The following is a 57671-nucleotide window of genomic DNA, read 5'->3' as shown; positions in this document are numbered from 1 at the left end:
GGTTGAGGGTTAGTTGGTTGAGGGTTGAGTAGACCTCGCAGCATTAGTATTGTCTTGATGGAGTCGCTGATTCCACACTCCCCACACTCCCCACACCTCCCACACACCCCACACCCCACACCCCACACCCCACACCCCACACTCCCCACACTCCCTAAAGTTTCTCCTTGCGCCTTTTGCTAGGAAGCTGCCAGCAATCATCGAGCCAGGATATTAACTCTTGGCGCGGAAGGGTTAGCTGTCTGAGGATACTCCAAATTTGAATCAAAGCCGTGACATTATCGATTTCAGCTTTCAAGGGCTGGTCAGTCTTACAGTGACAGGGAATCTCTAACTCTTGCAAGCGCCGATAGACTTGCCATCGGTCTCCCCACTTGATCTCAATCACCTGACTGGCCTCTGATTCAGATATAGATGGATCCATAATCAATAATGAAATAATTTTTTATTAAAAGCTGGAACTAAGCTGCCTCGGTTAAGGGAAGATTTGAGCAGCTAAGACTTAGTTATTGCTAATACTCCTACACTAGTTTAGTCGATTTAGGTTTCAAATGCAAAGCTTTCTCAACTAATTTACAAAAAAAATATTATTAGGACTTACGAAGTTTACTGGGTTTTGCCCCCCTGCCCCCCAATTTTGGGGGGTAATGATGTCAAAGTCCCCCAGAATTGGGGGATTTAGGGGGCAATTGCGTAGGAAGTTGAGTGGGTTTTGCCCCCCTGCCCCCCAATTTTGGGGGGTAATGATGTCAAAGTCCCCCAGAATTGGGGGATTTAGGGGGCAATTGCCTAAGTCTTGATTATTTCAACAGTTACTAGTCAGACAATAGCACTGGAATACCTGGAAATGGGGTGATCAGGAGATCGAAATATCTAGGGCAAGGGGTAGGAACACTTATAGGGAATTTTGTCAACTAAAATCATAACTACAATCACAACCACACCATTTGATGTAGGGTGGGCAGTGCATCAGACCAATCAGATCAGCTCCCCATCCCATCCCAAAGCACTGCCCACCAACTGCCCGCCCCAACATATATTGAAACTGGCAAGATGCCAGTTCCACGCCTGATGCCCATTCCACTGGCTGAGCATAGCAGTAGAGCGGGCATCCTGCCCGCCCCAACATATATTGAAACCTGCCCGCCCCAACATAATATTGAAACTGGCAAGATGCCAGTTCCACGCCTGATGCCCATTCCACAGCAACTCAGCCGATGTAGGGTGGGCAGTGCATCAGACCAATCAGATCAGCTCCCCATCCCATCCCAAAGCACTGCCCACCAACTGCCCGCCCCAACATAATATTGAAACTGGCAAGATGCCAGTTCCACCAACTCAGCCGATGTAGGGTGGGCAGTGCAGCAGACCAATCAGCTCAGCTCCCGATCCCATCCCAAAGCACTGCCCACCAACTCAGCTGCCCAGCTAGAATGAATGACAAGGGTGCAATATAATTCAAACTTCATACAAGATCCTTAAGATGGTCAATTGGGATCCCTATCTAGCATCAATCCGTGACAGCTACGCCCAATGGTGGCAAGTTTATACCCTCACCGATGTCCAAGGCCGTAAACGCAAGCCGCAGCAACCAACCCCTAGGCTGTTTGATTTTGGCCTAATGGTGCAAACCATCAAGTCGGAGCAGCCACAACGAGACGAAAATCGGGAAGAAGACAAAAATCGGGACAAAATTGAGCGCTTGCCTGTCCTAGACGGATTGCGCAAGTATGCTGTTGATCATGTCTTACTAGTGGGCCGTCCGGGTTCGGGCAAATCCACTGCGTTAGTGCGATTGTTGGGGGATGAGGGAATACCAGGGAAAATTCCGGTGCTGGTGGAACTGCGATCTTACCAGACATCGGTGCTAGAGTTAGTGCGGAATTTTATCAAACGCCATGATGTACTGCTCGACTCGACCGAAATCGAAAGACTATTGTTTGAAGGGCAATTCTGGTTACTGATCGATGGGGTGAACGAGCTACCGTCAGAAGCAGCACGTGTGGATTTGACTCAGTTTCGGCAGGATTACCAGAAGCGTACTCCAATGATTTTCACCACTAGGGATTTAGGAGTTGGTGGTGACTTGGGGATTGAAAAGAAGTTGGAAATGCAACCCTTGAGTGCAGAGCAAATGTCGGAGTTTGTCCGAAAATATTTGCCAGAAAAGGGAGAGCAGATGCTTAACCAATTGGGCGATCGCTTACGGGAATTTGGCCAAACTCCCCTGCTATTGATGATGCTATGTTACCTGTTTCGGGATAACGGAGAGATACCGTCGAATCTGGGTTTAGTGTTTCGCTCATTTACCGAGTCTTATTCTAATAAAATCAAGAAAGATGTTAATGTTTCCGAGGAATCAAGAGAATTTTGGCCAGAGCTGCTGCAACAGTTAGGGTTTGTGATGACAACTGGGGATAAGCCCAAAGAGATTACTGTTGCTATTCCCAAGACAAAAGCCCAGGAAATTTTAACTAACTATCTACGTCAGAATGGTTGTCTCGATCCTAAAGTTCGCGCTAGGACTTGGCTAAAGGACTTACTGAAGCATCACTTGATTCAACAATCAGGAGAGTTGATTGAGTTTCGACACCAACTTATCCAAGAATACTATACAGCAGAATATTTATTCAAGCAATTACCACATCTTAGGGATCAGGAGTTACAACAAAACTATCTCAATTATTTGAAATGGACAGAACCTCTGGTGCTGATGCTGGAATTGCTAGATGATCAAGCCCAAGCCCAGCAGGTGGTCAGCTTAGGGTTAGTAGTGGATTGGCAACTGGGAGCGAGGTTAGCAGGAGCAGTAAAACCGGAGTTTCAGGAGCAGACTGTTGGGTTGGTGGCTGGGTTAAAGGTTCCCACCTTAGTTAAGGTTGAACTGTTGGGAATAACTGGATCAGAAAAAGCGATACCTGAGCTAAGGAAATACCTCGATGATCACAACTCATATATACGTAATATGGCGGCAGAAGTTCTGGAAAAAATCGGGACAGAAGCCACCATCGACCCCTTAATTAAATTGCTGGATGATGACCACTATTTGGTGCGTATTCGTGCGGCAGATGCTCTGGGAAAAATCGGGACAGAAGCCACCATCGACCCCTTAACTAAATTGCTGGATGATGACCACTATTTGGTGCGTATTCGTGCGGCAGATGCTCTGGGAAAAATCGGGACAGAAGCCACCATCGACCCCTTAATTAGCCTGGATTATCACAACTATTATGTGCGTATTCGTGCGGCAGATGCTCTGGGAAAAATCGGGACAGAAGCCAAGATTGATACGTTAATTAAATTGCTGGATTATCAGGACTCAAATCTGCGTATTAGGGCGGCAGAAGCTCTGGGAAAAATCGGTAAAGAAGCCACCATCGACCCCTTAATTAAATTGCTGGATTATCCCGAATATTGGGTGCGTAAAAGTGCGGCAGAAGCTCTGGCTAAAATTGGCACAGAAGCGGCGATTAACCCCTTAATTAAATACCTAGATGATCCCCACTCATATGTGCGAATTATGGCGGCAGATGCTCTGGGAAAAATTGCCACAGAAGCGGGGATTGATCCCTTAATTAAATGCCTGGATGATCCCCACTCATATGTGCGAATTATGGCGGCAAATGCTCTGGGAAAAATTGGGACAGAAGCCACGATTTACGGGTTAATTAAATGCCTGGATGATTCCGAATCAGATATGCGTAGAATTGCGGCATATGCTCTGGGAGAAATCGGGACAGAAGCCACCATATACCCCTTAATTAAATTGCTGGATGACAACGACTCTGATGTGCGTAAAATTGTGGCAGATGCTCTAGGAAAAATCGGGACAGAAGTGGTGATTGACCCCTTAATTAAATTGCTGGATGATCACAACTATTATGTGCGTAGTAGGGCGGCAGATGCTCTGGGAGAAATCGGGACAGAAGCCGCCATCGACCCCTTAATTAAATTGCTGGATGATCACAACTATTATGTGCGTAGTAGTGGGGCAGATGCTCTGGGAGAAATCGGGACAGAAGCCACCATCGACCCCTTAATTAAATTGCTGGATGATTACCGCTCATCTGTGCGTAGTAGGGCGGCAGATGCTCTGGGAGAAATCGGGACAGAAGCCACCATCGACCCCTTAATTAAATTGCTGGATGATTACCGCTCATCTGTGCGTAGTAGTGCGGCATCTGCTCTGGGAAAAATCGGGAAAGAAGCCACTATAGACCCCTTAATTAAATTGCTGGATGACAACGACTCTGATGTGCGGAGGAGTGCGGCAGAAGCTCTGGGAAAAATCGGGACAGAAGCCACCATCGACCCCTTAATTAAATTGCTGGATGATCCCGACTCTGATTTGCGTATTCGTGTGGCAGATGCTCTGGGAAAAATCGGGACAGAAGCCACCATCGACCCCTTAATTAAATTGCTGGATGATCCCGACTCTGATTTGCGTATTCGTGTGGCAGATGCTCTGGGAAAAATTGGCACAGAAGCCACCATCGACCCCTTAATTAAATTGCTGGATGATGACGACTATAGTGTGCGTATTCATGCGGCAGAAGCTCTGGAAAAAATCGGGACAGAAGCCGCTATAGACCCCTTAATTAAATTGCTGGATCATGACTCCTCATCTGTGCGTATTCGTGCGGCACAAGCTCTGGTAAAAATCGGGACAGAAGTGGCGATTGACCCCTTAATTAAATTGCTGTATGATGACCACTCTTGGGTGTGTAGGAGTGCGGCAGATGCTCTGGAAAAAATCGCCACAGAAGCCACTATTCCTAAACTGATTAATCTCCTGAACAAGGAAGAATTGGCAGCAACTCACAATCAGGATATTTTTCAGACAACCATAAATGTCCTTAACGCCATTCAAGAGCGCTACCAAATCTACAACCCAACCTATCGTCCCAAACCGACTCAAAACATGTACATCCTCCACCTCTCGGACCTCCACATCACCAGCCCTGAGCAAGCTACCCTTTGGTCAAACCAACTCGCCCAAGACCTAACCCAAGACCTTGACATCCCTCACCTTGATGCTCTGATCCTCTCCGGTGATATCGCGAATTATTCCACTCCAGAGGAATACCAGGCTGCACAACAGTTTCTCGACAACCTCCGCCAAGAGTTTCCCCTAGACTCCAAGCAAATTGTTCTAGTTCCTGGTAACCATGACCTCAATTGGAAACTAGCAAAGCAAGCTTATCAGTTTTTGTATCAAGAAGACTACGAGGGTGAACTCAAAGAGGGTCACTACATCAAACGTGAAGACCTGATTGGAGTTCCAGATGAAGCCAAATACCAACAACGGTTTGCCCACTTCAGCCAATTCTATCAAGCTATCAAAACTGAAGCCTATCCCCTCGACTATGACCAGCAAGCCATTATTGACTATTTCCCAGACCAAAACTTGCTGATCCTAGGACTAAACTCCGCTTGGCAACTGGATCACCACTTCAGAGACCGGGCTAGCATCCACTCCGGTGCTCTGAGCAACGCCCTGACCGAAATTCGCCGTAACCCAGACTACGGCAACTGCCTGAAACTAGCCGTTTGGCACCATGCCCTGAATAGTGCTGGAAGCGATAGGATTACTGACCAAGGATTCATCCAACAACTAGCCGTTGCTGGATTCCGCTTCTTCCTCCACGGACACATTCACAGAGCCGAAACCAGCCTTTTTCGTTACGACCTCAGTCCAGGTGGGCGCAAACTCGACCAAATTGGTGCTGGTACCTTTGGCGCACCCACCTTTGAACTCATACCCGGTTATCCTTGGCAATATAATCTACTGAAAATAAAGGATAATCAGCTCACTGTCTACACTCGCCGTCGGGAAGAAATTAATGGTGCTTGGAAACCTGATTCACGGTGGACTCAGGGTGCGGGAGAAGGTGCTTTGGATTATTATTCGATTGAGTTGTAGGGAGTAGGGAGTAGGGAGTAGGGAGTAGGGAGTAGGGAGTAGGGAGTAGGGAGTAGGGAGTAGGGAGTAGGGATTGAGCGCAGTTTTGCCTATTGATCTATAGCGGTTTTTAGCCGAATGAGGTACACAGAATTTTTGCCCTGTTCCCTCTTCTGTCTTCCCTATTCCCTGTTCCCTGTTCCCTGTTCCCTAAAACCAGAAACTCTGTACTCACCCAAGTAAAAACTGCTGTATTAAAGCTTACTTAATTCAGCTAGATAATCCTTAACTAACAATTCGATTAGGAATGGATCTAAATTGCTATGGTGAAATTTTATAGCTAAAGGCACCGTTAATGTTTGCTTATTTTCGTCGTAGGTTCGCTTTCCAAAGTAGAAAAAACTCTGGGTACTTTCACGACCTGTCTGCATAGCAAAACTTATAAAATCCAAGCCAGGAAGATTACCAACAAATTGACATAGTTGGTAAGCATAGGAGATATCTCTATTATTAGACCATATAGGATTAGCGAAAATACTGTCTTTGGTATTTTTGTATAGTTCTGAAAATTCAAGCCATCCTAATTTTGTGGCATTATTGATGATTATTGGTAAAAATCGAGCTTTCCCTCCCACTGCTGTCGGACAAAATAATGGTGGGTTATTAATTTGATACCATTTATCGTTAATAAATCTCCACCAAAAAGAAGGATGTTTTTTCAGCGCTTTAAGTAATTTCCAGATTAAGAAACACGTAAAGGTTGAATAGTCATTCTTAAAATTATCGTTATAATTAGTTTCCGCATCGGTTAAGTATAATCTTAAGGTAATATCTAAATAAGGATTTATTACCTTTGTTTCATCAATAAAAAAGTCTAGTGCCCAGCCGACATAACTATTTTTGTATTGATCAGTATCTAAAGGTATAGCGTCGTATTTGTCTAAATAGTAATTTAAATCATCCATGATTTAAGTATTAGTTGAGGCTAATAGTATTTTAGCTAAGCATTCAGCCGTCAGCCGTCAGCCGTCAGCCGTCAGCTTATTGTATTCAAAAGCACCGATTGCGCGTAGCTGTTCGCGTAGCGCTTAAGAGGATATCTGAAAAGTTTTTTGATACTGAATTTTGCCCCCCTAGCCCCCCAACTTTGGGGGGAACAAGAGTCAATTTGCTTCTAAAAGTCCCCCAAAATTGGGGGACCAACGGGGGCTTTGATCTAGCAAATGAGACTTCTCAGACAACCTCTAAGCTGATAGCTGTTCGCGTAGCGTGCGCGTAGCGCTTAAGCTGATAGCTGATAGCTTCAAAAAAAATAGCCGTAGAACTACTATCCACGGCTATTTCAACTCCACAATAAGTCAGTTAAAATCGCGATGTCACTAACTTCCCAATTGTAACCCGATGTGATCAGATTGGATTGGCCAAAGGTGACTTGGCCAAGGGGGGAAACCCCCCCAGAAATTTAGCGATGCAGCGCGGTCTTGGGGGTTTCCCCCATGAGCGACTGCATCAAGACAAGGTGTTATGGCAACAGCCAATACTTGGTTATGGTAGTCATCACCTCCCCGGGAACATCAGTTTTCTCCAGAGGAGTCCATTCTGCAATCTCCGCATAGCCTAGGGAATAAAGCATCTGCATGCTATAGATTACTGCTTCACGAGAACCTTTTAAGACGTGGTGAGCAGGTTGTTTTTTGAAATTTTGGGAAAATTTTTGTGACATGAATAAAAAATCCAACTCATCGGGTTTACAATGATTATTGTAATGATTATAAATTTAATTGTCAAGGCTTTTAAAAAAGTTTGTTTTGGTAGTTTTAGGGGGAATAAAAAAACAGCGATAGTCTGAAATATACGCTAACAAAATGCTTTTTTTTAAATTAGTAAAATCGCACTTATGAGGTAGGCTTATAAACCTCAAAGTCCCCCTTATTAAGGGGGATTTAGGGGGATCAAGTTGTACCTTATGAGATATAGAATTGCTATATATAGTGTTTATCGTAGCTATTAGGTGCGCTTGACCCATTAAGAATTAAATTCGCCAGGGGTCGCACCTGAGGTACACAGTATTTTTTCCCTATTCCCTGTTCCCTGTTCCCTGTTCCCTGTTCCCTGTTCCCTGCTCCCTGTTCCCTATTCCCTACTCCCTGCTCCCTGCTCCCTGTTCCCTGTTCCCTGCTCCCTGCTCCCTGCTCCCTAAAACCCAGATATTTGTACCTTACAAGTCATAGAATTGCTATAGCTTAATGTCTTTTCCGCACTCTAACGTTAATGCCATATTTAGGACTTAGGGAAAATCTGGGATCTATTTCTATGGATTGATTAGGAACTAATTCAATGTGAAACGTTTGTATGATAGCTGCTAAGATTAGTGTAGATTCAATCAGAGCTAAATTTTTGCCAATACAGATGTGTTGACCTGCACCAAAGGGAAAAAAGGCAAATTTAGGTCTTTGCTTCACTTTTTAAGGTAGAAATCGGTCAGGGTCGAACTGTTCTGGATTATCCCAAAAATCAGGATGGCGAAAAATGAAGTATTGAGCAATAGTGAAAATGGTACCTTTGGGAATAAAATATCCTTGAATTTCATCATCGTTTAAGGCAACTCTCGGTAGCCCTAAACCGATTGGGCAAAGACGTGAAGACTCATCAAATACGCGACGAGTGTATTCCAGTTGGAACAAATTCTCAACCGTAGGGTAATTTCCATTTAAAACGGTTTGTACTTCATCCTGCATCTGAGCCATAGCATCAGGATGGGTTCCGATTAGATACCATGTCCAAGCTAATGCAGTAGCTGTGGTTTCATGTCCGGCATTAATTAACGTAATTACTTCGTCTTGAAGTTCGCGATCGCTCATCCCGATTCCAGTCTCTTCATCTTGAGCAGCTAGAAGCATTGACAGCAAATCATTTTGCTCTGAGGGATGTTCACGACGGTACTGGATAATGTCTAAAACGAGGCGGTCGAGTGTTTGTTTTGCTTTACGGAACTCAAGATTTCTGGGGGTAGGCATCCATACAGGTAGTGCCAGGGGGCTATTCATTCGGTAATAGACATATTCCAAACCTGTTCGCAAAGACTGCCCTAGTTTATCTGTCTTACTACTGATATCAATACTGAATAGGGTGGAACTGACAATTTTTAAAGTAAGCCGTGACATTTCGGCTGCAATATCAATAATCTCGCCTTCTGGTTTTTCCGACCATTCACCCAGAAGTGATTCTACACAATCAAGGATTACATGATGAAGTTTAACCAATTGCTTTTGATGAAATGCTGGCTGCATTAAGCGTCGCTGTCGAAGCCAAACCTCTCCTTCACTGCTAAAAAGTCCTTGCCCCTGAAGTAAATTCATGGATTTGAGAAATAGATCTGGCTTTCCATATCCTTCCTGATGGCTAGACAAAATATGTTCTGCATGATCTGGATGGCTCGCCAAATTTAAACTTAATCCTGGCATGATTGGCAGGCGTACTAAATCTCCGTATTCCTGCCACATATGCCCAAAATATTCAATTGGCTGATGCTGAAGTTTAGAAAGTTGAAACAGTAAATATCTTTTTGGTCCTGGTGGTAAATTAAATTTACTTTTTCTAGCAGCTTTAATTGAGGGGATTGGAGATTGAGGCATAAAATGTCTATCCATTTTCAACCAACTAACCTTCAACCTTCAACTAACTAACCTTCAACCTTAAACCAACTAACCTTCAACCTTAAACCAACTAACCTTCAACCTTCAACCAACTAACCTTCAACCTTCAACCAACTAACCTTCAACCTTCAACCAACTAACCTTCAACCTTAAACCAACTAACCTTCAACCTTCAACCAACTAACCTTCAACCTTCAACAAACTAACCTTCAACCTTCAACCAACTAACCTTCAACCTTCAACAAACTAACCTTCAACCTTCAACCAACTAACCTTCAACCTTCAACAAACTAACCTTCAACCATTACTTACCAAATCCCCGTCCCTGTATTGGTAGACTCTGAAGATATACACTGGTTTAATTCCTCACGTAATGTATCATGATCTAAATCTTGTCCAATCAGCACTAATTGATTTTTTGGTTCACCTTTCCACTCATCATCTTCAATAGAGAAACGCTTACCACTGAGGTGGAAGATGTGACGGTGAGGACTTTGATCAAACCAGAGAATTCCCTTAGCGCGGAACACATTAGAGGGTAACTTATTGTCTAGGAAATCCTGAAACTTCCGAAGCCCTAGGGGCTTGTCAGTCTCGAAAGAAAGGGAAGTGAATCCGTCAATTTCTAGGTGATCGGAGTGATAGTGATGAGCGTGATCATGGTCATGATGGTGATGATGGTCATGATCATGGTCATGGTGATCATGGTGGTGATGGTCATGATCATGGTGGTGATCATGGTCATGATCATGATCATGGTGGTGATGATCATGATCTGATGTTTTGCTGTCGAAATACTTATCAGACTCAAAGAGACCAACACTGAGAATTAAAGGAATTGGCACTTGGGCTTTAGTAGTTCTCAAAATCCTAGCATCAGTTTTCATATCTCTGATCCGGGTTTCCAATTGGTCTACATTGGCTTCATCTACCAAGTCAGTCTTGTTGATGATAATAATATCCCCATAAGCAATCTGACTACTTGCCGCGTCACTATTAAATAGATCGAGACTAAAGTTTTCTGAATCTACCATAGTGACAATAGAATCGAGACGAGTCATATCTCGCAATTCTGTGCCCAAAAAGCTTAGCGCCACTGGTAAGGGGTCAGCTAATCCGGTGGTTTCCACCACTAAATAATCCAGCTTGTCTGGATGCTCCAATACCTTGTAAACTGCTTCAATTAAATCATCATTAATGGTGCAGCAGATACAGCCATTATTCAGGGCGATCATATTATCATCAGTATTGATAATCAGCTCATTATCAATACCAATTTCACCAAACTCATTAACAAGGACCGCTGTTTTGACGCCTTCTTGATTACTTAAGATATGGTTAAGGAGGGTGGTTTTGCCGCTACCCAGGAAACCGGTAATAATGGTAACGGGTAAGCCTTGTTTCGGAGCTTCCATCCCTTGACCAGATGGGGAATCAGTCGGTAAAGTTTGCATAAGGCAACTTGTGAAAACAGTTGAGAATCAAGATATACCAAGATATCGTATTTTATCTAAAACAGCAATTCATCTCCCGCTAACCCTACGGGTATAACGGGAGACGGGGCTTATAAAGTGCGGACGCAGGTGACCCACACAGCCCCTCATGAATTGCTAGGTGCGCTTTCCGTTCGCCAAAGGCGACGCGGGGCGCGTTCGGCGAATTAAATTCGCCACGGGTCGCACCTCCACTTGACATTTTACACAGAATAGATTAAAATGTGAATGTATATTAAAGAGTAAATAATGGTCGAAAAAGCTTACCGTTACCGTTTCTATCCAACCCCTGAACAGGAAACTATGTTGAGGAGAACTCTAGGATGTGTAAGACTTGTTTACAACAAAGCTTTAGATGCTAGGACTTCAGGTTGGTACAAACGCTCCCGACGGATAAGCTACAAGGAAACTTCCTTAATGTTGACAGAATGGAAAAAACAGGATGACTTGTTTTTTTTGAATGACGTTAGTTCGGTTCCTCTTCAGCAAGGATTAAGACATTTACAAACCGCTTTTACTAATTTTTTTGCCGGTCGAGCTAAGTATCCTAACTTCAAGAAAAAACGTAATGGTGGGAGTGCAGAATTTACTAAGTCAGCATTCAAATGGAAAGATGGTCAAGTCTATCTTGCCAAATGCAAAGAACCTTTAGCGATTCGTTGGAGTCGTCAGTTACCTGCAAACTGCACTCCAAGTATTGTTACAGTTAGCTTAGACCCATCTGATCGGTGGCAGATATCAATTAGGTTTGATGACCATAGAGATTTGAGCTTACCGACCACAGACAAACAAGTTGGCTTGGACTTAGGAGTTACCAGCCTGATCACAACAAGCGACGGAGATAAAATTGCTAATCCCAAACATTTTAAAAAGCTCAAGAAAAAGCTAGCTAAATACCAAAAAGCTTTGTCACGAAAACAAAAAGGTTCTAACAATCGTTACAAAGCCAGGTTAAAGGTGGCCAGGGTGCATGCACAAATCAAAGACGCTAGACGAGATTTTACCCACAAGCTAACTACTCAACTGGTCAGAGAAAACCAATTGATTGCGTTTGAAGATTTAGCTGTGAAAAATCTGGTCAAAAATCACAAACTAGCTCAAGTTATCAGTGAGGCCAACTGGGCGGAAATAATTCGTCAGATTAAGTACAAGTCTCAATGGTATAATAGAGAAGCCATTGCCATTGATAAGTGGTTTCCTAGTAGCAAACTGTGTTCTGTGTGCCTAAATCGTTTTGAGTCTTTACCTTTGAATATTCGGGAATGGGATTGCCCATCCTGCAATGCTCACCACGTTCGCGTAGCGTAGCCCTTCGGGCTAATCGTGATATCAATGCATCAATTAACATTTTGGCGGCAGGACTTGCCGTGTCAGTCTGCGGAGCGACCGTAAGACCCGTTCGCGTAGCGTCGCCTACGGCGAAAGAGAGTAAATCTCGGAAGGCTGGTGCGAAAAACTCCCCCAAGGGGAGAAGGAAACAGAAACCTAAGTCGTGAGTCTTAGGAATCCCTAGTTATAATCTATGATTTAACCAGGGAGGATGTCAAAAGTATATCTATAGCCCACTGTTGGTGATTTTACCTTTTCTTTGTCATGACCCTACACCTTTACAATACCTTAACCCGCCGCAAGGAATCCTTTGAGCCATTGGAAACTGGTAAAGTCCGGATGTACTGCTGCGGCATTACGGCGTATGACTTTTGCCACTTGGGTCATGCTAGAACTTGTATTGTCTGGGATACTGCTCGTCGCTACTTACAATGGCGGGGCTATGATGTGAATTATGTCCAAAATTTTACAGATATTGATGATAAAATCCTGAACCGAGCGCGAAAGGAAGGCACCTCTATGGAGGCAGTGTCTGAACGCTTCATTGATGCCTATTTTGAAGATATGGCAAGGCTGAATGTCCAAGAGGCTAATGCTTACCCCCGCGCGACTCATAGCTTAGATGGAATCAAGCGACTGGTGTGTGAGTTGGAACAAAAGGGCTATGCTTACGAAGCGGATGGGGATGTGTACTATTCAGTGCGTCGGTTTGATGACTACGGCAAACTGTCTGGGCGCAAGTTAGAGGATTTGCAAGCAGGAGCCAGTGGACGGGTAGATGTAGCAGACTCCACTGAGCCTAAGAAGAAAGACCCGTTTGATTTTGCGGTTTGGAAAAGCGCTAAGCCAGAGGAACCCTCCTGGGAATCCCCTTGGGGAGCAGGTCGTCCAGGTTGGCATATTGAATGCTCGGCGATGGTGCGAGATATGCTAGGGGAAACCATTGATATTCATACTGGTGGCTCTGACTTAGTTTTCCCCCACCACGAAAATGAAATTGCTCAATCGGAAGCCGTAACTGGTAAAAGCCTAGCCCGTTATTGGTTACACAATGGCATGGTCAAGGTGGATGGAGAGAAAATGTCTAAGTCTCTAGGCAACTTTACTACTATCCGAGACTTACTCGACCGTCCCGTTGACCCGATGGCAGTGCGGCTATTTGTGTTAATGGCGCAATACCGTAAGCCAGTAGATTTTACTGATGATGCGATCGCATCTGCTACCAATGGCTGGCAAACTCTCAAAGAGGGCTTGCTGTTTGGCCATAACTATGGTATACAATTAGGATGGGATAATCAATCCTCCACACCCACACCCTCTAACTCCTTGCAGGTAAAAGAAACTATAGCGCAACAGTTCCAAGAAGCCGTAGATGACGACTTAAACTTTGCTGGAGGCTTAGCGGTATTGTTTGAAGTGGCCAAAGGGTTACGCCGGGAAGGCAATATCCTCGTACATCAGGGTAAAACAGAGACTCCTGCTTCAGAATTAGAGCAGCAATGGCGTAGTCTCGTGGAATTAGCCCAGGTATTAGGGTTAGAAGCACAACCATCCGCAGAAACTGAAGTTTCTACGGATGGATTGAGTGATGGGGAAATAGAGGCACTGATTCAGCAGCGAGCTGAAGCACGGAAAACCAAGAACTTTGAATTAAGCGATCGCATTCGCGATGACTTGCAAGCTCAAGGGATTACGTTGATTGATCAGGGTGGTGGCGTTACCACATGGCATCGCAATTAAGGCTGAATTGTGAAAACTGCAGCTGAATTGTGAAGGTGTCGGCTGAATTGTGAAGACTACGGGCTGAATTGTGAAAGTAACAACTTGTTCGCCCTTGGTGCTTGGTGTAGGGAAGGTTAAAAGTTGAAGGTTAAAGGTTGAAGGTTAAAGGTTAAAGGTTGAAGGTTAAAGGTTGAAGGTTGACTGTCAACCAGACTTAGCACTCAAACTCAGCACTCACAATTGATGGAGATGTTCACAAAGCTAAGCTGGCAAACTACTATAGGAATCCTAAATCAATGGTGACAATTTTTGATGCCATATTCCCTACTCCCTACTCCCTACTCCCTACTCCCTACTCCCTTCAAATTCAAATTCCAGACCAAATTGTGCCATTCTGGATTGATATAGAGCATCAAAACTACTAGTCTCTTCTGAAGAAAAGTGGTTTTTCCAATCGCCTACAATTCCTTTGCGCATATGTTTGGGGATACCTTCTCGCTGAGGAACCCAATCCAGATTAGCTTTGGGATTGATTGCCATTGCCGAAAAGTCACTAGCAGCAACCACAGTATCTAATAAATCGGACGTTAAAGGAATATCGATAAAGCTAGCAACATTGGTAACGACTTGAGCTAAATTCTTTTTCATGTCTTCGTACTTGACAAACATGACATTATCTGAATGTTGGCTCGCTTTCCACCAGTCAAATACATGATCGAATATTGAGCCATAGGCGACCTTACCTTCACGATATAGTTGAATAAATTCCCTCCAACTCCCCTCGTATCCCATTTTGCTCAATGCATGATAATAATAGGAGACAGCATTATCCTTAGGATTGCGAGCAACATAAATATACTTTGCTTTAGTTTCCCCAAACATTGGCATCAAAGACAAGGGTAAATGAGTGTGAAAGTAACGGCGATCGCCAGGAGTTTTGATAAGATTCTCTAAACCTCCATAACGAGTTGCTGCACCTTCTAACCAAGGCACTGCTTCACTCAATACTTTGTCCCCCTGCTCTCCATTATTAGCGAGCAAGTGAACAATCTGCTCCATCCACGTTGTCCCAGATTTAGGATAGGCGACAACAAAGGTATCCCGATCCCCCACTCTAAAGTCTTTAAGGGCATCCATTTCCTTCTGGGTAATGAAGGCAGGAAAGACAATTAAACCTTCTGGATTCTTACCGTCTTTAACCAGTGCTTGCTTATAGTCTGCCATGGATTATACAAAAACAACAACAGGACTGACGCAAAGCCCCCTAAATCACCCAATTCTGGGGGACTTTAACATCATTCCCCCCAAACTTGGGGGGTTAGGGGGGCAAAACTAACTCAACTTCGTAAGTCCTAAACTATAGTCAATAGTCGGCCTTTTCAGCAGCAAAAATCAAGGTTTAAAGCAAGTTTGATAAAACAGAGATAGCAAAAACTACGGCGTTGCTGAATCAAGCAATGAATCGGAGTAGAGTGGGCATCCTGCCCGCCCGACCAGATCTCGAACGGGCAAGATGCCCATTCTACAAAACCCTTAAAATCATTCCATTATTCAGCAACGCCAAAACTACCATAGCTCACATCAATGAAACTTAGACAATCGTTTATCTTGGGAATTTCCTTGGGATTGGTTGCCCTTTTGGGAATTACTTGGCTGATTATGAATCGAGACAATCCTCTCGACCAGTTACGGGAAACAAAAAATTGTCAAAACTGTAATTTAGCAGGGCTAGAACTTTCCAGAGAGGATTTAAAAGGAGCGAATCTGGAAAAGGCTAATTTAGAAGGGGCTAACTTAGCGGGAGCTAATCTAGAAAAGGCTAATTTGGTAGGGGTCAACTTAGAGGGGGCTAACCTCGAAAACGCCAACCTGAAAAAAGCTAACCTTAGTGGGGCTAATCTCCGTAGAGCTAACCTGAAAAAAGCTGACCTTATTTGGAGCAATCTAACAGAAGCTAACTTAGAACAAGCTAATCTCCAAGAAGCAAACTTATCAAATATTTTCGCCAAAGCAATTAAGCTCGAAAGAGCTAACCTCAGGGAAGCTAATTTATCAAAAGCCAATATGGTAGGGATTAATCTCAGTGGAGTTAACCTAGAGAAAGCGAATCTCCAAGAAGCAAAACTGGCTGAGCTGAATACAAGTGCTTCATTGCCATTCGATCACTATTTAATAAGTGCCAATCTCAGGGGGGCTAACTTGATGGGAGCCAATCTTGAACGGGCTGACTTGAGGGGAATTGACTTCTCCGATGCCAACCTCTCCGACGCTAGCCTCAAGGGAGCAGAACTAGACTATACCTTGGATCTTACTGATTGGGGTTCTCCCAACAGAGTTTATCGTGCCAACCTCAAGGGGGCGAACTTAAGCAATACTATTATGCCTGATGGTAGCACCCATAAATAGGGCTACTCTTATATCAAGTCAGGTTGAATACCCATAATTACAGGGAGGGTGGGGAGATGGGGAGATGGGGAGATGGGGAGATGGGGAGATGGGGAGGTTTAATTTTAGCGATCGCGTTTGGTGAGCAACTTACGATATTTTTTATCAAAACTTAACATAATCTTGCTCTAAGCTTTACGTTTCTTGACGAAATAGTATCCACAATTCTTTTAAGATTCCTTTAAACAACGGGACAAGCGGTCTGGGGCAGTGGTAAATTGCACAGCTGTGATCAGCTGATGCTGGTGCGCATCAAGCAATGCCATAACCTAAAGACACCAGTCAATCCCCAGAATTGTTTAATTTTATTAAGAAAACTCCAAAAAGACGGTTTGTGTTCACCTTTGGTGTAGCCTATCCCTAAGCTCCCGCAAATTTTCTGTATACATTAGCACATTTTGAAATACCGATACGCCATGTTAGGGCAATTATCGGTGGTTGCTCTATATCCAGAAACTAGTCAAACGCAAATAGTACATTTAGTACATTACTAATAAAACTATGAACCAGAACAAGCGTCAGGCATACTGGCGTGCCAACGTCGCATTAATTCGGAATCTCCTAATTGTTTGGGCATTCGTATCCGTTGTATGCAGCATTCTGCTCGTAACATTACTCAACAATGTCAGTGTAGGGAATATTCCCCTAGGCTTCTGGTTTGCACAACAAGGGAGTATTTTTACCTTTGTTGTCCTAATTTTTATCTACGCTATACAGATGGATAAAATTGACCGTAAATACAAAAAGTAATGTTGAATGTTGGCAACTAAATTTGTAAATAAATGGCGTTGCTTAACTAAAGTATACTATCAAGTATAGTTGTTTATAGTTAGCAATTAGCACTTACAATTTAGGAATTGTAATAGGGAAATTCTATAGTATTTTTAAATCAAAAAATACCGTTTTTTAATTACTAACAATCCCTATATGGGGTTTCTCATAGTAATGATGTACATAGGATTTTTTCCCGATTCCCGATTCCCGATTCCCGATTCCCGATTCCCTGCGCGCAGCGCTATAGCAATTATTCAGACAAAGAAATATCTATGACAGTTGAAGCTTGGACCAGTGTATTGGTCATTATTTCCTTTATTCTCTACCTTTACATTGGTTGGCGCTCTCGGGTGCGCGATAGTAAAGGGTTTTTCGTAGCAGATCAAGGTGTTCCCGCTGTTGCTAATGGTGCTGCTACAGCAGCGGATTGGATGTCTGCTGCTTCCTTTATTTCTATGGCAGGGCTAATCTCTTTCTTAGGATATGATGGCTCAATTTACCTGATGGGCTGGACAGGAGGATATGTCCTACTAGCGCTATTGTTAGCCCCTTACCTGCGGAAGTTTGGAAAATATACAGTACCGGACTTTGTAGGAGACCGCTATTACTCGAATGTTGCTCGGTTGGTAGCAGTAATTGCTGCTATTTTTGTCTCCTTAACCTATGTCGCAGGACAGATGCGAGGGGTAGGGATTGTATTTAGCCGCTTTCTGCAAGTGGATATCGTTCAGGGTGTAGTGATTGGCATGGTAATTGTGGCATTTTTTGCCGTCCTGGGGGGGATGAAAGGAATTACCTGGACTCAAGTAACCCAGTATGGCGTGTTGATTGTGGCTTACCTGATTCCAGCGATTGCGATCGCAACTCTACTGACCGACAACCCGATTCCCCAGCTAGGATTCACCTTCAGTGACATTATCCCCAAACTCAATCAAATTCAGGTAGATCTGGGTTTCCAGGAATACACTAAACCCTTTGCCAACAAGTCCATGGTGGATGTCTTATTTATCACCATCGCCTTGATGGTCGGTACTGCTGGACTTCCCCATGTGATTGTACGCTTTTACACCGTACGCAATGCTAGAGCTGCTCGTTATTCCGCTGGCTGGGCGCTATTATTCATTGCCATACTCTACACCACAGCTCCCGCCGTTGCTGCCTTTGCCCGCTATAACCTGATTGATAGCCTCCATAACCATACCATTGAGGAAGTGCGTCAGCTCGACTGGGCAACGAAATGGGAAAATACTGGTTTATTGGCGTTTGACGATAAAAACGGCAATGGCAAGATTGAGCTCAAACCGGACAAAGACACCAATGAAATAAAGATTGACCGAGATATCATCGTACTCTCCACACCAGAGGTAGCCAAACTTGCTCCCTGGGTGATTGCCCTAGTAGCAGCAGGAGGACTAGCCGCCGCTCTATCCACTGCATCAGGATTACTGCTAGTGATTTCTAGCTCAATCGCCCACGATGTCTACTACCGCATCATTAATCCTAGGGCATCGGAGTCCCAACGATTGATGGTAGGTCGAATTATGGTAATTGCTGCCATTGCCATTGCCGGTTACTTTGGTATCAATCCCCCTGGATTTGTAGCCCAAGTGGTAGCCTTTGCCTTTGGCTTAGCCGCTGCCAGCTTTTTCCCAGTGATTCTGCTAGGGGTATTTGATAAGCGAACCAACCGAGAAGGGGCAATTGCTGGCATGGTGGTAGGGTTAATTTTTACCACCGTTTACATCATTGGGGTGAAATTCTATAGTATGACACCCTGGTTTTTCGGTATTTCCCCTGAGGGGATTGGTACCGTAGGGATGGTGCTTAATTTCATCGTGACTGTAGTGGTTTCTCGCCTGACACCCCCACCTCCAGCAGAAATTCAGGAGATGGTGGAAATGTTGCGGACACCCGGTGATGCTCCTCCAGCCCTTCATGATGTGGGTGAAGAGGAGTTGGATTGATCAAGGTTGAAGGTAGGTTGAATACCGTACCTCCAACCTTCAACTAATTCAGCTGTTTTCTCTGTAGACTATTTGCAGGCACTCAACATGCAAATGGAAGTCTATGCTACGCCTTAAAATCTCCTTAGCTAATTTACTGCTGATTGTTGCTACTAGCTTGACAATCGTCCTGCTCTGGCAACTGAGAGCTTTGCTAGTAGTACTGATGATTGCAGTAGTGCTCGCGTCTACTCTAGCACCAATTATTGATAGTGCTGAAAAGTTAAGGATTCCCCGCTGGCTAGCGGTTATTCTGGTTTATTTAGGCTTAATCGCTGGTTTGACAGGGATAGGCTTAGTGATTGGACCAACAGTAGCTGAGCAAATTCAGCGTTTATTTCGGAAACTACCAGCATATTTAGAGGTTTTAACCTCTTTGTTAGATGCTTTAGCGATTCGCCTAGGGATGACTGAACCAGCTCTGAGTCAAATGTTTGATGCTGGGACCGTTACCTCTTGGGTGATTCGTTCCTCTCAGCAGTTAGTAGTGCAGTCCTATGGATTGACAAGGAGTCTTCTGGCTGGAGTGTTTACCGTAATTCTGGCAACACTGCTGTCTGGTTATATGTTAGCTGGGTCTGAACAATTGATTAAAGGGGGGGTAAGTTTGTTTCCCAAACCCTGGGATGAAAAATTGGCAGCCCAAGTCAAGCCAGTCAGCCAACGGATGGGGGGTTACATCCAGGGGCGAGTAGTGGTTTCAGGAATTTTAGGCATGGCGATTACTGTTGGTTTAAAATTTTTGGGACTGTCAGAGTTTGCCTTGGGTTTGGGTGTAATTGCTGGGGTGACCAATTTGATTCCCTTCTTTGGTCCGGTCTTGGGAGCAATTCCAGCATTAATTGTGGCAATTGCTCAAGGGGGATGGACTTTCTCGTGGGTATTGCTACTATTTGTGATTATTCAGAATCTAGAAACCTATATTCTTGACCCCCTACTGGTGGGGTCTTCTGTAAGAGTTCACCCCTTATATCAGTTGTTGGCAGTACTAGGTGGTGCAAAGGTTTTGGGGATTCTTGGTGCTTTGATTGTTCCCCCTTGGGTAGCTGGTGCAGCTCTGGTACTAGAAAATTTGTACTTGAAGCCGAAACTGGAGGCGGAACAAAATGCTGCTACTATCTCGGCAGCTTCTGAACCAGACGGCTCAAATGCTATTTCCCTAAAGGGTTAGTCTGATAACTATACTTTGAGGAATCAGCAATTAGCAATCAGCTATCAGCTATCAGCCAATTACTAATTACCAATTACCAATTAATCTCTTAAGTAATGCTACAGAGGCACTTTAGTTAACACTAAAGTACAGTTAACACTAGGCTTCCCTTTCTTTGGCTTCCTATTAGACGGGGCTAAAGCCTCCTGGCTCTCAACTGCAATATTTTTGGTAGCTGATGAATCCCTTCTTTCGCTGCCGATATTGGCTGACGCAAGTGATCTTGGTAGTAATTGGAGCGATCGCGATCGCTTGCTTGATTGCAGCTGCGCCAATTGTGGCTCAGGACAATCTGAATCGGGTAACTATTTTCCTAGATGGGCGTCCTCTGTTTGAGGTAGCACCGGCTGGTTCATTAACTGCTCAACAACGGGCTGATTACGTCAGTGATACCCTCAAGCATATCATCGAGACAGCACCACCAACCATAGACGTAGGAATCGCTGGGACTGACAATTTACCAGTGATTAAGGTAAATGGTAACCACTTGCTATCGGTAACCACCAATGATACTCTAACCGGAAGAAGTCCCAAGGAACAAGCCCGATTTTGGCAAAGACTGCTACAGAATGCCATGGAACGGGCGTTTATCGAACGTACCGAGGACTATATCCTGCAAGCGGTATTCTTATCCGTTGGATGTGGCTTATGGGGAATCATGTCTAGTTGGGGAGTAGGCTCGCTGTGGGATCACCGGATTAAATGGCTGTTTCACAAAAAGCTAACTAAGTCAACCCATCGACACCGTCGCCAACCTGCCTTACGTGCTGAAATTGCAGGCGGGACTCTCATACTCCTTTTCCGGCTCACTATCCTAGTATTTACCCTGATTTATACTAGTAACCTATTTCCCCAAACTCGCCAGTTGAGCCGCCAAGTTAACGACACATTTGTTCAAAGCTTGACGTGGGAAATCATTTGGGTGGGAGATAAACCCTATTCTGTCTTAGGGTTATTAAGCTTGATTGGGTTATTTGCTGCTCTGATAGTCCTAGCCAAGGTAGTAAAAAAAGTTTTGCGATCGCGGATTCTTCGCCTCACCAATCTCAGCCGCCCTGCGCAGGAGACTATTGCCCTGATTACCCATTATGCCATACTCTTTATCGGTGTTATTGTCCTATTGCAGTTGTGGGGAATCGACTTTAGTTCTCTAGCTGTATTTGTCGGAGTTTTGGGTGTGGGCATTGGCTTGGGAATCCAGGGAATTGCTAAAGAATGTGTCAGCGGTTTGGTACTCATTTTTGAGCGTCCGATCCAAGTAGGGGACTTTGTGAATGTTGGGGAACTGATGGGAACAGTAGAAAATATCGGTATTCGGAGTACAGAAATCCTGACCTTGGATCAAGTCTCAATCATTATCCCCAATTCTCGCTTTCTTGAAGCTGAAGTGGTCAACTGGACTCACAATAATCCAGTATCCCGATTAAAATTACCCGTAGGCGTGGCCTATGGTTCAGATCCAATTAAAGTACGTAGTGCTCTGATTGAGGCAGCTTCTCAACATCCAGAAATCTTAGATCAACCTGCCCCTAATGTATTTTTTACTGGATTTGGAGAAAATGCCCTCAAGTTTGAGTTGTTGGTTTGGATTGAAGACCCTCCCAAGCAGTTCCAAATCAAGAGTGAGCTTTACTTTCTGATTGAAGAAATACTACGTCATTACCATGTTGATATTCCCTTTCCTAAGCTAGATTTGCACGTCCGTTCTGGTAATTTTCCTGTAGAGGTTTCACACCAGTTAATTGAGTCCCTAACTCAGCTATCTCAGGAATTGACTCAGTGGATGGCCAGACAATCCCATGGTACTAGTCACAATGGGACTAGCCACAATGGTACTAGTCACAATAATGTTCAAATCAACAATACTTCAGATAATAATTGATAGTTAAGGGAATAGGGAACTTGATATCAGGCCAAGGACTAATAGTGACAAACAACTTATCGGGTGATTTTCAAGTTCATAACTGATACCAAATCCGGTTTATAAAAGCTTATAAAAGTTAGTCATAAGTTAACCATGGTCAGCTAAATAATCTTTTTTGGGCATTTGACATTCTGATTTTGTATTGAGTATATTACGGATTTGGTATTAATCAGGGTTTAAAGGATTCTTACCGCAGCTCAAGTGGTCTTACCGTAGGTTTTCGTCCCTAAACTAACGATCGCCCATTACTTATTACTTGATTAATAATCCTCCCCAAGCAAGTAATAGAGAAAAAAATATCGCAGCTATCGCCTGTCTACTTAACAGCAATAAGGCAAATCGAAGAGACTGTTCTCGCGTAATAGTTAACAGAGTAACTAAACAAGGTAGCAATACTCCTGCTAGATACACCCCAGTCAAAACCTGCAATGGAGTTAACATAGCCAAGGTTTCTGGTTCGGCAAATAATAGCAGTCCATCTTTGCGAATAGAAGCTAAAACAATAGGCAATGAGGCTTCAGTGGGTAAATTAAACAATCCCATCAAAGGGTTAATAATATTGGCTAAAGCTGCGATCGTTCCTAAGCAATTTAACACAGAAGCAATAACGGTAATAACTAAAAATATGGGAATTGCATTGAACAAAAATTGATTAATAGTTGACTTAGCTTCGCGCCAAATTACTGACGAATGAGGAAATTCTAAAAATGCTCTTCCTTCGATTACTAGGGGATTCTGATTCGATTTAGCTGTAGGGGAAGAAATGATGTAGGTATAGATCAAGGTGGTTGCGGTTAGATACAGCAGGTAAGGAATTATCAAGTAAGGTAACTTAGCAGCACTAAAGACCCCTAAAGTTGCGCCAAACTGATAAGAACAAGCTGAACCAAAAGCGATCGCGGAAATACAAGTTCCCCTAGAACAACTAGAACAGGCACGGGTGCTAATCACGGCAGGAACATTACACCCCATACCCAGAATTACTCGTACTAAATCCCGTCCCGATAACCCAAACGGACGGAGTAAAGGATTGAGAGCAATGGTAATTCGTTCTATTAACCCACTAGCTTTATATGCGCCCAAGAATATGGCATAAAGAATTACTGTGGGCATCGCCCAAATAAACAGCAACGGACTCATAGTTATCAGTCCATACTGACCTATCAGTATTTCTCTTAACCAGATTGGGAGTTGGGATAAAGGCTCAAGAAGGGGAGCGATCGCACTTTGGACTATAGGATCTGCTAAAGTCGCAAAGGAGTTAGCACCCCAGACAGCAATAATCGCAGGAATAAGTAATAAAGCGATCGCCAATAACCAGCCTAGTCGAGGATGTTCTAACAGCGTTGGTTGGGGTTGAATATGCCAGCCAGCCCTTCTAGGAATCCATTGTACGGGAAAAGGATTAGGTTCTTGCAGAGAAGCCAAAATCGAGTTTTTTTGTTCTGTAGTAGTGTGGCGGGCATCTACAGTGACAATGCTCAGGCTAGAAGTTTCCCTCCATTCCCGAACCACTTGTTGAGGAGGACACGGGGTCTGGGGTTGCCCCAGACCCGTGAGATGTCCGTTATGAACCGTCGAGAATACCTTATCCCAGAAAGTAATCACAACAATGCCCCTTTTATCTGCTACTAAAGGTAGTAGATCTGCTAAATCTCGATCTACTTCGGTTGCCTTGACTATCAATAGCACTGTGTCATTTTCTTGTAGCTGTCTTAAAGCTTTCTTAGTAGTTACGCTGTCGGAACGATAGAGAATTCCAGGAGTATCGATAAAGGTATAGGCTTCAGATTGATAAGTGTCACAAGTCACTGTAGAACCGCGAAAATTGGCACTATGGGCAGTCTGTCCTGTAAGAGAAGCAATTAGTTGGGACTTGCCCGTACTCTCTTTCCCAATGACCACAATACAATCGCGCTCTAATTTTGACGGCGTAAAAATATTCACTTTACTTTTTAACTCAACTTGCTAGTTATTAATTCGATCCCCCCCAGCCCCCCTTCACAAAGGGGGGAGAATCCAGAAGTCCCCCTTATTAAGGGGGATTTAGGGGATCGGAACTTATGGTATTTGTAAATACAACTTAGGTTTTTTAACAAACACAATCGTTATCGCAGCAAGAAAGGTCGTCTAAGAACAAACCTTGTCGGCGATAGGCTTCCAATAGAGTTGTGTCGATCATAGGCACAAACAAATCCGTATAAAACGCGCTTTAAGGAAATTATACAGAAAATTTCCGTATAACATCCCTATGCAGAGTGTTATGCGGATGAAATCTTAAGAAAATCCGTATTGGGGGTGATTAGATGGAAAAAATCCGTATAATTCATAGTTAGCTTGCTAAGTTCTTGAGAGAAATGATATGGAGTTAAGGGAAATTAGCAAATTGGAAAGAGAGGAAATAGAGGAGTATCTTTTCTTGGATGAAGATGAGCTTTATTCATTAATACCAGCCTATTCGGACAAGTACAAAGGGAATCTATTTTTACCATCAGGAGAAAAGGAAGCGGGGAGAAAAGAATTTCAAAATTTGCGACAACTTATTTATGATAAGGTTTGTAAGGAATGGGAATTCTGTAATAGAATTGATGACCCTATACTGGCTGACAATATTAATTTGGTTATTGCTATTGCTGATATTATTACGCCATTTTTAATAGGATTTCCACCTTTTGTTATTGCTTCTCTTGTAGTAAAAATTGGCATCAGAAAGTTCTGCGATTGCTGAAGATTATTATGCTATAAATTATATCTGCAATCATTCGAGTCACACTAGGTAGCTACATCAAGCTATGTTTTTAGGAAAGCTCTTAAAGGTAATTTTTAGGGAAATTAGTTATCGAACAAGGAAATCATTTAATCCCGCTGGAAATGATTTAAATAGTTGTGTTGAAGAATCGCAAAGTCCTAGTATATTTCTTGGAATTGTTGATGGTTCTGAATTTAATAGTATTAGCATAGGAATCATCAATGCCCATAAACATACTGTTTCGTATAAATCTTTTTCTTTGATTGAAACATCTCTATTAGAGACTCGAGCATTGCTAAATGAAGATAAATCCATATCAGAACTAGAAGCCATAGCTGATTTTCTTAGAGATCAAGTACTTGAACCAGAAAATGCTCAAGTATTAATGGAAATTCCCTCAGCTATTTTGGATGTTAACTCTCTGTATTTGAAAATACTATTATTGTTATCTAGAAAAGGATATTGTGGTTTTGAAATTAAATTTATTGAAAAGAATAAGCATGTTCAATTAGGATTTCAGTACTTTATATCATATGACCAAGGAGAAATTCCTGTTACTTATCTGGTATCCGAAAAGGTAAGACTAACAGCTCGGATCGATCACGGAGTCATATACCTTCAAAAGAATATGTCTAAAGCCTACGCACAACTTTTGCTTGGTGCTTCTCCATCTTCTGAATGTGTTGCGGTATTTGCTGCTTTGATAGCAAAAAACAAAAACCTTTACTACTTTCTCAATTCAGAAGGTCAGGTGCAAAGCTCTAAAGACTTACTCGAGTTTATGAGAAATCATGAAGAAGGTTATCCTACTGCCGTGATTGCTGGTAGTGAGGTGTTTGTAACTCTAAAGCTTCCAATCACTGAGCAAGGTAAGATTGAAAAAATACCCTTGAAGTACGCAGTAGCAAAGAAGCAGTATAACTTTTTAGGTGAAGATAATGCCTTGAAGTTCGCTCTTCTGAATGTTTGTAAGCTTTGGAAGATTCGGTTATACTGCTTATCCTTTCATGAAAAAAATGGAGCTAGGCTCCTGAACTCTGATACCAATTTTTTAAATCCAGATACAGATGATTTCTTTCCTTTGCCGAAACGATACGTGATCTATGAACCTTCAAAAGAGCTTGGCTTGGTAGAATCTAATGCACTACTAGTGAGTATCAATAAAATCCAAAGAAAGCATTCCGGTTTGGATTAAGAGTGCAAGGAAGTTCCGTGAAATACATTGATGTTGCCAAAATGTAACCTAACCCTTAATTTTAACATGGAACTGTAAACATATTGCTAACGATCAAATTTGCAGCGAATCAAGACGAGAGGTCGTACTTCATAAGCTGTGAAATCACGCACTACCGCTCAATTCCGCAAAATGTTTGCTGATTTGCCTCAGCAGGTTCAACAACAAGCCCGTGCAGCTTATAGTTCAACAAACACAATCGTTATTACAGCAAGAAAGGTCATCTAAGAACAAACCTTCTCGGCGATAGGCTTCCAATGGACTTGGATCGATTCCCAGACGTTGAGCGATCGCATTTCCTACCACAGCAAATCGCTGCCGAAATTTATAAATGAAACAAAAAATTATATCGCCGTGACGCACTGAAGGACCGACGACAAATAATCCTGGAGTTAGGGTAGACTCATCTTCTTGAGTCAGGGCTGCATAGCCATTTGTCCAGTCAAATAGAGGTGCGATTTGTTTTAAACTGCTGTTAAATCCCGTACAGAGAATTGGCGGTGTGGAACTAAACCACTGTTCGTACTCGCTCTCCACCACATATCCTTTTTTTACTGCTTTGACTGCTTCAATGTGCTGTTCTCCAATTAGTTCGACCCGACCCATAGAATAAGCTATTTCTAAACGTTTTAGACTATAAGGAGACAGAGAAACACTAGGATCTGAGTCTAAGTTTAACCAGCTACTCTGGCGATCGATTAACTTTACTTTTTTCCCTAATGCTGCCAAATTTGACGCTGCATCTACACCGCTTTCATAGCCTCCCACAACTACAAATTCTTTCCCCTTAAGCTCTGTCCAAGAACGTATTTGGGAATTATGAATGCAGAATTCTGCTCCTGGAAACGGATTAAGATTGGGATATTGAAACTCTCCTGCTGCCCAAATCACAAACTGCGATCTCAGCGAAGCTGAGGCACTGCGTGAACGCAACTCGCCTTTAGAAGTTTCCAAGACAAAGCCTTTGCCTTGAGGTAAAGCTGCAATAGTTTTCACATTTGTCTCGGTTTTTATAGGTAGTTGAAAATGCTCTGCTACAGTCTCCAAATATAGGGCATATTCTTTCCCCGAAAGATGTTCCTTTCTGAAACTGAGGGCAGGAGAAGTATTTAAAACTACTGCGTTGAGATCCAGCAATCCAAAACCATGACTGGGAAACGACGGCGTAATGAATCGCATTTCTTCAGCCCAACGCCTAAAAGAAGCCCCTACTTGATGTCGTTCTAAAATGACAAAGTTTTCAATTCCTAAATATTTTAAGACTACTGCACAGCCAATTCCAGCAGCCCCAGCCCCCACAATTACAACGTCAAAACGCTCGTTAGTTTTGTTCACCAGCAGACAATCTCGAATAGATACTTTATGACAATTATAATCATTCTATAAAAAAAAGCTAGCTTTCTAACAAACAATATTGGTGAGGCAGTGGTAAACCATGATTGTTCACGGGATGACAAGGCAATTGAAAGTCATACAGGTGTTAGGTTTTAGGGGTTAGGTGTTAGGTAACAATGTCCGTGCGGGTATGGATTGATAAAAACTATCATTGACGAAGTATGCGTGAAAATTGCTTCAACTGCTGGTAAATACAAATGACTCCGATGCGCTCATTTTCCCCAAAACCTAAAACCTAAAACCCAACACCTATCTAGGTTTGAGCTTTGTTGTCACCCCGTGAGCCATGATTGACATCCTCCCACCGCTAAACTCCTTACGTCGCTATAGGGCGTTGCGAGAGCAAATGGACAAAAAACGACGCTGGACGTATTATTAGAATAATCAAACTAAATACTCCAGAACTGAACTAAGCGTATAAGTGGACTTATATCAAATCCGTTTGTCAAAACCCTTTTATAAAAATCGACCAAATCTTTGTATTCCAGGAATCTATGGCTATGCAGATAAGGGGGGTTTGGGAACAGGATTTTGTATGAGACGGCTATTGCTATATGCGTTCGCGTAGCGGCTCGTACCGAGCATCGGCTTTTCTATTCTGCTGCCAACGGCACCTTTTACACCTCTCCTGGGTCAATCCCCAGCTGTCGCAGACGTTCTGCTAATCTCGCTGCCTGCTGTTGAGCAATTTCTTTTTCCTGGCGTTCGAGTTGAGCTTCTTGTTCAGCCTCCTGCAATTGCTGCTGAGTCTGCTGCAACTGGTGCTGAGTCTGCTGCAACTGGTGCTGAGTCTGTTGAGCCTGTTCAGAGCCTGTGGGAATCCAGTTCCCTAATTCATCATACCAGCGTAACCATCGTCCATTCACCTCTTGGTATGACCCAGACCATACTCCTAAGCCCAGTCCTAATTCTGGGAGCCAGAATCTTTCGGTGTCCAATCTTACCTGTTGATAGTTTAAGCCTTTCAACTCAAAAATTCTTAACTCATTGGTGTATCGGCTAAACACGACATAATAAGGAATACGAAGGATACGTTCATAAACCTCCCACTTACTTGGAGGTTGATCGATATCCCGTAGGGTTTGCCCTAAATCTTCTGATTCCGTCGTTGGAGAGAGCAACTCCACTACGATAAATGGACTCACCCCTTCCTGCCACATCACATAACTCAACCGTAAGTCTCGCTGTTCATAAAACCGAGACACCCCAACTACCCCAAACCAGTCCGGTCGTTTGTACCATTGAGGATGGCGCACATCATAGTAAAGATTTAAGTCAGCCCCCACAAAGATCTGATCCCTTGGGTAACTCGGTGGGCAGAACGTCTCCCGTAATAGCTGAGGTTGAAAATCATGAAACTCGTCTGGCAAACCTGGTTCCTCTGGATCTTCACTAGGGAGATCATACATCGTCGGTAGGGTTTCCTTTGCCGGACGAGGGGGGTCAGTTTGATACATAACAGACAATCGGATCAACTAGTTTTAGGGTAGCAAGACGTTTCACTACTGATGAACTTATTAAGATTGCCAGAGTTTCAGATACTTTGAGCAGTCAGTAATGGTGCTACGCCCATGCTGTCCTTGTGATCAGCTATTAGTTGCAAGGCCAACAGAACCAGACTGACCATAAAAAGCTGACCGCTCAAGGTAAGATGTGCTCCCACTTACGCGCTACCTAATTCTTAACTGGCACCTACACCCACCGCCGTTTTGTCGGATGTGGTTTGAGCAGAAGTTTCGTCAGCCATACTCACCCCATTGCCCTTCTGCCGCCACAGTGATGTACAGATAATCTTCGAGCGATCGCAACGATCGACATATTTAGCTGCAATCTCGATTACCTCTTGCATCAGACCCTTAACCAAGGTGGTTGGTTTGAGACCCATTTCTAAGAAGCATTTATTCTCCACAGCCAGTTCATTTTCTGCTGATTCGTTTCTTGGGTTCTCTAGATAGGCTATTTCCGCCCCAGTGATATCAGACACAATCTGTGCCAAATCCCGCACCCGATGGGTTTCGGTCATCTGATTCAAGATTTTCACCCTGTCCCCAGAAGCCGGAGGATTTGCGATCGCTAACTCTATACACCGCACCGTATCTTGAATATGGATAAATGCCCTGGTTTGACCCCCTGTTCCATGTACTGTCAACGGATGACCAATCGCTGACTGCATCAGGAACCGATTTAGGACCGTACCATAGTCTCCATCGTAATCAAACCGATTAATTAGCCGTTCATCCAGCTTTGTCTGCTTGGTCTGAGTTCCCCAAACAATCCCCTGATGCAGGTCAGTGATCCGTACCCCATCATTCTTGTTGTAGTAAGAGAAAAACAGCTGGTCCTGAGTTTTGGTCATGTGATAGATACTGCCCGGATTGGCTGGGTACAAGATCTGCTGCTGTACCATTTTCCCCTCATCCGTAGTCACCTGGATATCTAAATACCCTTCCGGAATCTTCATCCCAGCAGTACCATAACCATAGACTCCCATGGTTCCTAAATGGACCACATGTATATCCAAACCCGATTCCACAATCGCAGCTAGCAGATTATTGGTCGCATTCAAGTTATTATCTACCGTGTAGCGCTTATGGCTAGATGACTTCATCGAATAAGGTGCAGCCCGCTGTTCGGCAAAATGAATCACCACATCCGGTTGATAGGTTAGGAATAGATTGAGTAAGCGATCATAGTCTTTCGCTACATTGAAGTTATAGAACTGGATTTGTTTGCCAGAAACCTCAAGCCATGTCTTGAGACGAGTGGACATCGGCTGGTAAGGTGTTAAGGAACTCACTTCCAACTCATTATCAATGTTGCGTCGTGACAAGTTATCAACAATTACAATGTCATGACCACTATCAGATAGATGGAGAGCTGTGGGCCAACCACAAAATCCGTCACCGCCTAAAACTACAACTTTTTTCATCATCAACTCCTAGTTGTTTGCTTAAATGGTCTTTGTTGGTTGAATTGTCAGCGAGCTGCGACTATAGTATCCCGCTTTGGTAATTAACCGAGAACCAATCGAGAACCGATATATTTCCATCACCGGACTTCGTCGAGCTACGCTAACATGACCTGATCACCCCAGTGTTACGATTACAGCAATCAGTTTTTTAGATGAAATCTAGTTCAGGGTATCGATCCATGATCTCCGATACCTCTTCCCTTTCAGAAGTCTTGTGATTCAAGATTTCCTTGAAGAAACGAACATAAGTGCTATAGACTTGGGTCGAACCGTCATCATGATCAACAATGAAGAAAGGGGCTGCTTCTACCCCGTGCTTTATAGCTAGATCTAGTCCCTCGCTAGATTGCTGACGCTCATCAGCAACCACAATCTGGTCTATTCGATCCATCAATCCTTTTTTTTCAAGTTTTTCTACCACATTGACGCACTTGCGACAGAAATTACCGTCCTTGTTGATTTTTTTTACTAACGTGATTTTCATTCTGTAGTATTCAATACTGAGTTGTTTTTCAAAAGCGTAATAAAGAAATTATCACAACCCACTCCCCACTTCTACCTAAAAATTAGGATTTCAACCGCAACTTATTGATTGTGCCGCAATGCTTAAGTACCTGAACTGAAATTTTTTACCTAGTCTGTTAATTTCCGTGAGGGTTGCTCAAACCCTTACTGTTTGGTGTTCCTTCTTCGTCATTACCTGTTCTGTAGTGTTGTGTAAGCCACACTCTTTTTCTTTCTGCCCTTCCCACCACCAGCGACCTTCCCGTTCATGCTGATTGGGCAGAATTGGGCGAGTACAGGGTTCGCAGCCAATGCTAACGAAACCTTTAGCGTGCAATTGATTGTAAGGCACATCATTAGTGCGGATGTATTTCCACACCTGTTCAGAACTCCAGTTAGCTAGGGGGTTAAATTTAATCAGGGTTCGTTCTTGGGTCGAGAACGCCTTGTCTACCTGGACAACAGGGATATTAGCGCGAGTACTAGGACTCTGATCCTTTCGCTGACCCGTAATCCAAGCATCTAGCTTAGCCAGTTGGCGACGCAAGGGAGCCACTTTGCGAATACCACAGCACTCTTTGTGACCATCCTGGTAGAAACTGAACAACCCCTTTTGTTTAACCAGTGCTTCCACTGCATCCGTTTCCGGGAAAATCACCTCCAGTGGAATTCCATAGTGCTGTCTTACCTTCTCAAGTAGTTGGTAAGTCTCGGAGTGCAAGCGACCCGTGTCGAGGGAGAACACGTTCACATCTGGCTTAATCTTGGATGCCATATCCACAAGAACTACATCCTCCGCACCACTGAAAGAGATCGCGATGTTGTCAAATTTGTCAAGAGCCAGTTTCAGGATTTCCTGAGGACTCTTGTGGGCGTATTCGGATTCCAAATAAACAACATCCAGTTCAAACATGAACATCTCCTTACTATATGACAAAAGTGGTTGGACTTGCTGATTATACGACGTATCGATACCTTTATCCATCCTCAGCCTTCAGTTTTAAGCTCGTGTAATCGACCATAGTTCAGAAATTGTATATAGCACTTCAACGGCTGAAGTACATCCCTTGTGAAGAGACTTATAGCGCTTTGTAACCCGCGCTAATTATAAACCTCTATAAATGTTTGCTGCCAATAGGAAGAGTTTCAGTAAATCTTAAAGGGTAATAAATATCTTCCTTTACCCCTTGCCCTTTGATGTTCCCCCTTCCCCCTTCTCCTTTTCCAATCCCAAGCATTTGTAGCACCATTAAATAGAATTGATAGTATTTTCCTGTTGTATCCCACTCTTTTGCTGCCCTTGATCAACGGTAAAAAAAAACCCATCGATATCTAGGATGGGGATTTCTTGACAGATTGGCCATTAAGGATTTGCCATGGTTTGGCTATAAAACTTGTGCTCTGAGCCAGGCTATCGGTAAGGATAACATCTTACGGAGTTTGGGTACATAGGCTCTTTGGCTAAATACATCGTAATGGTTGTGTTCAATCACATTGAGAATTTTCTGATAGAGCATCAACGCAGACCAAACCGGCCAACGGGCATCACGGCTTAGGGCTCTAATACCTCTTTCTGCTTTGGTATAGTAATCCCTTGCCCGTTGAATTTGGAAACGCATCAGTTCCTGCCAACGGTCATCAACCACACCTTTGAACAAATCGTCCTCAGTGTAATTAAACCGTTCCATATCTTCTAAGGGTATGTAAATACGACCTCGTCTAGCATCCTCTCCAATATCTCGGAGGATGTTAGTTAGCTGATTGGCAATTCCTAATGCGATCGCTTCTCCCACTGGATTATAGGAATCTATTTGCTGATCCCAGGGTGCTTTACTAGTGGAGTTGTCAACCCCCAGTACAGAACTAGACATTAACCCCACCGTACCCGCCACCCGATAACAGTAAAGATTCAGTTCATCAAAGGTTTCATAGCGACTACGGTAGAGATCCATCTGCTGACCGGCAATCATATCCTTAAAGGGTTGAATATCTATGGGAAACCGTTCTAGGGTATCGACCAAAGCCACATCATAGTCATCGATGGGATGTCCGGCAAATATAGATTCCAGATGTTCTTCCCACTGATCTAGGGTTTCAGGAGTGGTTAAAGCCGCCTGGGGACCATCGACTAGTTCATCAGTTCGTCTGCACCAGACGTATATTGCCCAGATGGCTCGACGTTTTGCTTCTGGCATTAGTAGGGTGCCAAGATAAAACGTCTTAGAGTACTTCGCCGTAATCTGGCGGCATAATTCGTAGGATTTTGACCGGGAGGCCAGGTTTCTCATGGGCTGAGATTTGGGCAGTTGGAGCATTCTTAGCAACGTTGGAGATTGGAAGCTTTCAACTTTCATCCTTCAGCCCTCAGTACTGGCCCTTGGCATGGGTGAAGAGACTAACGGGGTGTCAATCTCTGCTTTCTGATTGCCGGCTAGTGGTTGAGCGCTGGTTTTTGAAAGCCTAGTGCTGTTGTTATTTATTGCCTGCGATGTCAGCTTACCAGAAAGTACGGCTCCTTCCATACTTGCTAGGTATCGTTGCATAGTGTAATCCCCGCTTAGGAAGAAATTGGTAATGGGTGTGTCTTGGGACGGACGGTGATTCTGGCGTCCTGGGGTTGCTTTATATACCGAACGGGGAGTCTTAACCACGTGGTATTTTAGCAGTTGAGCTGAGTTATCACTACCAAAATGCTTGGGGAACAGTTTCTCCAGTTCTGCTAGGGTGGCATTCACAATTTCGAGATCGGATTTGCCAATCCAATCTTTAGCAGGTGCTAAGACCAATTCCAACATTGAGCGATCAGGATTGGCGTACTCTTTGCAGGTATTGCTCATGTCAGCATAGACACTAAGCAGAGGTGATCGGGAAAATAACAGATGGTCAATATCCGTCAGTTTGCGGTCAAACCACATCTGCAGGTTAATGACCGGTACCCCCTCTAGCCCATCCAGCTGTTTAAAGAATTCCATTTCACCCCAAGGTGTGGGTATCATCAGCTTTAAAGGGTCTACCGGCATAGCTGATACATAAGCATCCGCTGTCAGAACTTGATCGGGCGCTCCATTCAATCCCCGGATCAAGAATCCACTAACAGTGTTGTCTGAATTGAGTAAAAATTCCTTAACTGGGGCATTCAAGCGTACTTCTCCCCCTCCCTGTGTGATATAATCAACTATGGGCTGGCAGAGTCGCTCGGTGGGAGAACCATCCAAGAATGCCATCTTGGAACCGTTCTTTTCCTGTAGGAAGCGGTTAAGAGCAGTTAGGATTACAGTGGACGAAATTTCATCAGGCCCAATAAAGTTTAGTGCCTTAGACATGGCGATAAAGACTTCCTTCTCTACTCGCGGTGGTACGTTCTGTTTTTTCAACCATTCCGAGAAGGAGTATTTGTCCATTTGTTCGACATACTTTTGCCCTTGAAGCATGGCCGGAATCAACCCTATCCCAAAGCGAATCTTCTCGGGCCAGGTCAGCATGTCGTTATTGCGCAGAATTGCCACAATCCCATTGACGGGAGCTGGTATATCCGGGAAGTCAAACCGGGAATAAGTTCCGGGTTGATTTGGCTGATTAAAGATCATGGTGTGCTCTTTCCACTGCAGCCGGTCTTCAATACCCAGTTCTTTAATTAGCTGCAGCATATTGGGATAGGCACCAAAAAATATATGGAGACCAGTTTCATACCAGTCTCCATCTTGATCTTTCCAGGCTGCCACTTTACCGCCTAAAACATTTCGTCGTTCTAGGACAATCGGGGTGTGACCAGCGTCGATTAGATATTTAGCACAGGAAAGCCCTGCTAGTCCGGCTCCAGCGATCGCAACTCGCATGTGATGGTAATACTGTAAATTTTTCGCTTAGGGGTGTTCTTCTCATTATACTTTGCATTTCGTTACATTTTACATCTTCCAGGTTTTTCTCAGGGGTGCAAAGAGGGGGAAGTCCGGGACGAACGAAATTCTTTGGTCTGATGGCATTTTTCTGGCCTACTGTAATACTCTTTCTGCAACCATGGCATGCTCCCCCCTGTTCACTCAGGTTCACTAAAACCCTAGCGCTAATTTAAATCACACGGAAAATAAATGGGTAGCGGTAGGATACATTGGGATCCCCAAGAATCTTGAGAATTGCCATAATCGGCAGTACCAAACTTAAAATAAATAACAGAGGCAGGAAAAGCCAACCAATCAGGATAATAGTCAAAGCCCCAAAAATTACCTCATATAGCCAGACATTGAAGTGAAAATTAAGGGACTCTTTGGCATTATCTTTGACTACTTGGTCATCGGATATTAACAAGATAGCCAGGGGAATTAACACGGATATAAATGAGACACTAATGAAAATTGCTCCGTGACATAATGCTGATAACAGCTTGCGCTTGTCGGGGTCATAGTTGATGTTATTTTTTTGGTCATACACCATAGCTTAGCTCCTTAATTTAGATAATAGATTTAATTTTTACTTACCAGTATTTTAGCGTTTATAACGCTATACGATAGGTCGTAAAGTCCGTCCCAAATTAGGGATGAAATCACGACATTGATGAGTTAGTAATTACTAGACTTATGGCAGAAGTAGGGAAAAGGAAATGGAAAAACAGGAATAGGGAAATTGGCTTGCTGGTTAGGTCTTTAAGAAAGACGTGAGTGTGTGGTGACCGGGTGGGTCGTGGGGCGCATAGAGAAATATACCTATTGGTCGTTAACAATTATCATTTATTCATTGTTTTCCGGTTTATATCCTGACGTGAAGTCCCAGGTTTGACCATGAAGTAAAAAATATATCCCTCTCAGGTAGGAAGTAGGGAATAGGGAAACAAAGCTGTGTAGATCCTTACTATCAGAAACGCTATAATATATAGAGAGTTATGTAAGAATTAAGCGAAAGTCCCCTATCTAGTCTTTTTGGATGTCCACTGAACTTGAAGCAGAATTGCTCAACGCTGTTGAACACCGCCGTAACTTTGCGATTATTTCCCACCCGGACGCGGGTAAAACCACATTGACAGAAAAATTATTACTCTATGGTGGAGCAATTCACGAAGCCGGAGCAGTGAAGGCACGGCGAGCTCAGCGCAAGGCAACCTCGGACTGGATGGAAATGGAGCAACAACGGGGAATTTCGATTACCTCCACGGTGTTGCAGTTTGCCTATCTCGACTGTCAGATTAATTTACTGGACACACCCGGACACCAAGATTTCAGTGAAGATACCTATCGCACTCTGGCAGCAGCTGATAATGCGGTGATGCTGATTGATGCAGCAAAGGGTCTAGAGCCCCAAACCCGCAAATTGTTTGAAGTGTGCAAAATGCGATCGCTTCCTATATTTACCTTTGTCAATAAGCTTGACCGTCCCGCACGAGAACCCCTAGAACTCCTCGATGAAATTGAACAGGAGCTGGGGTTACAAACCTATGGGGTCAACTGGCCGATTGGCATGGGCGATCGCTTTAAAGGAGTGTTTGACCGCCGAAGACAACAAATTCACTTGTTTGAACGCACCGCTCACGGATCCCGGGAGGCGAAGAATACGGTAGTTGATTTGGGAGACCCCCAGATTGAGCAGCTCCTAGAACAAGACTTATATTATCAACTAAAGGAAGAGTTAGAAATTCTCGATGGTGTTGGTCCAGACCTGGATTTAGAGCTGATTCATTCCGGTCAAATGACCCCTGTGTTCTTTGGCAGTGCCATGACTAATTTTGGGGTGCAGCTGTTTCTAGATGCTTTTTTGGACTATGCCCTCAAACCAGAATCTCGTAAATCCACAGTAGGCGATATTCCTCCAACTTATCCAGACTTTAGTGGCTTTGTGTTTAAGCTGCAAGCCAATATGGACCCCAAGCACCGGGATAGGGTGGCCTTTGTGCGGGTGTGTACGGGTAAGTTTGAAAAGGATATGACTGTCAGCCATGCTCGTACTGGTAAAACCGTCCGTTTGTCAAGACCCCAAAAGCTGTTTGCTCAAGACCGAGAATCCATTGATGTTGCCTATGCCGGGGATGTGATTGGTTTGAATAATCCAGGGGTGTTTGCCATTGGGGATACGATTTACAACGGTAAGAAGTTGGAGTATGAAGGTATTCCTTGTTTTTCCCCAGAGTTATTTGCTTATTTGAAGAATCCTAACCCCTCTAAGTTTAAGCAGTTCCAAAAAGGGGTCAAGGAGTTGCGGGAAGAAGGGGCTGTGCAAATTATGTACTCCGTTGATGAGTCCAAGCGGGACCCAATTCTGGCAGCAGTGGGACAGTTGCAATTTGAAGTAGTCCAGTTTCGCCTCAGAAATGAGTATGGCGTAGAGACTAGGTTGGATATGTTGCCCTATAGTGTGGCTCGTTGGGTAGCCGGTGGCTGGGGAGCCTTGGAAAAAGCTGGGCGTTTGTTTAATACCGTGACAGTCAAAGATAATTGGGGACGTCCAGTGCTATTGTTTAAGAATCAGTGGAATTTACAGCAAGTCGCAGGAGACCATCCAAAGTTGGATTTGAATTCTAGCGCCCCTGTGGTGTCTGGCTCTCAACCAAAGTCTACCTAGCATGATTGTGTTGCGATCGCTTAGTTTTGATAAAACCTAACGCTATAATAAACCCCGATAAGTGGTAAAATAGAGATGGGCAGTGCGATCGCTTAGTTTTTATAAAGTATAGCGCTATAGTAAACGCCCATAAGTGGTCATTATGATTAGCTTTGCAATCCCTTAATTGTGATTGAGTCTACTGCTATAAGAAACTTCGGTAAGTGGTAAGTTAATCATTAGCCATGGCATCACTTAGTTGTGATAAAACTTAGCGCTAGAGTAAAATCCGTTAGTGCTCAAATCCTGATCAGCGTTGTGATTGCTGAATAGAAATTAACCCTATCGCCCTTAATAAAATCCGATAAAATCCGATTGGTCAGCTAATTACAAACAATGTGATCCCTTAATTTTGATTAAGTCTATCGATATTGTAAAATTCGAGAGTGGTAAAATAATCACCAGTTTGGCGATCACGTAATTTAGAGCAATGCTATCGATAGCGTAGAATTCAATAGTGATCAAACTCTGATCAGTTTTGCCCTTGAATAATTGTGCTTAAAAATAGCGCTATAGTAATTAGCGAAAATTAGCCAACTAATTACAAGCAATAGGATTACTTAATTTTGCTCAAGCCTAGGATAGGGTGAAATTCGATAAGTGGTAAAGTAATAATTACCACTGCGATCGCTGAATTTTAATAAAATCTAGCGATATAGTAAACAATGAGAAGTAGTAGGCTAATGATTAGCAATGCGTTCGCGTAGCGTGGCCGTAGGCCAATCGCTTAATTTTTCTCAATCCTATCGATAGCGTAAAATTTCAGAGCGGTAACACTCTCATCAGCATTGCTATCACCTCATTTAACAAAAACTATAGCGCTATACTTATTGGAGACAACATATTTTTGTCTCACAAATCAAATATTTTAAAAACACAAACATTGCTCCCTACACTTCCCTCTCTTTACCTACTCCCTACTCCCTACTCCCTACTCCCTTGACTCCCTTGACTCCCAATTAAAAACTGCTATAATCCCCCAATAACCTACCATAATCAAGAAACCAAAACTCTTGTCCCTGCGTCTGCGATAATCAAAGGCACCAGAGTTTTTCCCATTTTTGAGCGTTAAGCGTCACCATCGATGACGAAACTAATTATTCAAATCCCCTGCTACAACGAAGAAAATAGCCTAGGGATTACCCTTTCGGTGCTTCCCCGTCAACTGAGGGGTGTAGATACCGTTGAGTGGCTAATTATCAATGATGGCAGTACAGACCGCACCGTAGACGTAGCCCGCTCCTATGGCGTAGACCACATTGTCAATTTTAAACACAATCAGGGACTAGCCAAAGCTTTCATGGCAGGAATAGAAGCTTGCTTGAAAGCCGATGCGGACATTATTGTCAATACCGATGCGGATAATCAGTACTGCGCTGATGACATTCCCAAACTCATACAACCTATTATATCAGGTCGAGCCGAAATAGTGATCGGGGCGCGACCGATTCAGAAGATTAAGCACTTCTCCCCCATTAAAAAGCGTCTACAAAAATTCGGGAGTTGGGTAGTCAGGATTGCTAGCAATACTAATATCATTGATGCTCCCAGTGGATTCCGAGCCTTTAGCCGAGAAGCCGCCTTAAAGCTAAATGTCTTTAATGAATACACCTACACCCTAGAAACTATCATTCAAGCTGGACAAAAAGGCATCGCTATCACCTCTGTCCCAATCCGCACCAATCGCTATTTACGCCCCTCCCGTCTAGTAAAGAGTATCAGTGCCTATGTTAAGCGATCGCTAATCACTATCCTGCGAATCTCCATGACCTACAACCCCCTGAGATTCTTTATCACCTTGGGGACAATTCCATTTACCCTAGGAACCTTACTGGGGATTCGTTGGTTAATTCTATACTTCGCTGGTACTCCCAAAGCTCACGTACCCAGCCTAGTTTTAGCTGCTATTCTGATTCTAATGGGCTTTCAACTGTGGATATTTGGCTTGGTGGCAGACCTAATGGCAGTCAATCGTCAACTTCTAGAAGATATCCAACTGCGACTACGCCGATTGGATGTTGACTCCAATCACACTCCCCATTTGCCATCAACTGGAAATCAAGCACAGCGGGAAAACCGAAAGGAGGGGAGAGAAGGAGAAGAATTTGCCAATAGTTTCTTGAATCAAGAATAGTTCTATTGTGATAGTGGGACGCTCTTAAGACTACTTGCTATAGTTGGAAACTCTTAAGACTACTTTTGGCTGAAAAGAATTAATCACTCTCGGACTGTCGGACTAACTCACTCAGCTGTAAATAATGACCAGAGACCTATTCGCCCGTCAAGCCCTAAACCAAATCCCTAAAATCCTTACTCTGCTAGACCGCAATCCCCACAGTCCCACTTACGGCTGCTTCGACCGTAACTTTTGGCACTATAAAATCATTGATTTCCCTAGTGGGATGGCACAGGAATTTGTCTGGCCTCTAGCACTAGCCTATCATACCGATTTACCAGATAACCCGTTCTACCAGCAACCAGTAATTCTCGATTGGGTCGAAGCAGGGATACTTTTTGCTGCATCCAGTTCCCATCCCGATGGCTCCTGTGATGATTATTTCCCTTTTGAGCGTGCTGCTGGAGCCGCTGCCTTTTCCTTATTGGCTAGCATCGAAAGTTACAAAGCCATGGGACTCCATAACCCCATTGCCTTACAATTCTTTGAAAAACGAGCAGATTGGCTAGCCCATCACATGGAAAGTGGACAGCTGAGCAACCACCAAGCCTTGATTGTCTTATGTTTAGACCTGCTATCGGAACTGTTGCATACCAATCAATGGGATAGAGCGCGATCGCAAAGACTAGAGCAAGTATTATCCTGGCAAAGTCCGGAAGGCTGGTTTATAGAATACGAAGGCTGCGACCCAGGCTACCACACCTTAACGATTTCCTGCCTAGCCAGGATTTATCTGTTGAGATTAGACCCACGCCTAAAAGAAGCTCTGATCAAAGCTGTCGAATTAGCCGCACAATTCATCCATCCCGATGGTTCTTATGGGGGAGAATACACTAGCCGTAACACTTACAACTTTTTTCCCCATGGCTTTGAATTAGTAGGACGCTGGTTTCCAGAAGCCCTAGAGATTAATGACCGCTTCTTGGTGGGATTAGCTAATGGTCTTGCTCCCTGTTACGCCGATGATCACATTATTGGTCACCATACCTGGAATTATCTCCTATCTTGGCGGGATTTTGTCAGCAACCGACCCAAACCAACTCCCCGTCCCAGTGGTCGCGTGTGGTTGAAAGACGCCAACATCCTAATTGACCGCCGTCGCGGTACAGAACTTTATTTAGCTTTGAATAAAGGAGGTGTTTTTAAGATATTTCGAGACAATCAATTAATTGCTTCAGATACCCATTTTTCCCTACTAGTACAAGAAAGAGGTAAATTTAAAAATGCCGTCGGTCATCTGATCGATGACTATCAAGTTAAAGTCAGTGAGGATGAAATTCTGATTGAGGGAAACTTGGGATGGGCGAAACAAAAGCAAATGACTCCAATGAATTTACTAATTCTGCGGGGAGTGATGTTAACGGTAGGACGCTTCTTTCCCAATTTAATTCGGAAATTATTACAGAAATTATTAATTACTGGTAAAAAAGACGCTCCCTTCTGCTTTCGCAGATATTTTTATTGGCAAGGTGAGCGATGGTTAGTAATTGATGAATTACAAGCTAAGTCTTGGAAATCGGTACAAAGTGTCGGAATTGGTGGGGACCAGACATCGATTTATGTAGTCATGAGTCGTACCTTTCAAGCAGGACAATTACAACCCTGGGTTGACCTAAGTGATGAGGTGCAAACCTTGGATGATTATGAATGGTTGAAGTTCGAGCAGCGTTTTTAAAATTAGGTAACTGGGAAAATATTTTTGAGTGCCTCAGTGGTCAAGTGTTGTGTGATCAATGCTTAGCCAAACTATAGCGCTATTAAAATTGTGGTGATTAGATCATGTCTTCCCTTTGCGTTGAAATTAATAGCGCTATATAAAACCACTAACAACACTGAATAAAGCTAGCGCCCTTATTAAGCTAACGACATCAAGGAACTAGTACTGTACTTTTCACTTCACCCTTAAAACTATAACGCTATATAAAAACTTGCCTATTAAATTATGTAACATTTTTAATAAAACACTAGCGCTATTTAAAAATCTGTGTTACAATAAGATTATAAAAAAACAATAGCGCTAGATTAAAAGGCAAAGACATGGCAGCACAACAGATAACTACAATTGGAACCACTCAAGCAGCTTATCTTTTAGGAATTTGTGTCCAACGAGTTCGCCAACTTCTCAAAAGCGGCAGAATTAAGGGCGCTCAAAAAGTTGGCAGATTTTGGCAAATTCCCCTATTTAACGGCATGCCCAGAGTCATTCCTGGTAAGCGTGGACCAAAAGGAACCTGGAAAAAAGTTGCTCAAAAGGTGGCGACTTACATCCATGTCAACCAGCACATTATTAAGGAAAATAGAAAATACGATACTTACAAGCCTGTTTTGACCGTCAAACAAGGCAACCGCAACACCTACGGTCATTATGTAGAAATCAAAGGTCCATCTCGGTTAGTCTATCAACCCAATTGTCCTAAGCATTGTGGGGCTACGGTGTGGCTAGAAGTTGACCCCGCTGTTGAAATTCTCACCAAAGTTTTTAGTTAGCATCAGATGTTGAAGGTTGTTCGCCTTTGGCGTTCCCCTAGGGTAGATTGAAGGTTGACCGTTGCCGGTTGCCTTTTGCCTTTTGCCTTTTGCTGCTAATCCATGAAACGACTAATCTCCATTGCCATCAGCCTAATCATCCTAGGGGTAATTTATACCAAAATTGACTTTCCCGAACTGATCGCTGTATTTAAAGAATGCGATCGCATGTGGATGGCGATTAGTCTGGGCATGGTGATTCCGATCACCCTGTTCACGGCTTGGCGACTGCAACAACTAATGCCTACAGGTTCCCAACTCCGATTTTGGGAAGCCAATCGCCTGATTTTAGCTGCCAGTACCCTGAATATGGTCTTGCCTTCCAAAATGGGAGATATTGCTAAAGCCTACTTTATGAAGCAGCGGGGTAATTTAGCTGGGAGCTTGTCGTTAGCCATCGTGATTTTCGAAAAAGCTTGTGACATGCTGTCTCTACTGCTATGGTGTGTCTTTGGTTTATTACTATATCCGGGCAAAAATGACTTCTTTTGGCTGATGACCGCTGGGATAATTTTCGGGTTAATTCTAGGGCTATTCCTGCTAAGCTCCCGCAAATTTGCCCATTTATTTTTCTTGCTGACAAAAAAAATTGCACCCAAAAAATTCCGCTCAAAGCTAGAAAAAATGCAAACCTCTTGGGGGGAAATGCACGGCTACTTCTGGCATGACCCCAAGCAGTTATTCAAAATTACCCTAACTTCAATTTTTATCTGGTTCTTACACTTATTGCAAATTTGGTTATTTATCCTCGCCCTCAACGCCTGGACACCCTTTTTAACTAATCTCGCTCTCTCCCCCCTAGCCATTCTAGCGGGATTGTTACCACTAACCTTTGCGGGGGTTGGCACCCGTGACGCTGCGCTAATTTTCTTCTACCAACCCTATTTTCCGGCTGCTACAGCTGCCGCCTTAGGGTTACTGTGTACTTCCCGCTACCTACTTCCAGCCATTGGTGGCTTACCTTTTCTAGGACAATATTTGACTACAGTGCGCGACTTGGGAAAAAAACCTTCTTAATTTGACTTTTGTCAAGGGGAGATCTATGTTAAATTTGTTTAAATTCGGAGCAGTTTAGTTAATATTTTTTTAAAAAACCGCTCAGGGATGGCACAATTCCCCAACAGCAAATACTATAGTCTGTAGCGGAAACCCATCCTTCAACAGGCAGCTAAAATGCTCAATAGTCATGGTCGTGAGGGAAAAAGGTGAGGCAACAATCTATGTTAATCAGTCGCAGAACTTTACCCCCTAGCTCTTGCAAGGGGGTCAAACCTAATCCAACGGTTCACAAAAACTTCACCAAGTGGAAAACTAGTTGGCAACCTACCAATCAGACACTAGCTGAGCCAATAATTGACCGTAAAAGAGTGGAAGAATCTCTCTTAGCAGTCCAACAGAGATATCGGTCTCTATTTGAAAACTCGACTGATGGTATCTTTAAAATTACCCCTGATGGTTACTATATAGCCTGCAACCCATCACTAGCCAGACTATATGGCTATGAATCACCTAACCAATTCCTCAGTCATGTAACTGGTGTTGGGGAGTACCTTCACAAAGATCCCCAGCGACGCTATCAATTCCTTGAGCTGCTGCACTCAAAGGGTTTTGTAGAGGAATTTGAATCCCAGGTCTCTCGCCAAGACGGCACCCTAATGTGGATTTGCGAAAGTGCTTGGGCAGTGCGTGATGCTACTGGTTACATTCTATACTACGAAGGTTTTGTAAAAGATATTACTAAACAAAAATTAACTGAAGCAGCTTTACAAGCAGCACAAGCAAAATTAGAAGCCCAAAGCCAGGAACTGGAGAATGTCTTAAAGAAGCTGCAACTGGCTCAAGAGCAGTTAAAGCAAAGTGAAACAATGTCCACCTTAGGACAGTTATGCGCTGGTGTTGTTCACGAAATCAACAATCCACTTAACTTTATCTGTGGAAATGTGACTCCAGCAAGGGACTATAGCGAAGATTTATTAAGACTGTTGGGATTATATGTCAAACACTATCCCCAGCCTGTAGCCGAAATTCAACAGTACGCCGATGCAATTGACCTAGATTTCCTAATCCAAGATTTTCCCAAAGCCCTATCATCCATGGGATTAGGTGCAGAACGCTTGCAACAGATTGTGCAGTCAGTGCGCCACTTTTCCCGACAGCAGACCGATGAAAAGCAGCGCGTGAATATTCATCAAGGGATTGATAGTACTCTGACTATCCTCCATAATCGCTTAAAGCCCAAAGGAAACAATCCCGGGATTACCGTGACCAAGGACTATGGAAAACTCCCTTTAGTGGAGTGCTACTCTGGTCCAATCAACCAAGTGTTGATGAACCTGCTGTGCAATGCCATTGATGCTCTAGAAGAGGCACAGGTTAATAGGTTCTTTGTTAGAGGTTCTTCACCTGTTCAGGTAGACAGGTTTAAGGTTCGAGTTTCCCCTCAGTCTTCTGATTCCCCGCAAGGTGTAAATCAAAAGACACCAGCACTGCCTAATATCACCATTCGGACAGAATTTATAGGCAGCAATGGTGATCTTGGGGACAGTTCTGGTGGACAGGTCGTGATCAGAATCATCGATAATGGTCCGGGAATGACAGAAGAGGTTAAACAGAAGATATTTGAACCATTCTTCACCACCAAATCAATCGACAAGGGAACTGGCTTAGGGCTAGATATCTGCCGGAAAATCGTTGTTGAACAGCATGGCGGTCAAATCCTATGTACCTCTAATCCCGGTAAGGGAACAGAATTTGCGATCGCAATTCCTGTAGGTTCATATCATAAAGGCTTGCAGGCAAAAGAGACGAACCAATCACCAATGACTAACGACCAATGACTAATGACTAATGACTAATTAAACTTTTGCCTCCAAAGACTTGAGATATTCAGTATTGACTCCCGATTCTCGGGTTAGGGCGATTTTGCCAGTCCGGGCAATTTCGCGGATACCAAACTTATTCAGCATTTGGGTCAGTGCTACCATTTTACCTGGGTCTCCCACAACTTCTAGAGTTAGTGACTCCTCAGATGTATCTACGACATGGGCACGAAACACCTGGGCTAATTCAATAATCTCCGAGCGGGTGGAACTAGTAGTGTTAACCTTGAGCAGCATTAACTCCCTTTCGACACAGGGAATTGTGGTAATATCTTGTACTTTGAGGACATTAATTAGCTTATAGAGTTGCTTAGTCAGCTGCTCAATGCTGCTGTCATCTCCAGGTACTACCATCGTAATTCGAGATATACCAACCTGCTCAGTTGGTCCAACGGCAAGACTTTCGATATTGAAGCCTCTACGGGCAAATAAACCAGCAATGCGAGTTAGAACACCGGCTTCATCTTCAACTAAAACGGAAAGGGTATGTTTCATAGTTTGACTTGGGAGTTGACTTGGGAGTGGTGGGGGCGTGTGCTGCCTAAATTGCTATCAACGTGATTTCTTGGTGAGACTGTTGAGTGGTTAAGTGTTGACTAGCCCCTTTTTTAAGGGGGGATAAGGGATGAGCAACGGTTAACTGTTAAGTTTTTTGAAGCTAAGCGTCAACGGTCAACGGTAAACCAACTACCATTTTATCCAGGTTTTGAGTAACCAAGAACTCTAGTAACAGTGTGCTGTATCTAAAGATATATTTTTTCTAAAACTAGGCAGTTAATTGCGAAATTCCTCGGTAAGATAAAAATCGGTAAAAACTGATTGGAGTGAAACCAAAGATTTATGGGTTTTTTAAAGCGGATTTTTGGATTTGGAAGCCCAGACGAAGCTGCCGTAGCTAGTACCCCTTCACCAGATGCACCAGCAGGAGATGACATTCCCCCAGAACGACTGGGGTTAAATGGAGAATACGACCAAAGCGGCCTTGCCAAGCGAGTTGTTTGGGCTTTTGACCAAGACAACGACCTGGATGACGAGGAGAGGCTCTGGGTTGCTCAAACTGGCGGTAAAGTTGTGCTGAAAGGAGAAGTAGCTAGCCAGGAGGTTCTAGATAAGATGGTTGATGTTGCCTCAGGTGTAGATGGTTGCACGGAGGTTGACACTGATCAAGTGAGCGTCGGCTAATACCAATTGTGGGGATAATCAAACCTTAGCTCCCAGCCACTCTAACAGGATCAGATTCACCTGTTCCGGACATTCATCGTGGGGACAGTGACCAGCATGATCTAACTCCAATAGCTCTAAATTAGGATTGAGTTTAACAAACTTGCGAGCTAAGATGGGGGGAATCATTCGGTCTTTTAGTCCCCACATCAATAGCATAGGAATATCTAATGTAGGTAATAGGGATTTGACCGGTAGACTAAAGTTAGGAGCGGTCATCCCTCTCAAAAGTCTACTAAAGGTTGCCGCAGCTCCAGGATCGGTGGCAGGGACACTCAGAATTTCTACTAAATCATCTGTAACTGCCTCTGGATTAGCATAAGCTAACCCTGCCCACTTACGAACAACCGTTGGACGTCGTACTACGTAAAATAGGGCTTTGAGTAGCACTGGTGATGCCACTAGATTCTCAACTGTTGAGACTATCGGTCCGAGCCAACTAGGAATGGCTTCTTCTCGGGCTTGGAAATCTGGTAAATTAATCATCACCAGACCTTTAACCATCTCTGGATGGGTTGCTGCTGCTCCTAGACCAACTAGGGAACCAATGGAGTTACCTACTAACACTACGGGTTTTTGGATAAATGTTTGCCAAAATTCATAAACCTGAGCTACCCAAAGGTCAATGGTGTAGTCAACCGCAGCTTTCCGGGATGCCCCAAAACCCAGCAGATCTAAAGCATAAACGGTATGATGTTGACCGATTACGTCTAGGTTATTACGCCAATGCCCTACCGAAGCACCAAACCCATGAAGCAGAATAACTGGTGTTGTCGGCTGGACAGTTAGGGGTTGGGGTGGGCGAAAATAGGTATAACGGATCGGCCAACCCCGCCAGACCCAATCCCTTTGACTACCAACTCGTTGCTGCCAATGCAAAGATTTGGTCACAACCTGCCTCAACTTCAAAAATATTTACAAAGCTTCTTGAGTCCATTATGCCTTCCCTATCAGGCAAAGGAGTAAGTTATAACTATTCCATCGGCCTTGGTTTGGAAAGTTAAGTTAATAATTTGAACAGAAACAAGAAAGGAATTAGTAAAATGGCAAGTGTATGTAGTAAGTCGATTTTTTGATTAATCCACTTAAGAAAATAAACAAACGCCTGTGAGTGATAATAGAAGACGCCAACGCGATCTACCCCAAATTAACGAAAGAATTAGGTTTCCCAAGATTAGAGCCATTGATACCGATGGGGCACAGCTGGGTATAATCACACCTCAAGATGCCCTGCGGATTGCTGAGGAAAAGGAGTTAGATCTTGTCCTGGTTAGTGACAAGGCAGATCCGCCAGTTTGTCGCATCATGGACTATGGCAAGTACAAATTTGAACAAGAGAAGAAAGCCCGTGAAGCCAAGAAGAAGCAGCACACGGCTGATGTCAAAGAAGTGAAGATGCGCTACAAAATAGAAGACCATGACTACAATGTGCGGGTCAATCAAGCGGAGCGCTTCCTCAAATCTGGCGATAAAGTCAAAGCTACCATTACCTTCCGAGGTCGGGAAATCCAACACAGTAATTTAGCTATGGCACTACTCGAGCGCATGGCTAATGATTTACAAGAATTGGCAGAAGTCCAGCAAGCACCTAAGCGGGAAGGTCGCAACATGATGATGTTACTCTCCCCCAAAAAATAGTGGTTATAGTGATTGGTCATCAGTCATTGGTCATTGGTCATTAGTCATTGGTCATTAGTCATTGGTCATTAGTCATTGGTCATTAGTCATTGGTAACCACATGCCCAGGTGCCTGGAATTGGGATCTGAATACCCATGCACGGAGCAAGCAGCTTAAAATACCAAGGACTAGTGACTTAGGACTAGTGACGAAGGACGAAGGACTCTATGAAATTGCCATCTCCGACTCGCCTGAAGGGTGACTGGGTTAGAACAATCCTAGAGTGGGTGAATCTTCGCCCAGAAGAAGGCGAGCGGACATTGTTGATGTTCGCCTTCCATACCACCACTTCCATTGGACTGCTTTGGTTAGAGTACAGTGCCATTGCCTTGTTTCTAGAGAAATATGGCGCGAAGTGGTTACCGGTGATTTATATTGCTAGTTCCGTGATCTGCTCTGGGTTGGGAGTATTATACTCCTGGTTGCAGAGCATTTTACCCCTGAGGTCAGTCTTGGTAGCGATCGCAATCCTAGCTGCCTTACCCTTGTTAGTGTTCCGCCTAGGCTTGGAGATTGAGTATGGCTATATTACTGTAGTCACTATCTTTCTATTGCGATTGTGGATGGATGCGGTGTACATCCTCAATGACCTTAATTCCCAGGTAGCGGCTAATCAATTATTCAACATTCGGGAAATTAAGCGTACTTATCCCCTCATCTCCAGTGGACTTTTGGTAGCTGATGTCCTCTCTGGCTTCTCATTACCTCTATTATTGCTGTTAGTGGGACTCAACAATGTGGTGGCTTTTGGGTCTGGCATGATGCTCCTCGGAGCACTGATCTTGGTTTATCTATGTCAGCACTACCAGCAAGCCTTTCCTAACTCCCCAGCACGACAGTGGGAAGAAATGGAGCCAGACTTTGCTGTGCGTCAGCCGAGTGAATCCCTCAGACGCTATGTCATCCCTTTATTTGCGTTTTTTATCTTAGGGGAAGCCCTGTATCTCCTAATTGAATTTCAGTATATGGGTCAATTGGAGCAAACCCTGGATAGTTCAGCAATTGCTGGTTTTCTGGGTCTATTCAGTGGTACGTTGGGACTTTTTGAATTGGTGACCCAATGGTTTATCTCTAGTCGGGTGATTGATCGCTTTGGTCTTTTTCTAAGCGCTATGGTATTACCTGGTGCTTTATCTGTGATTGGCTTAGTGACCCTAGCTAAGATGGCAAGTTGGCTAAAGTTTGATATTGGGTTGCCTAGCTGGATAACAGGGCTATTTATTGGTGTAGTCTTACTCCGATTCGTAGATGAACTATTGCGCTTTACTTTAATTGCTAGTGTTGAACCGGTACTTTTCCAAGCCTTACCGTCAGGGTTACGCTCTGTGGTTCAAACTACTGTGCAAGGGATTGCCAAACCCATGACTACTGGCATTACTGGTCTTGGGATTTTAGCTACCATTGGGCTGCTGGATTGGGCTTTCCCCAATTTTGAGCCATTGCGGCATTGGGTGTTTATTCTAATGGTAGTGATTTTTGCCCTATTATGGCTGCTGAGTACCTGGTTGATGCGGGCTAATTATGGTTCATTGCTGCTGATCAATGCTGAGCAAGGACGTTTGGGTTCTGCCAATACCAATTTGCTGGATACTAAGACCGTCTTTGAGGAAGCGGTAAAGCGACTGAAAACTGAGCCGAAGAACCGCTCTGCTTACATTCAACTGTTGTATCAAATGGCTCCGGAAAAAGCGAGTAAGGTTCTTTCTCCCTTGCTGGGAGAAATGTCTACAGATTTGCAGCGCCAGAGTTTAGAGGTGATGTTGCCCTATCCCAACCCAGATTGTCTAAAAGATGTGTCTGGGTTGATTGATCAAAGACCACCAGTAGAAGTCCTGGCCTTAGCATTGCGCTATCTTTGGCTGGCTCAGGAAGACCTGAATATTCGGACAATTAAGCCTTATCTACAACCGGCTGTTGACCCAACCGTAAGAGCTACAGCAGCTGCTTTAATTATGGGTCGGGGTACACCAAAAGAGAAGTTTGACGCCGTCAAAACCCTGCGGCGGATGCTCACCTCAAAAAAAGAGCAAGAACGGTTAATGGGTACCCGAGCTTTGGCAGAGATGGATTACTTGGAATCCTTGGTGGTTTATATTGATGACCTGTTAAGGGATAAGTCATTAAAGGTACGCTGTGCTTGTTTAGAGGTGATTGCTGCTAAACGATTTGAAAAGTACTATCCGTCTTTAGTCAAGGCACTCTACTACACCTCTACCCGCAATGCTGCTCGTATGGCGTTGGTCAAGCAAGGGGATGAAGCCATTCCTTTATTGAGGGTTTTGTCTGAAGATATTCACAAGCCAGACTTAGTAAGGCGGCAAGCTTGGATGGCTCTCGGTGAGATTGGCAGACTCCACGCCCTAACTGAAAAGGGTACTCCTGAAGCTATGAAGCATTTGGTGCAACAGTTGATGAGTAGTTGGGGGACAACCCGTCGTAATATTCTCACGATCCTGCTCAAGATTCCAGGGGAAGTTGGGATTGAAGCGGTGATGAACCAGTTAGGGCGTAGTGGCATAGAAACTTTAATTGAGCAAGAATTGATGTTTTTGGGTCAAATTTATGGCGCACTGCTGGATTTGACCTCAAAGAAAATAGCTGGACTGGAGGCAGATTTGCTGCGGCAGGGGCTTAATGATCTTCAACAAGATCTTGTAGAGGTGTGTTTCTTACTGATGAAGTTTCTTTATCCATCGAGTGCCATCAAAGCAGCTGAGTTTAATCTAGCATCCCATTCTCGGTCAAACATTGCCCTAGGGCTAGAAATTTTGGATAATACCCTAGATATTCCTAATAAGAAAGCATTTTTGTCAATTTTAGACCGGCGTTCTCTGAAAGAAAAATTAGCTGCCCTAGTGGATTTAGTGCCTTATAAACCCATGGGTGTAAGCGATCGCTTACGCCGGTTAATCGAGTTACGACATTTTCTGTCAGATTGGCCCCTAGCCTGTTGTTTTCATGTGGCCAGAGCAGCACGCTGTTCCCTAGCACCAGCAGCGGCTCTGAGTTGCCTACGTCATCCTACCGGTTTTGTGCGGGAAGCAGTTGTGGCTTATCTCAAAGAGATGTCACCTCGTGCTTGTGCAGAGTTGTTGCCAGTGCTTAGGAATGACCCAGACCCCTTGGTAGCTGCTCAAGCACAAGAGATTATCGGATAGTTTGATCGGATAGTTCCCTATTGTTTGTACACTTTGCTGGCATCGTCTCTAATGTCTGATGGCAGTGGACAGTAGAGCATCACGTTAAATAAGGTCTGAAATTACTACAGTACAGTGGTTGAATCTTAATTTCACCCCTTAATACCACCTCATGGTCTAGTCAGCCATTAACTATAAACAATTATCTCTATGGGTTAAACTTGTATTTTACTACAGCACGGCTATTCGCTAGCAGCCAACCGCTAACCTAACCGCTAACCAATGTTATCTAGCATTGATCGTTTAATTTTTATCAGGGGTGTCCCAATTTTTCACGAATTGCGGGACGATTTTCTGATGCGACTAGCCTCTGTGATGGACGAGCTAGACTTTCCTTCTAACCATACCATCTTTGCTCAAGGGGAAGAGGGTAGGGAACTTTATATTGTAGTCTCAGGTTTGGTAAGAGTTCACATTGGTGAGCGGAATTTGGCACAGTTCAAGCAAGGAGCCTGCTTTGGGGAGATGTCCTTGTTTGATGCAGAACCTCGTTCCGCTTCTGTGACCACCATCGAACCTTGCCATTGTTTGATGTTGACACAGCTACAACTCTATGATGCCATTGATGAGACACCAGAATTTGCAATTAAGATTATTCGTATGCTGTCCCGCCGTATTCGCGAACTTAACCGAAATTTGAATGCTGATCAGGTTAAAAAAGCACCATCGGATTTGAGAAGGGTTGGAAGTCGTTTAACTGATTTCCGTGCTTAAGATAAGTCTAGTTTTTTGGTACTAGTTTTTTGGTACTAGACCTGGCTCGTAAGTCCGTTAATCATTCAAATAATCAGCAACATCGGTTTATAATTAACAGTAACTATGTCTTTTGTTGGTCTACACATTCACAGTGATTATAGCCTACTGGATGGAGCATCTCAGCTACCAGCACTGGTGGATCGAGCTGTTGAGTTGGGAATGCCTGCGATCGCACTGACAGATCATGGTGTGATGTACGGTGCTATTGAACTGATTAAAGTTTGCCTAAAAAAGGGCATTAAGCCGATAATCGGTAACGAAATGTATGTGATTAATGGGGATATTGAGGTCAAGAAGCGTTACCGAAAATATCATCAAGTAGTCTTAGCTAAAGATACCCAAGGCTACAAAAATTTAGTAAAACTAACAACTAGTTCTAACCTGAAAGGGATGCAAGGAAAAGGAATTTTTGCTCGTCCCTGTATTAATAAAGAATTACTGGAGCAATATCACGAAGGGTTAATTGTAACCAGTGCTTGTTTGGGGGGTGAAGTTCCCCAAGCTATCCTAAAAGGTGACTTCGATCAAGCCCGTCAAGTAGCTAAGTGGTACCAAGAGGTTTTTGGGGATGATTACTATTTAGAGATTCAAGACCACGGCTCTGTAGAAGACCGAGTGGTTAATGTTGCTATTGTCAAGATTGCCAGTGAATTAGGTATTAAAATTATTGCGACTAATGACTCCCACTTTATATCCTGCTATGACGTAGAAGCTCATGATGCTTTGCTGTGTATTCAAACCGCTAAACTGGTTACGGAAGAGAAACGGATGCGCTATAGTGGCACGGAGTATCTCAAGTCAGCAGAGGAAATGAAACGGCTGTTTCGAGATCATTTACCGTCCCAGGTGATAGAGGATGCGATCGCAAATACCTTAGAAGTGGCAGATAAAGTCAAACACTACAATATTCTGGGAGAGCCTCGCATCCCAGACTACAAGGTATCCAAGGATTATACCCCTGACACCTATTTAGAAGAAATTACCTGGAACGGACTGATGAAGCGGCTAAAGTGTCGCTCTCGTAGTGAAATTGATCCAGTGTATAAAGCACGGCTGGAGTATGAGTTGAAAATGCTCCAGCAGATGGGATTCTCTACCTACTTTTTAGTGGTTTGGGACTACATCAAATATGCCAGAGACAATGATATTCCCGTTGGTCCGGGTCGTGGTTCAGCAGCAGGTTCGCTAGTGGCTTATGTCCTAGAAATTACCAACATTGACCCCGTACATCATGGGCTACTGTTCGAGCGGTTTCTCAATCCAGAGCGGAAATCAATGCCAGATATTGACACAGATTTCTGCATTGAAAGACGGGATGAGGTGATTAAATATGTCACCGATCTATATGGTGAAGACCGAGTAGCCCAGATTATTACATTTAACCGCATGACCTCTAAAGCGGTATTAAAAGATGTAGCGAGAGTGTTAGGAATTTCTTACCAAGACTCTAATCGTATGGCTAAGATGATTCCAGTGGCGCGAGGTAAGCCAACCAAACTCTCAGTGATGATTTCTGATCAGACACCAACACCAGAGTTTAAAGAGGCTTACGATCAAGACCCGGAAGTTCATCGCTGGGTGGATATGGCGATTCGGATAGAAGGGACAAATAAAACTTTTGGTGTCCATGCTGCTGGTGTGGTTATTTCAGCAGATCCGTTAGATGAAATTGTGCCATTACAACTGAATAATGATGGTGCAGTGATTACCCAGTATTATATGGAAGACCTGGAAGCTCTGGGACTCCTGAAAATGGATTTTTTAGGACTAAAGAACTTAACCACTATTCAGAAAACCAAAGAGTTAGTTGAAAAGACTCAAAATCTTAAACTCGATTTAGATCAGATTCCCCTAGATGAAATTAAAGCTAAGAAAATTTTAGACAAGGGTGAACAGAAGAAAAAACCCCTAGATATTCAAAAAACTTATGAGCTCCTAGAGAAAGGCCAGTTAGAAGGAGTATTCCAATTAGAATCTTCTGGAATGCGTCAGGTGGTGCGAGACCTGAAACCTGACAGTATTGAAGATATTTCTTCAATTCTAGCTCTTTATCGCCCTGGTCCTCTGGATGCTGGTCTGATTCCTCAGTTTATTAATCGTAAACATGGTCGAGAAAAAGTAGAGTATCAACATCCTCTATTAGAGCCTATTTTAAAGGAGACTTATGGAATTTTATGTTTACCGAAAGGTACGTTAATTGATCAACCCGATGGTTCTTATGTGCCCATTGAAGAAATTAAATCTGGCGACGTAGTATTAACTTCTGATGGTAAACGAGTTTGGCCAGCAAGGGTAGCTAAGCAATGGCGCAGTGGTGTTAAAGATATCCTGAAAATTACCCTATCTAGTGGTACAGTTATCTATTCCAGTAAAAACCATCGCTTTTTAACACCAGATGGAGACAAATTTGCCTATGAGCTGAAACCAGTAAACCCGGTCGTTAAGAATGCTAATGGTTTGGCTTCTCAAGTTTATGAAAAATATCCCGAAGCCAGCAACAGTAAAAAATTGTGGCCAAATGATGCTCACTTGGGTTTAGTAACTACAACGCTAGTCAAACAGTCATCTCCACAGGCAACGCTAGCCAGACCGAAAGAGTCACATTACAAGACTTGGGATGTTCGGATAGTTTATGTTACTGCTGTTGAAGAGAGTGGGCAAGAAGAGTGTTTTGATCTACAAATGGAGGAACAATCTTCCCCATACTTTCTGGCTCATGGGGTAGTCGTTCATAACTGCTTTCAGGAAAGCATCATGCGGATGGCCCAGGATTTGGCCGGTTATTCTCTAGGTCAAGCGGATTTACTGAGGCGGTGTTTGAGTGGATCAACTGAGATCGTGGATCCAGCAACCGGTCGTTTAGTTTCCCTGAGGGAGATTGCTTCTAAATCTAGTTACTGGTTGGGACGAAAGGTTTTTTCCCTGGATTTAAAGACCCAAAAAATTACCCAACGACCAATTATCGAAATTCATCCTAATGGGATTCGTGATGTTTGGGAGATTACTACCAAAACTAACCGCAACATTCGCGCCACGGATGATCATCTTTTCTACACCACTCTAGGATGGAAGCCTCTGAAAGAGTTTACCATAGGAAGTCCGATCGGTTTAGCTAAAGCATTACCAATTCGCTACAGTCGTGAACTATCGAATAGTAAAGGTAAGCTAACTGATAATATCATTAGACTTCTTTCAGAAGTTGGGAACAGGGAACGGGGAACAGGGAACAGTGGACAGGAATTAACGAAAACAGTTGCGACTCCGAGTTTAGCACGTCACCAAGGCATTGCTGACTCAGATATTTTATGGGATGAGATTGTTGAACTGAAGTATCTTGGCCAAGAGGAGGTTTTTGATTTAAGTATTGCTGAAACTCATAACTTTATTGCCAATGACTTTATTGCTCACAATTGTATGGGTAAGAAGAAAGTGGCTGAGATGCAGAAGCATCGGGAGATTTTTATTGATGGTTCAACCAAAAATGGCGTGACTCAAGACATAGCTGAAGAGTTATTTGACCAAATGATTAAATTTGCCGAATATTGTCTCAGCTATGATACCAAAATTATCACAGTAGAGTATGGTCCGATGGCCATTGGTGAGATTGTCGAGAAAGGTATCCCATGTACTGTCTATAGCGTTGATAGTAATGGCTATGTGTATACCCAACCTATTGCTCAGTGGCATAACCGGGGAGAGCAAGAGGTGTTTGAATATATTCTCGAAGATGGCTCAGTGATTCGAGCCACAAAAGATCATAAATTTATGACGATTGATGGTCAAATGCTGGCAATTGATCAGATATTTGAGGGAGGATTGGAGTTGAAACAGTTAGGGGAGTTGCCTTTAGGGTTAGTTGAGAAAGTTAGTTAATGTTTATGTAGTTTTGTGTAAGCATTCAGCTTATGCGCATTGCGCATTGGCGCACGCTACGCGAACGGCGCACCCTAGGCGAACGCGAACAGCCTGCATAGGTAAGCATTCGTTTAATCTCTATTACAGAAAGCTGATGGCTGATAGCTGAATGCTTGCATAACTACTAACTTTTAATACTTAAAATCACATCGTTACCGCCACCACCAAGAATATCATCACCATCTCCGCCATCTAGATAATTCTTACCTTCTGTTACAGGGAAAGCAGAAATTCCAATGGCGATAATATTACTATTAGGGTTGATAGTAATAGCCAATTCTCCGTAAAGGCTATCATCGCCACTACCACCAATTAGTCTATCATCTCCACGCTCACCAGCGATCGCATCATTACCTGCGTTGCCGTTAAGAAAATCGTTGCCATTTTTTTTTCCCGTCAATTACATCATTACCATCCCCACCGTTGAGGGTATCGTTACCATCCCCACCGGTCAGAGTATCAGTAACCGTTGAGGGAATCGTGGAAGCAGAAAAAGACGATTAAAAATCGATAGAAAAATCTCTAGAAAACAAAAAAAAGTATTCTCTGGGGTAGCATACTCCGGTAAAATGAAAAGTATAATACCAAAACTGAAGAATTGTAAACTAATATTAAGTAAAGCCATACATCGATTGAGTGTTTTTTCCTCTATGACCACCCAGTTTTTTGCTTCCCAGTGTGTGGAAATGACTGTGCCACAGGAATCTGTGCCGATTCAGCACTACTTGCGTCAGCCGGAACGGATAGTTTATGCGATCGCAGACCTGAATCGCATCCAACAACTGACTCAGAAGCGTTTTCGCCTGAAAATGAATCCATTACACTTTATGTCCTTGACATTTCAGCCCACGGTAGATCTAGAAGTGTGGGCGGAATCTGACGCTACCGTTCATCTGAGGTCTGTCGGTTGTAAAATTCTGGGATTGGACTACATAAATCAACGCTTTGCCCTAGAATTAACCGGAAAACTGCATCCTTGGGAAGATCAGGGAGTGACTAAGCTCACCGGCAGAGCGGATTTAACTGTCAAGGTTGATGTGCCCTTACCTTTTTCCCTTACTCCCAAGCCAATCTTAGAAACCACTGGCAATGGTTTGCTCAAAAGCGTTTTGCTCAGGATTAAGCAAACATTGATGAACCAGCTGTTATTGGATTATCGTCAATGGGCTCGCAATGGCACCCAAACCAATATTTATACTCAGCACCAACCACCAGGAGCTCCCGCCATCTGATCTAGCAATCGCTGTGGGAGTGGTGAGGGTGGGGAGATGGGAAGATGGGGAGATGGGGAGATGGGGAGTGTGGGGAGATGGGGAGATGGGGAGGTGGGGAGATGGGGAGATGGGGAGATGGGGAGATGGGGAGATGGGGAGTTTCTCGGTAATTTTTGCCTATTGCCTATTGCCTAATGCCTTTCAGGTCGGAGG

General features: G+C 43.6%; 42 protein-coding genes and 2 pseudogenes. 23 read left to right on the top strand and 21 right to left on the bottom strand.

Annotated features, from left to right (window positions below; all coding sequences use genetic code 11):
• Positions 1-154: 154 nt before the first annotated feature.
• The 3 genes from F6K46_RS17630 to F6K46_RS17620 form a co-directional block, all read right to left on the bottom strand.
• Positions 155-424: an Asr1405/Asl0597 family protein gene (locus F6K46_RS17630; RefSeq protein ID WP_293058101.1), complete on the bottom strand. Its 270-nt coding sequence runs from the start codon at positions 422-424 to the stop codon at positions 155-157.
• Between the two features lie 486 nt (positions 425-910).
• Complete coding sequence (locus F6K46_RS17625) at positions 911-1204, bottom strand: hypothetical protein (protein WP_293058098.1); 294 nt, start codon at positions 1202-1204, stop codon at positions 911-913.
• Between the two features lie 46 nt (positions 1205-1250).
• Complete coding sequence (locus tag F6K46_RS17620; RefSeq protein WP_293058095.1) at positions 1251-1373, bottom strand: hypothetical protein; 123 nt, start codon at positions 1371-1373, stop codon at positions 1251-1253.
• 110 nt (positions 1374-1483) lie between these two features.
• Between F6K46_RS17620 and F6K46_RS17615 the strand changes: the two genes are divergently transcribed.
• The gene (locus tag F6K46_RS17615; RefSeq protein WP_293058092.1) at positions 1484-5923 is read left to right on the top strand and encodes a HEAT repeat domain-containing protein; all 4440 of its coding nucleotides are present in this window, start codon (positions 1484-1486) and stop codon (positions 5921-5923) included.
• A 233-nt stretch (positions 5924-6156) separates the two neighbouring features.
• Here F6K46_RS17615 and F6K46_RS17610 read toward each other — a convergent pair whose 3' ends face one another.
• The 4 genes and pseudogenes from F6K46_RS17610 to F6K46_RS17595 all read right to left on the bottom strand — a co-directional run bounded on the left by F6K46_RS17610 (position 6157) and on the right by F6K46_RS17595 (position 11012).
• A complete protein-coding gene (locus F6K46_RS17610; protein ID WP_293058090.1) occupies positions 6157-6867 on the bottom strand; it encodes a hypothetical protein in 711 nt (236 codons plus the stop codon).
• Between the two features lie 557 nt (positions 6868-7424).
• The gene (locus tag F6K46_RS17605; protein ID WP_293058087.1) at positions 7425-7625 is read right to left on the bottom strand and encodes a hypothetical protein; all 201 of its coding nucleotides are present in this window, start codon (positions 7623-7625) and stop codon (positions 7425-7427) included.
• Between the two features lie 520 nt (positions 7626-8145).
• Positions 8146-9537: pseudogene (locus F6K46_RS17600) on the bottom strand (cytochrome P450).
• A gap of 329 nt (positions 9538-9866) precedes the next feature.
• Positions 9867-11012: a GTP-binding protein gene (locus F6K46_RS17595; RefSeq protein ID WP_293058084.1), complete on the bottom strand. Its 1146-nt coding sequence runs from the start codon at positions 11010-11012 to the stop codon at positions 9867-9869.
• 288 nt (positions 11013-11300) lie between these two features.
• On the opposite strand from F6K46_RS17595, the pseudogene F6K46_RS17590 reads away from it, so the two are divergent.
• Together F6K46_RS17590 and cysS are read left to right on the top strand one after the other, a co-directional pair.
• A pseudogene (locus F6K46_RS17590) lies at positions 11301-12547 on the top strand (transposase).
• A 97-nt stretch (positions 12548-12644) separates the two neighbouring features.
• Positions 12645-14120: a cysteine--tRNA ligase gene (gene cysS, locus F6K46_RS17585; RefSeq protein WP_293058081.1), complete on the top strand. Its 1476-nt coding sequence runs from the start codon at positions 12645-12647 to the stop codon at positions 14118-14120.
• Positions 14121-14447: 327 nt separating this feature from the next.
• Here cysS and F6K46_RS17580 read toward each other — a convergent pair whose 3' ends face one another.
• Positions 14448-15326 (bottom strand): sulfotransferase domain-containing protein, encoded by an 879-nt coding sequence (locus F6K46_RS17580; RefSeq protein ID WP_293058078.1) that lies wholly within the window; start codon positions 15324-15326, stop codon positions 14448-14450.
• Between the two features lie 218 nt (positions 15327-15544).
• Between F6K46_RS17580 and F6K46_RS17575 the strand changes: the two genes are divergently transcribed.
• The 6 genes from F6K46_RS17575 to F6K46_RS17550 all read left to right on the top strand — a co-directional run bounded on the left by F6K46_RS17575 (position 15545) and on the right by F6K46_RS17550 (position 22416).
• Positions 15545-15697: a hypothetical protein gene (locus F6K46_RS17575; RefSeq protein WP_293058071.1), complete on the top strand. Its 153-nt coding sequence runs from the start codon at positions 15545-15547 to the stop codon at positions 15695-15697.
• Entirely contained in the window at positions 15687-16508 is an 822-nt protein-coding gene (locus F6K46_RS17570; protein WP_293058066.1) for a pentapeptide repeat-containing protein, read from the top strand. The genes F6K46_RS17575 and F6K46_RS17570 overlap by 11 nt, the downstream gene beginning before the upstream one ends.
• 540 nt (positions 16509-17048) lie before the next feature.
• Positions 17049-17297, top strand: a complete 249-nt coding sequence (locus F6K46_RS17565) for a DUF4212 domain-containing protein (protein WP_075896264.1) — start codon at positions 17049-17051, stop codon at positions 17295-17297.
• A 296-nt stretch (positions 17298-17593) separates the two neighbouring features.
• The gene (locus F6K46_RS17560) at positions 17594-19285 is read left to right on the top strand and encodes a sodium:solute symporter family protein (protein WP_293058060.1); all 1692 of its coding nucleotides are present in this window, start codon (positions 17594-17596) and stop codon (positions 19283-19285) included.
• Positions 19286-19388: 103 nt separating this feature from the next.
• The gene (locus F6K46_RS17555) at positions 19389-20495 is read left to right on the top strand and encodes an AI-2E family transporter (RefSeq protein ID WP_293058057.1); all 1107 of its coding nucleotides are present in this window, start codon (positions 19389-19391) and stop codon (positions 20493-20495) included.
• Positions 20496-20712: 217 nt separating this feature from the next.
• A complete protein-coding gene (locus F6K46_RS17550; protein WP_293058054.1) occupies positions 20713-22416 on the top strand; it encodes a mechanosensitive ion channel domain-containing protein in 1704 nt (567 codons plus the stop codon).
• 294 nt (positions 22417-22710) lie between these two features.
• Here the strand turns inward: F6K46_RS17550 and F6K46_RS17545 are convergent, their stop codons facing one another.
• Positions 22711-24405, bottom strand: a complete 1695-nt coding sequence (locus tag F6K46_RS17545) for a nucleoside recognition domain-containing protein (protein ID WP_293058051.1) — start codon at positions 24403-24405, stop codon at positions 22711-22713.
• Positions 24406-24820: 415 nt separating this feature from the next.
• Here F6K46_RS17545 and F6K46_RS17540 point away from each other — a divergent pair, with 415 nt between their 5' ends.
• Complete coding sequence (locus tag F6K46_RS17540) at positions 24821-25186, top strand: hypothetical protein (RefSeq protein WP_293058048.1); 366 nt, start codon at positions 24821-24823, stop codon at positions 25184-25186.
• A 64-nt stretch (positions 25187-25250) separates the two neighbouring features.
• Positions 25251-26402 carry a hypothetical protein gene (locus F6K46_RS17535; RefSeq protein ID WP_293058045.1) on the top strand — a complete coding sequence of 384 codons (1152 nt, stop codon included), beginning with the start codon at positions 25251-25253 and terminating at the stop codon, positions 26400-26402.
• 225 nt (positions 26403-26627) lie between these two features.
• Here F6K46_RS17535 and F6K46_RS17530 read toward each other — a convergent pair whose 3' ends face one another.
• The 8 genes from F6K46_RS17530 to F6K46_RS17495 form a co-directional block, all read right to left on the bottom strand.
• The gene (locus F6K46_RS17530) at positions 26628-27776 is read right to left on the bottom strand and encodes an NAD(P)/FAD-dependent oxidoreductase (protein ID WP_293058042.1); all 1149 of its coding nucleotides are present in this window, start codon (positions 27774-27776) and stop codon (positions 26628-26630) included.
• Between the two features lie 677 nt (positions 27777-28453).
• The gene (locus F6K46_RS17525) at positions 28454-29293 is read right to left on the bottom strand and encodes a Uma2 family endonuclease (protein ID WP_293058039.1); all 840 of its coding nucleotides are present in this window, start codon (positions 29291-29293) and stop codon (positions 28454-28456) included.
• A gap of 224 nt (positions 29294-29517) precedes the next feature.
• Positions 29518-30768 (bottom strand): NAD-dependent epimerase/dehydratase family protein, encoded by a 1251-nt coding sequence (locus F6K46_RS17520; RefSeq protein WP_293058036.1) that lies wholly within the window; start codon positions 30766-30768, stop codon positions 29518-29520.
• A gap of 187 nt (positions 30769-30955) precedes the next feature.
• Positions 30956-31291, bottom strand: a complete 336-nt coding sequence (locus F6K46_RS17515) for a hypothetical protein (RefSeq protein WP_075901103.1) — start codon at positions 31289-31291, stop codon at positions 30956-30958.
• A 177-nt stretch (positions 31292-31468) separates the two neighbouring features.
• Positions 31469-32224, bottom strand: coding sequence for a phosphoadenylyl-sulfate reductase (locus tag F6K46_RS17510; protein ID WP_198954314.1), 756 nt, complete (start codon positions 32222-32224; stop codon positions 31469-31471).
• Positions 32225-32696: 472 nt separating this feature from the next.
• The gene (gene crtB / locus F6K46_RS17505; RefSeq protein ID WP_075901101.1) at positions 32697-33626 is read right to left on the bottom strand and encodes a 15-cis-phytoene synthase CrtB; all 930 of its coding nucleotides are present in this window, start codon (positions 33624-33626) and stop codon (positions 32697-32699) included.
• Positions 33627-33668: 42 nt separating this feature from the next.
• Positions 33669-35147, bottom strand: coding sequence for a 15-cis-phytoene desaturase (pds, locus tag F6K46_RS17500; protein ID WP_075901099.1), 1479 nt, complete (start codon positions 35145-35147; stop codon positions 33669-33671).
• A gap of 232 nt (positions 35148-35379) precedes the next feature.
• Positions 35380-35742 carry a DUF4870 domain-containing protein gene (locus tag F6K46_RS17495; RefSeq protein WP_081431251.1) on the bottom strand — a complete coding sequence of 121 codons (363 nt, stop codon included), beginning with the start codon at positions 35740-35742 and terminating at the stop codon, positions 35380-35382.
• A 486-nt stretch (positions 35743-36228) separates the two neighbouring features.
• Between F6K46_RS17495 and prfC the strand changes: the two genes are divergently transcribed.
• The 6 genes from prfC (at position 36229) to F6K46_RS17465 (ending at position 45435) form a co-directional block, all read left to right on the top strand.
• A complete protein-coding gene (gene prfC, locus F6K46_RS17490) occupies positions 36229-37857 on the top strand; it encodes a peptide chain release factor 3 (protein ID WP_293058031.1) in 1629 nt (542 codons plus the stop codon).
• Between the two features lie 1123 nt (positions 37858-38980).
• Complete coding sequence (locus F6K46_RS17485; protein WP_075901097.1) at positions 38981-40030, top strand: glycosyltransferase family 2 protein; 1050 nt, start codon at positions 38981-38983, stop codon at positions 40028-40030.
• Positions 40031-40154: 124 nt separating this feature from the next.
• Complete coding sequence (locus F6K46_RS17480; RefSeq protein WP_293058027.1) at positions 40155-41747, top strand: hypothetical protein; 1593 nt, start codon at positions 40155-40157, stop codon at positions 41745-41747.
• A 362-nt stretch (positions 41748-42109) separates the two neighbouring features.
• Positions 42110-42559, top strand: coding sequence for a helix-turn-helix domain-containing protein (locus F6K46_RS17475; protein WP_293058024.1), 450 nt, complete (start codon positions 42110-42112; stop codon positions 42557-42559).
• 102 nt (positions 42560-42661) lie between these two features.
• Positions 42662-43615, top strand: coding sequence for a lysylphosphatidylglycerol synthase transmembrane domain-containing protein (locus F6K46_RS17470; RefSeq protein WP_293058019.1), 954 nt, complete (start codon positions 42662-42664; stop codon positions 43613-43615).
• A 203-nt stretch (positions 43616-43818) separates the two neighbouring features.
• Positions 43819-45435, top strand: a complete 1617-nt coding sequence (locus F6K46_RS17465; protein ID WP_293058014.1) for an ATP-binding protein — start codon at positions 43819-43821, stop codon at positions 45433-45435.
• An 18-nt stretch (positions 45436-45453) separates the two neighbouring features.
• Here the strand turns inward: F6K46_RS17465 and ilvN are convergent, their stop codons facing one another.
• A complete protein-coding gene (gene ilvN, locus F6K46_RS17460; protein WP_293058011.1) occupies positions 45454-45972 on the bottom strand; it encodes an acetolactate synthase small subunit in 519 nt (172 codons plus the stop codon).
• Positions 45973-46317: 345 nt separating this feature from the next.
• Between ilvN and F6K46_RS17455 the strand changes: the two genes are divergently transcribed.
• On the top strand, positions 46318-46659 hold the full coding sequence (locus tag F6K46_RS17455; RefSeq protein WP_293058008.1) for a BON domain-containing protein: 342 nt from the start codon (positions 46318-46320) through the stop codon (positions 46657-46659).
• An 18-nt stretch (positions 46660-46677) separates the two neighbouring features.
• On the opposite strand, the gene F6K46_RS17450 is transcribed toward F6K46_RS17455, so the two are convergent.
• The gene (locus F6K46_RS17450) at positions 46678-47589 is read right to left on the bottom strand and encodes an alpha/beta fold hydrolase (RefSeq protein WP_293058004.1); all 912 of its coding nucleotides are present in this window, start codon (positions 47587-47589) and stop codon (positions 46678-46680) included.
• Between the two features lie 216 nt (positions 47590-47805).
• On the opposite strand from F6K46_RS17450, the gene infC reads away from it, so the two are divergent.
• From infC to dnaE, 4 genes are all read left to right on the top strand, one after another.
• Positions 47806-48336 carry a translation initiation factor IF-3 gene (gene infC / locus F6K46_RS17445; RefSeq protein WP_075901071.1) on the top strand — a complete coding sequence of 177 codons (531 nt, stop codon included), beginning with the start codon at positions 47806-47808 and terminating at the stop codon, positions 48334-48336.
• Between the two features lie 207 nt (positions 48337-48543).
• A complete protein-coding gene (locus tag F6K46_RS17440) occupies positions 48544-51534 on the top strand; it encodes an MFS transporter (protein ID WP_293057998.1) in 2991 nt (996 codons plus the stop codon).
• 261 nt (positions 51535-51795) lie between these two features.
• Positions 51796-52287 (top strand): cyclic nucleotide-binding domain-containing protein, encoded by a 492-nt coding sequence (locus tag F6K46_RS17435; protein ID WP_293023467.1) that lies wholly within the window; start codon positions 51796-51798, stop codon positions 52285-52287.
• A gap of 105 nt (positions 52288-52392) precedes the next feature.
• Complete coding sequence (gene dnaE / locus F6K46_RS17430; protein WP_293057996.1) at positions 52393-56202, top strand: DNA polymerase III subunit alpha; 3810 nt, start codon at positions 52393-52395, stop codon at positions 56200-56202.
• Positions 56203-56368: 166 nt separating this feature from the next.
• Here dnaE and F6K46_RS17425 read toward each other — a convergent pair whose 3' ends face one another.
• On the bottom strand, positions 56369-56644 hold the full coding sequence (locus F6K46_RS17425) for a hypothetical protein (RefSeq protein WP_293057994.1): 276 nt from the start codon (positions 56642-56644) through the stop codon (positions 56369-56371).
• Positions 56610-56699 (bottom strand): hypothetical protein, encoded by a 90-nt coding sequence (locus tag F6K46_RS40160; RefSeq protein ID WP_366510711.1) that lies wholly within the window; start codon positions 56697-56699, stop codon positions 56610-56612. Before F6K46_RS40160 ends, F6K46_RS17425 begins: the two co-directional genes overlap by 35 nt.
• Before the next feature lie 195 nt (positions 56700-56894).
• On the opposite strand from F6K46_RS40160, the gene F6K46_RS17420 reads away from it, so the two are divergent.
• Entirely contained in the window at positions 56895-57476 is a 582-nt protein-coding gene (locus tag F6K46_RS17420; RefSeq protein ID WP_293057992.1) for a DUF1997 domain-containing protein, read from the top strand.
• The last annotated feature ends 195 nt before the right edge of the window (positions 57477-57671 follow it).

This window comes from Moorena sp. SIO3E8 (genome assembly GCF_010692445.1).
GTDB classification, from domain to species: Bacteria; Cyanobacteriota; Cyanobacteriia; order Cyanobacteriales; family Coleofasciculaceae; genus Moorena; species Moorena bouillonii.
This window is presented reverse-complemented; position numbering and strand designations above follow the sequence as displayed.

What these genes read in the sequence shown, in the direction of transcription:
- F6K46_RS17465 (WP_293058014.1), top strand. Translation starts at nt 43,819, where the DNA reads ATGTTAATCAGTCGCAGAACTTTACCCCCTAGCTCTTGCAAGGGGGTC.
- cysS (WP_293058081.1), top strand. Translation starts at nt 12,645, where the DNA reads ATGACCCTACACCTTTACAATACCTTAACCCGCCGCAAGGAATCCTTT.
- F6K46_RS17435 (WP_293023467.1), top strand. Translation starts at nt 51,796, where the DNA reads ATGTTATCTAGCATTGATCGTTTAATTTTTATCAGGGGTGTCCCAATT.
- F6K46_RS17520 (WP_293058036.1), bottom strand. Translation starts at nt 30,768, where the DNA reads ATGATGAAAAAAGTTGTAGTTTTAGGCGGTGACGGATTTTGTGGTTGG.
- ilvN (WP_293058011.1), bottom strand. Translation starts at nt 45,972, where the DNA reads ATGAAACATACCCTTTCCGTTTTAGTTGAAGATGAAGCCGGTGTTCTA.
- F6K46_RS17455 (WP_293058008.1), top strand. Translation starts at nt 46,318, where the DNA reads ATGGGTTTTTTAAAGCGGATTTTTGGATTTGGAAGCCCAGACGAAGCT.
- F6K46_RS17540 (WP_293058048.1), top strand. Translation starts at nt 24,821, where the DNA reads ATGGAGTTAAGGGAAATTAGCAAATTGGAAAGAGAGGAAATAGAGGAG.
- F6K46_RS17580 (WP_293058078.1), bottom strand. Translation starts at nt 15,326, where the DNA reads ATGGCAGACTATAAGCAAGCACTGGTTAAAGACGGTAAGAATCCAGAA.
- F6K46_RS17570 (WP_293058066.1), top strand. Translation starts at nt 15,687, where the DNA reads ATGAAACTTAGACAATCGTTTATCTTGGGAATTTCCTTGGGATTGGTT.
- F6K46_RS17510 (WP_198954314.1), bottom strand. Translation starts at nt 32,224, where the DNA reads ATGTTTGAACTGGATGTTGTTTATTTGGAATCCGAATACGCCCACAAG.
- F6K46_RS17480 (WP_293058027.1), top strand. Translation starts at nt 40,155, where the DNA reads ATGACCAGAGACCTATTCGCCCGTCAAGCCCTAAACCAAATCCCTAAA.
- F6K46_RS17535 (WP_293058045.1), top strand. Translation starts at nt 25,251, where the DNA reads ATGTTTTTAGGAAAGCTCTTAAAGGTAATTTTTAGGGAAATTAGTTAT.
- F6K46_RS17605 (WP_293058087.1), bottom strand. Translation starts at nt 7,625, where the DNA reads ATGTCACAAAAATTTTCCCAAAATTTCAAAAAACAACCTGCTCACCAC.
- F6K46_RS17475 (WP_293058024.1), top strand. Translation starts at nt 42,110, where the DNA reads ATGGCAGCACAACAGATAACTACAATTGGAACCACTCAAGCAGCTTAT.
- F6K46_RS17470 (WP_293058019.1), top strand. Translation starts at nt 42,662, where the DNA reads ATGAAACGACTAATCTCCATTGCCATCAGCCTAATCATCCTAGGGGTA.
- F6K46_RS17525 (WP_293058039.1), bottom strand. Translation starts at nt 29,293, where the DNA reads ATGTATCAAACTGACCCCCCTCGTCCGGCAAAGGAAACCCTACCGACG.
- F6K46_RS17555 (WP_293058057.1), top strand. Translation starts at nt 19,389, where the DNA reads ATGCTACGCCTTAAAATCTCCTTAGCTAATTTACTGCTGATTGTTGCT.
- F6K46_RS17615 (WP_293058092.1), top strand. Translation starts at nt 1,484, where the DNA reads ATGGTCAATTGGGATCCCTATCTAGCATCAATCCGTGACAGCTACGCC.
- F6K46_RS17440 (WP_293057998.1), top strand. Translation starts at nt 48,544, where the DNA reads ATGAAATTGCCATCTCCGACTCGCCTGAAGGGTGACTGGGTTAGAACA.
- F6K46_RS17550 (WP_293058054.1), top strand. Translation starts at nt 20,713, where the DNA reads ATGAATCCCTTCTTTCGCTGCCGATATTGGCTGACGCAAGTGATCTTG.
- F6K46_RS17495 (WP_081431251.1), bottom strand. Translation starts at nt 35,742, where the DNA reads ATGGTGTATGACCAAAAAAATAACATCAACTATGACCCCGACAAGCGC.
- pds (WP_075901099.1), bottom strand. Translation starts at nt 35,147, where the DNA reads ATGCGAGTTGCGATCGCTGGAGCCGGACTAGCAGGGCTTTCCTGTGCT.
- F6K46_RS17515 (WP_075901103.1), bottom strand. Translation starts at nt 31,291, where the DNA reads ATGAAAATCACGTTAGTAAAAAAAATCAACAAGGACGGTAATTTCTGT.
- F6K46_RS17610 (WP_293058090.1), bottom strand. Translation starts at nt 6,867, where the DNA reads ATGGATGATTTAAATTACTATTTAGACAAATACGACGCTATACCTTTA.
- dnaE (WP_293057996.1), top strand. Translation starts at nt 52,393, where the DNA reads ATGTCTTTTGTTGGTCTACACATTCACAGTGATTATAGCCTACTGGAT.
- F6K46_RS17595 (WP_293058084.1), bottom strand. Translation starts at nt 11,012, where the DNA reads ATGCAAACTTTACCGACTGATTCCCCATCTGGTCAAGGGATGGAAGCT.
- F6K46_RS17485 (WP_075901097.1), top strand. Translation starts at nt 38,981, where the DNA reads ATGACGAAACTAATTATTCAAATCCCCTGCTACAACGAAGAAAATAGC.
- prfC (WP_293058031.1), top strand. Translation starts at nt 36,229, where the DNA reads ATGTCCACTGAACTTGAAGCAGAATTGCTCAACGCTGTTGAACACCGC.
- crtB (WP_075901101.1), bottom strand. Translation starts at nt 33,626, where the DNA reads ATGCTCCAACTGCCCAAATCTCAGCCCATGAGAAACCTGGCCTCCCGG.
- F6K46_RS17560 (WP_293058060.1), top strand. Translation starts at nt 17,594, where the DNA reads ATGACAGTTGAAGCTTGGACCAGTGTATTGGTCATTATTTCCTTTATT.
- F6K46_RS17630 (WP_293058101.1), bottom strand. Translation starts at nt 424, where the DNA reads ATGGATCCATCTATATCTGAATCAGAGGCCAGTCAGGTGATTGAGATC.
- F6K46_RS17420 (WP_293057992.1), top strand. Translation starts at nt 56,895, where the DNA reads ATGACCACCCAGTTTTTTGCTTCCCAGTGTGTGGAAATGACTGTGCCA.
- F6K46_RS17565 (WP_075896264.1), top strand. Translation starts at nt 17,049, where the DNA reads ATGAACCAGAACAAGCGTCAGGCATACTGGCGTGCCAACGTCGCATTA.